36 protein-coding genes, 3 tRNA genes, 2 rRNA genes and 3 pseudogenes are annotated in these 46,986 nt (G+C 36.4%); 25 read left to right on the plus strand and 19 right to left on the minus strand.

All coding sequences use genetic code 11. From position 1 onward, the window contains the following. Window positions 1-289 precede the first annotated feature (289 nt). Entirely contained in the window at window positions 290-565 is a 276-nt protein-coding gene (gene sciP / locus BBBE_RS04985) for a CtrA inhibitor SciP (protein ID WP_010701464.1), read from the plus strand. A 166-nt stretch (window positions 566-731) separates the two neighbouring features. Here sciP and BBBE_RS04990 read toward each other — a convergent pair whose 3' ends face one another. After that, complete coding sequence (locus BBBE_RS04990) at window positions 732-1,082, minus strand: hypothetical protein (protein ID WP_010701465.1); 351 nt, start codon at window positions 1,080-1,082, stop codon at window positions 732-734. Between the two features lie 582 nt (window positions 1,083-1,664). On the opposite strand from BBBE_RS04990, the gene ctrA reads away from it, so the two are divergent. Beyond that, the gene (gene ctrA / locus BBBE_RS04995; RefSeq protein WP_010701466.1) at window positions 1,665-2,366 is read left to right on the plus strand and encodes a response regulator transcription factor CtrA; all 702 of its coding nucleotides are present in this window, start codon (window positions 1,665-1,667) and stop codon (window positions 2,364-2,366) included. Between the two features lie 179 nt (window positions 2,367-2,545). Here the strand turns inward: ctrA and chpT are convergent, their stop codons facing one another. Next, window positions 2,546-3,184, minus strand: a complete 639-nt coding sequence (gene chpT / locus BBBE_RS05000; protein ID WP_010701467.1) for a histidine phosphotransferase ChpT — start codon at window positions 3,182-3,184, stop codon at window positions 2,546-2,548. 207 nt (window positions 3,185-3,391) lie between these two features. Here chpT and BBBE_RS05005 point away from each other — a divergent pair, with 207 nt between their 5' ends. Then, complete coding sequence (locus tag BBBE_RS05005; RefSeq protein WP_010701468.1) at window positions 3,392-3,985, plus strand: DUF1134 domain-containing protein; 594 nt, start codon at window positions 3,392-3,394, stop codon at window positions 3,983-3,985. A gap of 310 nt (window positions 3,986-4,295) precedes the next feature. Then, on the plus strand, window positions 4,296-4,544 hold the full coding sequence (locus BBBE_RS05010; RefSeq protein ID WP_022708694.1) for a hypothetical protein: 249 nt from the start codon (window positions 4,296-4,298) through the stop codon (window positions 4,542-4,544). Between the two features lie 340 nt (window positions 4,545-4,884). On the opposite strand, the gene BBBE_RS05015 is transcribed toward BBBE_RS05010, so the two are convergent. Beyond that, window positions 4,885-6,003 carry a DegT/DnrJ/EryC1/StrS family aminotransferase gene (locus tag BBBE_RS05015; protein ID WP_010701470.1) on the minus strand — a complete coding sequence of 373 codons (1,119 nt, stop codon included), beginning with the start codon at window positions 6,001-6,003 and terminating at the stop codon, window positions 4,885-4,887. A 46-nt stretch (window positions 6,004-6,049) separates the two neighbouring features. Next, window positions 6,050-7,006 (minus strand): Gfo/Idh/MocA family protein, encoded by a 957-nt coding sequence (locus tag BBBE_RS05020; protein WP_010701471.1) that lies wholly within the window; start codon window positions 7,004-7,006, stop codon window positions 6,050-6,052. Window positions 7,007-7,173: 167 nt separating this feature from the next. On the opposite strand from BBBE_RS05020, the gene BBBE_RS05025 reads away from it, so the two are divergent. Next, window positions 7,174-7,250 (plus strand) — tRNA-Met (locus BBBE_RS05025). Window positions 7,251-7,521: 271 nt separating this feature from the next. Here BBBE_RS05025 and BBBE_RS05030 read toward each other — a convergent pair. The 8 genes and pseudogenes from BBBE_RS05030 to xseA all read right to left on the minus strand — a co-directional run bounded on the left by BBBE_RS05030 (window position 7,522) and on the right by xseA (window position 17,790). Further along, window positions 7,522-8,304, minus strand: a complete 783-nt coding sequence (locus BBBE_RS05030; RefSeq protein ID WP_010701472.1) for an ABC transporter ATP-binding protein — start codon at window positions 8,302-8,304, stop codon at window positions 7,522-7,524. Beyond that, complete coding sequence (locus BBBE_RS05035) at window positions 8,291-9,175, minus strand: ABC transporter ATP-binding protein (protein WP_010701473.1); 885 nt, start codon at window positions 9,173-9,175, stop codon at window positions 8,291-8,293. The genes BBBE_RS05030 and BBBE_RS05035 overlap by 14 nt, the downstream gene beginning before the upstream one ends. Next, on the minus strand, window positions 9,168-10,097 hold the full coding sequence (locus BBBE_RS05040) for an ABC transporter permease (protein ID WP_010701474.1): 930 nt from the start codon (window positions 10,095-10,097) through the stop codon (window positions 9,168-9,170). The genes BBBE_RS05035 and BBBE_RS05040 overlap by 8 nt, the downstream gene beginning before the upstream one ends. A 2-nt stretch (window positions 10,098-10,099) precedes the next feature. Then, window positions 10,100-11,173, minus strand: a complete 1,074-nt coding sequence (locus BBBE_RS05045) for an ABC transporter permease (RefSeq protein ID WP_010701475.1) — start codon at window positions 11,171-11,173, stop codon at window positions 10,100-10,102. A 116-nt stretch (window positions 11,174-11,289) separates the two neighbouring features. Continuing rightward, window positions 11,290-12,891: an ABC transporter substrate-binding protein gene (locus tag BBBE_RS05050; RefSeq protein ID WP_010701476.1), complete on the minus strand. Its 1,602-nt coding sequence runs from the start codon at window positions 12,889-12,891 to the stop codon at window positions 11,290-11,292. 369 nt (window positions 12,892-13,260) lie between these two features. After that, window positions 13,261-14,884 (minus strand): annotated as a pseudogene (locus tag BBBE_RS05055) (ABC transporter substrate-binding protein). A gap of 886 nt (window positions 14,885-15,770) precedes the next feature. Then, the gene (locus BBBE_RS05060; RefSeq protein ID WP_010701478.1) at window positions 15,771-16,397 is read right to left on the minus strand and encodes a DNA-3-methyladenine glycosylase I; all 627 of its coding nucleotides are present in this window, start codon (window positions 16,395-16,397) and stop codon (window positions 15,771-15,773) included. Further along, a complete protein-coding gene (gene xseA / locus BBBE_RS05065; RefSeq protein ID WP_010701479.1) occupies window positions 16,375-17,790 on the minus strand; it encodes an exodeoxyribonuclease VII large subunit in 1,416 nt (471 codons plus the stop codon). Before xseA ends, BBBE_RS05060 begins: the two co-directional genes overlap by 23 nt. A 383-nt stretch (window positions 17,791-18,173) precedes the next feature. On the opposite strand from xseA, the gene BBBE_RS05070 reads away from it, so the two are divergent. Further along, on the plus strand, window positions 18,174-18,455 hold the full coding sequence (locus tag BBBE_RS05070; RefSeq protein WP_010701480.1) for a DUF6460 domain-containing protein: 282 nt from the start codon (window positions 18,174-18,176) through the stop codon (window positions 18,453-18,455). Between the two features lie 296 nt (window positions 18,456-18,751). Here the strand turns inward: BBBE_RS05070 and BBBE_RS05075 are convergent, their stop codons facing one another. Further along, window positions 18,752-19,180, minus strand: coding sequence for a hypothetical protein (locus BBBE_RS05075; RefSeq protein WP_051093577.1), 429 nt, complete (start codon window positions 19,178-19,180; stop codon window positions 18,752-18,754). Between the two features lie 314 nt (window positions 19,181-19,494). Between BBBE_RS05075 and BBBE_RS05080 the strand changes: the two genes are divergently transcribed. Genes BBBE_RS05080 through BBBE_RS05090 form a run of 3 tightly spaced genes read left to right on the plus strand, consistent with a single transcriptional unit; the run spans window position 19,495 to window position 22,883 of the window. Then, window positions 19,495-20,241 (plus strand): electron transfer flavoprotein subunit beta/FixA family protein, encoded by a 747-nt coding sequence (locus BBBE_RS05080; RefSeq protein ID WP_010701481.1) that lies wholly within the window; start codon window positions 19,495-19,497, stop codon window positions 20,239-20,241. A 51-nt stretch (window positions 20,242-20,292) separates the two neighbouring features. Further along, on the plus strand, window positions 20,293-21,225 hold the full coding sequence (locus BBBE_RS05085) for an electron transfer flavoprotein subunit alpha/FixB family protein (protein ID WP_010701482.1): 933 nt from the start codon (window positions 20,293-20,295) through the stop codon (window positions 21,223-21,225). Next, window positions 21,222-22,883, plus strand: a complete 1,662-nt coding sequence (locus tag BBBE_RS05090; protein WP_010701483.1) for an electron transfer flavoprotein-ubiquinone oxidoreductase — start codon at window positions 21,222-21,224, stop codon at window positions 22,881-22,883. Before BBBE_RS05085 ends, BBBE_RS05090 begins: the two co-directional genes overlap by 4 nt. 267 nt (window positions 22,884-23,150) lie before the next feature. On the opposite strand, the gene BBBE_RS05095 is transcribed toward BBBE_RS05090, so the two are convergent. Next, on the minus strand, window positions 23,151-24,296 hold the full coding sequence (locus BBBE_RS05095) for a flagellin N-terminal helical domain-containing protein (RefSeq protein WP_010701484.1): 1,146 nt from the start codon (window positions 24,294-24,296) through the stop codon (window positions 23,151-23,153). Window positions 24,297-24,813: 517 nt separating this feature from the next. On the opposite strand from BBBE_RS05095, the gene BBBE_RS05100 reads away from it, so the two are divergent. From BBBE_RS05100 to BBBE_RS05165, 14 genes are all read left to right on the plus strand, one after another. Next, on the plus strand, window positions 24,814-25,908 hold the full coding sequence (locus BBBE_RS05100; protein WP_010701485.1) for an Mrp/NBP35 family ATP-binding protein: 1,095 nt from the start codon (window positions 24,814-24,816) through the stop codon (window positions 25,906-25,908). 65 nt (window positions 25,909-25,973) lie between these two features. Beyond that, window positions 25,974-26,675, plus strand: a complete 702-nt coding sequence (gene pyrF, locus BBBE_RS05105) for an orotidine-5'-phosphate decarboxylase (RefSeq protein WP_010701486.1) — start codon at window positions 25,974-25,976, stop codon at window positions 26,673-26,675. A 48-nt stretch (window positions 26,676-26,723) separates the two neighbouring features. Next, on the plus strand, window positions 26,724-27,611 hold the full coding sequence (gene rsmI, locus BBBE_RS05110) for a 16S rRNA (cytidine(1402)-2'-O)-methyltransferase (RefSeq protein ID WP_010701487.1): 888 nt from the start codon (window positions 26,724-26,726) through the stop codon (window positions 27,609-27,611). A 5-nt stretch (window positions 27,612-27,616) separates the two neighbouring features. Further along, window positions 27,617-27,985: a YraN family protein gene (locus BBBE_RS05115; RefSeq protein WP_010701488.1), complete on the plus strand. Its 369-nt coding sequence runs from the start codon at window positions 27,617-27,619 to the stop codon at window positions 27,983-27,985. A 349-nt stretch (window positions 27,986-28,334) separates the two neighbouring features. Next, window positions 28,335-29,123: a pyrroline-5-carboxylate reductase gene (locus BBBE_RS05120; RefSeq protein WP_010701489.1), complete on the plus strand. Its 789-nt coding sequence runs from the start codon at window positions 28,335-28,337 to the stop codon at window positions 29,121-29,123. Window positions 29,124-29,270: 147 nt separating this feature from the next. After that, window positions 29,271-30,416: a flagellin N-terminal helical domain-containing protein gene (locus BBBE_RS05125; RefSeq protein ID WP_010701490.1), complete on the plus strand. Its 1,146-nt coding sequence runs from the start codon at window positions 29,271-29,273 to the stop codon at window positions 30,414-30,416. A 264-nt stretch (window positions 30,417-30,680) separates the two neighbouring features. Next, entirely contained in the window at window positions 30,681-30,815 is a 135-nt protein-coding gene (gene rpmH / locus BBBE_RS05130; RefSeq protein WP_007476702.1) for a 50S ribosomal protein L34, read from the plus strand. Window positions 30,816-30,930: 115 nt separating this feature from the next. Then, on the plus strand, window positions 30,931-31,302 hold the full coding sequence (rnpA, locus tag BBBE_RS05135) for a ribonuclease P protein component (RefSeq protein WP_010701491.1): 372 nt from the start codon (window positions 30,931-30,933) through the stop codon (window positions 31,300-31,302). A gap of 10 nt (window positions 31,303-31,312) precedes the next feature. Beyond that, window positions 31,313-33,145, plus strand: a complete 1,833-nt coding sequence (yidC, locus tag BBBE_RS05140) for a membrane protein insertase YidC (protein WP_010701492.1) — start codon at window positions 31,313-31,315, stop codon at window positions 33,143-33,145. Continuing rightward, on the plus strand, window positions 33,142-33,789 hold the full coding sequence (yihA, locus tag BBBE_RS05145) for a ribosome biogenesis GTP-binding protein YihA/YsxC (RefSeq protein ID WP_010701493.1): 648 nt from the start codon (window positions 33,142-33,144) through the stop codon (window positions 33,787-33,789). Before yidC ends, yihA begins: the two co-directional genes overlap by 4 nt. 133 nt (window positions 33,790-33,922) lie before the next feature. Then, complete coding sequence (locus BBBE_RS05150; RefSeq protein ID WP_010701494.1) at window positions 33,923-34,615, plus strand: glutathione S-transferase family protein; 693 nt, start codon at window positions 33,923-33,925, stop codon at window positions 34,613-34,615. Between the two features lie 482 nt (window positions 34,616-35,097). Then, window positions 35,098-35,904, plus strand: a complete 807-nt coding sequence (gene dapB, locus BBBE_RS05155) for a 4-hydroxy-tetrahydrodipicolinate reductase (protein ID WP_010701495.1) — start codon at window positions 35,098-35,100, stop codon at window positions 35,902-35,904. A gap of 30 nt (window positions 35,905-35,934) precedes the next feature. Beyond that, window positions 35,935-36,555 carry a 2,3-bisphosphoglycerate-dependent phosphoglycerate mutase gene (locus BBBE_RS05160; protein WP_010701496.1) on the plus strand — a complete coding sequence of 207 codons (621 nt, stop codon included), beginning with the start codon at window positions 35,935-35,937 and terminating at the stop codon, window positions 36,553-36,555. A 107-nt stretch (window positions 36,556-36,662) separates the two neighbouring features. Further along, window positions 36,663-36,747 (plus strand) — tRNA-Leu (locus BBBE_RS05165). An 81-nt stretch (window positions 36,748-36,828) separates the two neighbouring features. On the opposite strand, the pseudogene BBBE_RS05170 reads toward BBBE_RS05165, so the two are convergent. Together BBBE_RS05170 and BBBE_RS07555 are read right to left on the minus strand one after the other, a co-directional pair. Beyond that, a pseudogene (locus tag BBBE_RS05170) lies at window positions 36,829-37,033 on the minus strand (helix-turn-helix transcriptional regulator). A 1,777-nt stretch (window positions 37,034-38,810) separates the two neighbouring features. Then, window positions 38,811-39,014, minus strand: a pseudogene (locus BBBE_RS07555) (helix-turn-helix domain-containing protein); the annotation flags it as partial. Between the two features lie 321 nt (window positions 39,015-39,335). Between BBBE_RS07555 and BBBE_RS05175 the strand changes: the two are divergent. Then, window positions 39,336-40,253: an outer membrane protein gene (locus tag BBBE_RS05175; RefSeq protein ID WP_010701498.1), complete on the plus strand. Its 918-nt coding sequence runs from the start codon at window positions 39,336-39,338 to the stop codon at window positions 40,251-40,253. 1,230 nt (window positions 40,254-41,483) lie between these two features. Continuing rightward, complete coding sequence (locus BBBE_RS05180) at window positions 41,484-42,572, plus strand: YrzE family protein (RefSeq protein WP_010701499.1); 1,089 nt, start codon at window positions 41,484-41,486, stop codon at window positions 42,570-42,572. Window positions 42,573-43,450: 878 nt separating this feature from the next. Here BBBE_RS05180 and BBBE_RS05185 read toward each other — a convergent pair. From BBBE_RS05185 to BBBE_RS05195, 3 genes are all read right to left on the minus strand, one after another. Continuing rightward, window positions 43,451-43,527 (minus strand) — tRNA-Met (locus BBBE_RS05185). 113 nt (window positions 43,528-43,640) lie between these two features. Next, window positions 43,641-43,756 (minus strand): 5S ribosomal RNA (gene rrf / locus BBBE_RS05190). 107 nt (window positions 43,757-43,863) lie between these two features. After that, a 23S ribosomal RNA gene (locus BBBE_RS05195) occupies window positions 43,864-46,675 on the minus strand. Window positions 46,676-46,986 lie beyond the last annotated feature (311 nt).

Genomic DNA, 46,986 nt, shown 5'->3' on the forward strand with positions numbered 1-46,986 from the left:
TATCTCTTTATATTGTTTTTTTATCCTTCCTACAACTAATAGTATTAGATTTTTAAAGAAGTGATTCAAAACGTAAAGGAAATGGATAAAAAACAAAGAAACCAGATTTTTTGCATTTTTTGAAATAAAAAACTTTATAGAAAACATTATAATATACTGTTTTATTATTTTTTATCCATCCTTTTGCATTTGAATCTATTTCATTAATTTTTTTTCAACGTGTTTAGTTCTTTTTTAAAGCTCACGCTTTATAAGCACTTCAGGTCCTTGAACAAAAGTAGAGAATACAATGACCGATTCAATAAAAACACAAATAAAATATGTGATTGGTCCGGATGGCAGTCCACTTACAATCACCGACCTACCATCCCCAACAACAAGGCGCTGGGTTATCCGCCGTAAAGCTGAAGTTGTTGCAGCTGTCAGAGGTGGATTGTTAAGTCTTGATGAGGCGTGTCAACGCTATACTTTGACTGTAGAAGAATTTCTCTCATGGCAAAGTTCGATTGATGAACACGGCTTAGCTGGATTACGAACAACAAAAATCCAACAATACAGGTATTAATTGCTATTGATAATGTAGATTTTCGAGCGCTATATTTAAAAACAGCCAGATCTTCTTTTAATCTGGCTGTTTTCTATTATAGCCCACAAACAAAAATTTATAAAAAATCCACAGTCTGTATTATTCAATTATAGAGCAAGACAGCAGATTGATAAAAACATAACCATCACTCACCCACTGCTTTCTTATTTTCTCGCACTTCAAGAAATTGTATACGTTGCAATTCCGTTTCAACTTCATGTAAAGTGATCTCAGCATTTTCTTTCTGACGCTGTAAATCACGAATTGAATCTGTTAAATTATCTTGCCGTTTGCGCGCTGCACGAGCAATAGTTGAATAAGCAAAATGATAAATATCATCATTTCCAGATTTACGTTCTTCACTGGCAATTTGCGCTTCTAGCTCTAGCACCATTTGTTTAAATTCTTTGATCATTATTTCAAGCTGTGCAATTTCACGACGCTTCTCGCGTACTTGAAACATTTTTAATCTTACCATACTCTGCCGTGGCTTCATTACTTGCTACTCCTTGATTACGCTAACACAAAACGCACATTTCCCCTCTGATACAAACTTCTAGCACCATCCTTTCAACAAGAAAAGTAAACCATCCTTTTTAAGTTGAAAAATAACTCTCTTTTGCCTTTTTTTAAACACTTAATAAACACAATATGTTCACAAAAAAACATCAATGACTTATTCATTTTTCATTTCTATTATAAAATCAAAGAAACTTAAAACATAATAAATAAACATCATAATTTTGAATAAAAATAATTTTAATAATCTATTATAAGAGTTTTTTTAAGTAAAAAATTAATAAAATAGGTAGTTAATTTTTCTGCTTAATTAAGAAAAGTAAAATTCTTATAAAATAATTTTATTAACCTCTTCCAAAAATAAAAATATTTTGTTAACCATTATTTCAGATAGTGGGGAGAAAACAGTGGTGATTGTTACGCGTACCACTGCATTACTCACAAACACTTCAATAATTAAGTGTTTGATTTCATGATTTCTTTATCAATGGTAGTTCTACCAGTTGTATAAATAAAAAGCTCCATTTGATTCGGAGGGAGCAAAACGAGGAATTTTAAAATGCGCGTATTATTAATTGAAGATGACAAAACAACCTCTCAAAGTATCGAATTGATGCTAAAATCAGGAAATTTTAATGTCTATATTACTGATTTAGGTGAAGAAGGTGTCGATTTAGGCAAGCTTTATGATTATGATATTATTTTGCTTGATTTAAATTTACCTGATATGTCAGGTTATGATGTTTTGCGGACTCTACGATTAGCAAAAATAAAAACCCCCATTCTTATTCTTTCAGGTATGAGTAGCATTGAAGATAAAGTGCGTGGTTTTGGTTTTGGGGCTGATGATTATATGACTAAGCCTTTCCATAAAGATGAGTTAATCGCCCGTATTCACGCTGTTGTGCGTCGTTCTAAAGGCCATGCACAATCAGTTATTGTCACAGGTGATCTTACTGTTAATCTTGACAATAAAACAGTTGAGATTGCTGGACGTCCCGTTCATTTGACTGGTAAAGAATATCAAATGCTAGAGCTTCTTTCCCTACGCAAAGGAACCACGCTCACCAAAGAAATGTTTCTCAATCACCTTTACGGTGGGATGGATGAACCAGAGCTTAAAATTATTGATGTTTTCATCTGCAAACTGCGTAAGAAATTAGATGCTGTATCCTCGGGAGTTAATTATATCGACACAGTTTGGGGACGTGGCTATGTATTACGTGATCCAGTTGAAGAAAATATACGTAAAACCGCTTAAATAGTTTAAGACCCATAAACATAATTTTGGAATGTTAGGTGTGAAGTTTTCGTTTTTTTTTAATAAATTTTACATGAGGTTTCTTTTACACAAAAAAATGCTTGTGGGTTAAAATAAATCAAAGTCATTATTAACCCACAGGATTTAGGGTATTTTTTAATAGTATAAAGAAGTTTTACTTAAAGTTTCTTTGTGCTTTCTAAAATAACATGACCATCAGTTTCATATATATTTATTGTCATAGTTGTCATCTCAGCAAGTAACACTGTATAATAGAATTGAATTGTGTGAGCATCAATTGTTTCTTTCGGTTTTTTTTTATTGTATAATTCAGTAAAACGAGTGGGAATACGTAAAACTTGACCGCAAATTTCGAACCGGAAAAAGCGTGTATTTATATCTTGTACAATCGTCACAACTATTTCACCATCACGGGAAATGGTTGCATTTGCAATTAATAATAAATTAAGTAAAAGCTTAACTTCATTTTTTGGTAGAAGCAAAGCAGGAGCTTGCCATTTCAAAATTGCCTTTTCTTCTGCCATATACTGTTGAGCGATCTGCTCAGCAAAACGAGTGTCGATCTGACTATCTACTGACCCCGCAGTACCAAAAGCTAATCGGCAAAACTGTAAGCATGCAGAAGCTTTTGAGACAGACGAACGTACCAATTGCAAAGCATCTTCCTCAACTCCTCCTTCATCATAAAGTTCCATCGCATTTTGAATGGCACCAATAGGTGAAATTAAATCATGGCAAATACGGCTACAAAGCAGCGCAGTAAGATCGGCAAACTTCAAAGAAACAGCTGACGTCATAATTTATTAATAACTCCCGAACTTAAAAATTTAAGACTCATTTTATGCTAGAAATTTTAACATTCAGTACATAAGTGAAAATTTAAATAACCGTTTAAATTTTATGAGACAAATTTAAGAATTTAAACAGTTTTATGCCTTATTTTCTATTTAAATTGAATAAAAACTTTAATATCCTTTTATTATGACAACTAAAAAGAAAATCCCATGACTCTCTCTTTTTTATCACGCTGGACTACAAATATTGCACTTTTGATAGCTCTTTTATTTGTAACGGTAGGTTCTGCAAATGCTGAACTTCAACCAATGAGTAAAAATAAATATTATTCAATGCAAGAAATTATTGCTTCTGGCCATAATTTTTTTGGACAAACTACAAATAATTTAGCAACTGCAATTGAAAATATCTTTTCGCGATACGGTCTTCCAAACGCTTATATTTTAGGAGAAGAAGCTTCCGGTGCTTTTTTTGCTGGATTAACTTATGGTGAAGGGCAAATCTTTACTAAAAATTATGGTCAACATAAAGTCTTTTGGCAAGGTCCTTCTGTAGGGTGGGACTTTGGTGGTCAAGGCTCCCGTTTAATGATTCTAATTTATGATCTCAATGATATAAACACTTTATGGGGACGCTATGGTGGTATTTCAGGTTCAGCTTATTTAATTGCAGGAGTTGGTTTTCACGCTCTTAAACGTAATAATACTTTATTGATTCCAGTACGTACAGGAGTTGGTGCGCGTCTCGGCATTAATATGGGATATTTAAAATTAACACCCATGCCAACATGGAACCCGTTTTAAACAATTGCTATTGAAAAAAGAAATTATGCTAATTTAATCAAGTCTTCTTTTATTCTTGGCATTTCTACCGTTTCCGAGTTAGGGAAACGGAGTGTTTTGTTGGGTTAAATGTTCTATAAAATTGATATACAATAATAAAATACGATTTTTCAAAGATAAAAATTCAATTCAATCAAGTAAAAAACAATTTTATTAATTGGCCTCTACTTATATAGTGAGGTCCATATCCCTTTCCTAAAACAGGAGCTAACACAATAAACAAGTAGCATATTTTTGTGATAAATCTCTTATTATAATGGAAACTAACGCTATGCATAAAAAAATACAAGATTATCAACAACGCTTATTAAAGATTCAAATTGATGATCTTAACAGTGATTCTAGCAATCAACTCCTCAATGAATTGCGTAAAGAAATAAAAGAATTAGCAGCTACATTAGCTGCCCAAATAGCTTTAAAAGAAGGTAAAGATTCCCCCATCAATACATTGATAAAAAATTCTAAAAATAAAAGTGATCTTGCATCTTGTATTCGTAAAAAAATAGCCCATACTAAATAAACATTTCCTACATAAACTGTCTTTAAAAACAATTAGTTAACAATTTGTGTTAAGAAATTTCTGAAGCAGCTTATAATCATAGTAACAACTGAATTATAAATCAATATTCATTTTGAATAATTTTAAAATTCTATTTCTTCTTGGCTTTTTATATTGATTCTATAAAGTATTACTATTCAAACGATAATCATCTCGTCTTTTTTAAAAGCCCTTATTAATAAGACATTTTCATATAATTATAATTTTTATAAAATTATAGCGTAAAAAATTCTCTTTAAAAACGATGCATTCAAAAAAACAAGAGAATGTAATAACTAGTTTTAAGGGAGCAAATATCTTCTTAAGAATGATAAAAATTTTTTATGTGTTGAATAATCATATCCTGATCACTTTGTGATAAATAAGGATGCATAGGCAAACTTAAAACACAATCTGCTAAAGCTTCAGAAAAGCAAAGAGAATCCTTCACATAGGGAAAATGTTTATAAGCTGGTTGTAAATGCAATGGAGTATTATAATAAACCATTGTAGGAATGCCGTTTTTTTGTAAATACATCTTTAATTGATCGCGATTTTCCACTTTAATAGTGTATTGCGCATAAGCAGAACGAATATCCTCTCCTACTTCTGGGACTATCACAATATCCTTTAAACCATCAGAATAACGCTGAGCAATTGCTACACGTTTTTCCATCTCGTCTTCAATGATTGTAAGTTTTTCTAGTAAAATTGCAGCTTGAATTGTATCCAACCGTGAATTTAAACCAATACGAACATTATCATATTGCGTTTTACCTTTACCATGAAACAAAATCGAACGTAAAAGTGCTGCCAAACCATCATCATTGGTCATCATAGCGCCTCCGTCACCATAACACCCTAGTGGTTTTGCTGGATAAAAGCTTGTTGCTGCAACATCACCAAAAGCTCCGCACATAACATTACCTATTTTACCACCTATTGCTTGAGCAGTATCTTCAATAACAAAAAGATTTTCTCTCGTAGCTATTGCAGAAATTTTTGTATAATCAGCAGGTAGTCCAAACAAATCGACAGAAATAATTGCTTTTGGTTTGAATTTTCCCTCTTTTTTTATCATTTCGATTGCTTCACCAAGTTTATCAACGTCAATATTGAATGTGTTTGGCAAAACATCCACAAAAACAGGTTTTGCTCCTACTAAAGCAACAACCTCAGCTGTTGCAGAAAACGTAAAGCTGGGACAAAAAACAGCATCACCTGGACCAATATTTTTAGCCATAAGGGGCATCATCAATGCATCAGTTCCATTGGCACATGCAACCACATGTTTAACGCCAAGATAATCCGCCAATCGTTCTTCAAACTCTGTTACTTGCGGCCCTAAAACATACTGACCACTGGCCACCACACGCGCAATTGCGGCATTAATTTTCTTTTCAATACGCGTGCGTTGCGCTCCAAGGTCGATAAATTGCATATTAACTCCATTGATAACTACAAAAATATGAAAATACTTTTATTTTTCATCTCCGATGATCAATATTAGCAGCGATTAAAGTTCGTAAAACAGCAAGAGCATCATCACCATTCGTACGAGGTGTTTGACGCGTTTCAATACAATGAAGAAAATGTTGCAACTCATAAGTAAGCGGTAAACCTTCACAAATATCAATGTAATTTAATTCATCAGCATGAAAAGCCCACTCTTTATTCTCCTGCCAAACAGAAAAGTGACGAAACGCTAATTTACGGCTCCATGGTTCCATATCATCAAATACAAGCATAGCTTTTGTACCAACAACTGTTAAACGCCTTTCACGATAAGGACTAAGGCGTGAAGTAAAAAGATGACTATGTATACCATTTGGAAACGTCATATGAATATGTGCAAAATCAGAAAGTTGGTCAATCACTGCAGCACCCTCTCCGCGAACTTCAGAAGGTTCACACCCTGTCAAAGCTAAAATCATTGAAATATCATGAGGAGCAAGATCCCATAGGGCATCACTTTGCATATGAAATTTTCCAAAACCTAATCGATGAGAATAAATATAACGCACATCTCCCAATTCTTTATTTACCACTAATTTACATATTTTTTCAAAAACAGGGTGAAAACGTAAAACATGGCCTACCATAAAAATCCGCCCGTATTCACTAGCCACCTGAACTTGGTGCTTAGCATCAGCCATATTTAAAGCAATTGGTTTTTCAACCAAAACATCTTTACCATTTTTTAGAGCACGTAGCGCATTGTCTGTATGAAATTGTGGAGGGAGTGCTAACACAATCGCATCGATATCGGTATGAACAAAAAGTTCATCAGGTGCTATAGCTTCAACGTTATATGCCTTTGCAAAACTCATAGCCCGATCAGAATCAATATCAGAAACTGCTGCTAAAGCCCCAAGACTTTGGAGTGTTCGTATATGATTTCCACCCCAATAACCGCATCCTAAAACCGCTACACGTGGTGTCATTTTTACACCTTATTCTGCTAACTTATGAAAATTATATTTACGTTCATTCCATATCGGGGATGAAATAGAATGACAAGAGAAAAGCTTAAAAACGATGCTTGACATCTTACTATTCTACCTCTTATATCCGCCAGAGATAAAATTGTTTCATAATATCTTTCTATTTTGGCGGAGTAGCTCAGTAGGTTAGAGCAGAGGAATCATAATCCTTGTGTCGGGGGTTCGAATCCCTCCTCCGCTACCAGTTCTTTTTTGTATACTTCTAAAAAGAATTCTGTACTATTGGTTTTTGACTAATTCTATTAGATAATCATAAACAACTTTTAGAGAAGGATAATAGTAAAGCTTGTAAATCAGCACGCGATTATCCTGTTAAAATTTTAAGTATCAAACCCATATTTATAAAATATTTTATACTAAAAGTATAAAAAATCGAAAGGTAAAAAAATTTTTTTATTTTAGTACAAAAGATCTAAAATAAAGACCACCCTCCTTTCCATTTCCTGTAAAGCCAATTATGTTTTTTCTTCATTATAAGAAATGGGCCGAGTACTCGCTTTAAGAAACATTTTTGTATAATCATGCCGCGCACGCAAATGACGCAAATCACTATTACTTAACTCTTCCAAAATAACCCCTTGATGCATAATTCCAATACGTTCACATATATGAGCAACAACAGGAAGGTCATGAGATACCATCAAATAGGTTAATTGCTTTTCTTCTCGTAGTGACTTCAATAAATTCAAAATTTCAGCTTGCACAGATACATCCAATGCAGATGTTGGCTCATCTAGCAACAAAACTTCCGGCTCAATAATCAAAGCACGTGCAAGAGCAATACGTTGACGCTGCCCTCCTGATAACTCATGTGGATAACGATAAAGAAATGAAGAATCTAAACCGACAGAATTCAAAATATCGTGCACCCTTGTCTTGTGATTATCCATGTCATGGATCGTAAGAGATTCCGAAAGAACCGTATGCACCATCTTTCTTGGATGAAGTGAAGCATAAGGATCTTGAAAGACCATTTGAATACGACGTAAAAAAGTTTTACTTTTTTTCTTTAATACTTCCTTTCCATCGAAGATAAAATGCCCCCTATAATCGGGAATAAGCCCAACTAATGCATTCAAAATGGTTGATTTTCCACATCCTGATTCACCAATCAAACCATAAGATTCACCACGTTTAATATGAAAATTAACTTCTTTAACAACCTCTATTGCCTTGTGCCCACGCCCAAAGGTTACAGACAAATCAAAAACATCAATAATATTTTTACAATTGGTCATGGTAAGTTCCTTCAACCCCATTAACAATTGTTGGACCATGTAACCAATCAGGGTTCCGCTCAGGGACCGATAAAACATTAACTGGCTTATCAAGGCGTGGTAAACTTTCTAAAAGAACTTTAGTATAAGGATGACATGCACGAGATAAATCACGTGCAGGCAATTCTTCCAATATACGACCAGCATACATCACCAAAACACGATCACAAAAATCAGCAATCAGATTTAAATCATGACTAATGAAAATCAGTCCTGCTCCAGACTTTGCTACAAGCTCATCCAATATGGCTAAAACCTGACATCTCACAGTTACATCAAGTGCAGATGTTGGCTCATCTGCAATAATCAAATCAGGCTTAGGAATAAGCATCATGGCAATCATAACACGTTGCCCCATTCCACCTGATATTTCATGAGGAAATAACCGCATAATACGCTCAGGATCACGAATATGAACAGATTCCAATACAGAAATCGTTCTCTCCCACGCCTCCATCTTTGAAACACGATAATGAATCCGGTAAGCTTCCATGATTTGATTTCCGATTCGCATTAATGGATTAAGCGAATATTTGGGATCTTGTAAAATCATTGAAATACGTCCTCCCCGAATAGAGCGCATCTGATGTTCACTGGCAGATAATAAATCTACCTCGCTGAAGCACATTTTTTGAGCTTTGATAATTGCTGATCTTGGATTTAGTTTTAAGACTGCACGTCCAGTTGTTGATTTTCCTGATCCAGATTCTCCAACAATTCCAATTTTTTCTTTTCCTACAGAAAAACTAACGCCACGTACAACGTCTAACATACCACGCGTAGTAGGAAATGAAATACGTAAATCTTTTATCTCTAATAATTTTTTATCCATTGCGTGGATCCAATATATCACGAAGCCCATCACCTAAAAGATTGAAGGCAAGACTTGTAAGCAATATTGCACAACCTGGTACCACCGCCAACCACCAACTTGTCATCATAAATTCACGACCAGTCGAAAGCATAACGCCCCATTCAGGAGTTGGTGGTTGAGCACCCAATCCCAAAAAACCAAGACCAGCAGCTGTTAAAATAATCGCAGACATATTTAATGTTAACCGTACAATTACTGAAGGAATACACATCGGTGCTATATGAAAAAAAATAATTCGCCACATTGATGCACCTTGTAGAAAAACTGCTGCTACATAATCAGATGAACGTATAGTCAAAGTTTCTGCGCGTGCTAAACGTGCTATTGGTGGCCATGATGCCATTGAAATTGCGATTGCCGCATTTTCAATACCAGGCCCTAAAGCTGCTGAAAAAGCAAGTGCTAAAATCAAACTTGGGAAAGCAAGAAAAATATCTACAATACGCATCAAAACCGTATCAACACACCCCCCTATATAGCCAGATACAGTGCCTACAATCAGCCCTATCGGACCTACAATAATTGTTGTTAAAAAAACAATATAAAGAGTAATACGTGCCCCAAAAATTAATCGACTAAAAATATCACGTCCCAACTCATCAGTCCCCAAATAATGTAGCATAGACGGTGGTTGTAATCGATGAGCAAGATCATTGCTGGCAATATCATAAGTAGCAACCCAAGGTGCAAAAATCGCACAAAAAAGAATAACAAGGATAATAGCCAATCCCAATACAGCTGAAAAATTACTAAAAAAAATAGTTAATGAGTAATAAATTTTTTGTATATTTGCCTGGATTGTTGACTGTGAAACAGATCTTTTCAACCAATAACTCAAAGAAAATGACGATCGTGGATTATTATGATTAGTCATTGTCATATTCAACGTGTCCTTGGATCAAAAAGCTGATAAAGTAAATCAGAAAGTAAATTAATAATGACAAAAAAACATCCTATAAGTAGCGTACAACCTATAACTGCATTCATGTCTCCTGCAAAAAGCGCATTAGTTAAATAACGCCCGAAACCAGGCCAAGCGAAAACTGTTTCCGTCAACACAGCACCTTCCAACAAAAACGCATAAGAAAGGCCAACTACAGTAATAATCTGAACAGCAGAATTACGAAAAGCATGCCCCCAAACTGTTCGAGCCCATGATAATCCTTTAACACGTGCTGTAAGAATATATTCCTGATTAAGCTGTTCAATCATAAATCCACGAGTCATACGGCTAATATAAGCCATAGCACCAAAAGCTAGAATTAAGGCAGGCATAATAATGTGACTAAAAACGTTACTAAAGACTTCCCATTGACCTTGCACAGCAGAATCCCAAAGAAATAAACCTGTTTTGGGCTCAAAAGAATATTCATAAAGAAAATCAATACGCCCTGGCCCACCAATCCAACCAAGTTTAGCGTAAAATACCAATAATGCCATCAATCCAAGCCAAAAAGCTGGTGTCGAATAACTTATCAATGTAAAAATACGAACGAAATAATCAATAAATGAATTACGATACATTGCTGCAAAAACCCCCAATGGAATACCCAAACTCGTGCCAATAATAATAGCAACCGTTGCAAGCTCCAGCGTTGCAGGAAACACACGTAAAATATCTTCCAAAACAGGGCGCCCCGATGTCAAAGCATCCCCAAAATTAAAAAGAACAATATTTTGAAGATAACTCCAATATTGTATAATCAATGGCTGATCGAGACCTAATTTATAGAACATTGTATCATAAGCTTCCTGACTAACATTATCACCCAGGATAGCAATAACAGGATCTAAAGGTAAAAGACGTCCAATAAAAAAAGTGATTGTTACTAAACCAAATAATGTAATTAACACCGAAATTAATAGCTTAAATAACCTAAAGAAAAAAGGCCATACACGCAAATTTCTCTGTTTTTGTGCTAATGTTACATCAGCTTTTGAATCCGATAAAACCATTATGGTAGTTCCCCACACATTTATAAAAATCTATGCTTTGCGATCTTTCCCAACCATACAGTAAAACACATCGCACTCACACACCCAATGATCATTATTTGCAATAGAATTACAACTTATTTTTCTGCTTCACTATAGCGAATCTCAAAACTATTCCAAAACCATTTTTTCACCTCAGGCCCCATACCAATGATATAATAGGTCTGAAATAAATAAGCCATAGGACCATGATAAAGAACATAACGCTGCAAATTGCGATATTGTTCAACGCGTTTATCTTGATCTTTCTCAGATAAAGCATCCATTATCATTTTATTGACTTTTACATCATAATAGCCAGCCCGCCAAGCTAAATACATGCTGTGCTTTTGAGTAAATGTTGGATCAGGATTAAAAACATGACGTATTGAAGACAAATGTCCATCGGGAACTGTTGTATGCCACCCCATTATAGCAATATCATAATTTCCCCCACGAACCCGGCTTAATAATTGAGTTTGTGTCATTTTTTCAATTGTAAGATCAATCCCAATTTTGTGTGCATTTTCCTGAATAGACTGTGCAACAGATGACATATAGGAAAGGCTACCAATTAAAAGATTAGCTTTAAATCCATTTGGATAACCGGCTTCACTTATTAACTGTTTTGCCTTTCTTAAATCCAGCTCAAATGGCATTCCCTCTTTTTCATCCAAAGCACCTGGCATACCTAATGGCATATAGCTTGCACGAGGAATTGCAATACCTTTCAAAACTGTTTTCCCAAGATTGTCATAATCAACAAGATAACGCAGCGCCAACCTCACCTTTTCATGAGCCAAAGTTTCTCTCTTATTATTCAACGATAGATAAACAGATTGTGGACGCAAAATACGATTAATCTTGACATCCCCCCCTTGCTTTTCAATGTCTAAAACATCTTCCGCAGAAAGATCACGTGCTATATCTACATCACCCTTTTCCAAAAGTAATCTTTGGCTTGTTGATTCAGCCACATGAAGCACCAAGATTTGTTTAATTTTTGGCGCCTCTCCCCAATAATATTGGGTGGCTTGTAAAACAACCCGCTCTCCAGGAAACCAACGTACCAATTTATAAGGACCAACACAAGCTGAACGAGTAGCTAAATACTTATTCCCCATATCACCATTAACACTATTTATTTCAAGTGTTTTCCGGTCAAGCAAAGCAGAAGTATAAGTTTGCCCAATTGTAGTCAATATAAGGTGAACAGGATAAGGCTTATCAAAGTCTAACTGTAAAGTTGTATCATCAAGAGCTTGAATACTCGTTTCAATATTTTCTTTGGTAAATCCAAAATCTCCCAAAGATTGAGAAAAACCCAGATTTAATTTAATGATTCGCTGCATTGACCAAGCAAGATCTTTCGCAGTTGCCGCCCTTCCATCATTAAACTTTAAATCATCACGAAGATGGAAAACAATTCTCTTCCCATCATCTAAAACATCCCAAGATCGAGCCATAGCAGGACGAATTTTCGTAGAATCATGCTTATCAAACTGCACCAAAGAACTACAAATATTGCTCAATAATTCACTTGTTACAATTTCAACAGATTGAGCAGGATCAAAATTACTGATTGAATCAATATTCCATGCCATCACTAATGTATTTTTAGGTGGTGCACTTAATGCTATTGGCATTAAACTGCTAAAAAAAACGATTAATCCTAATAAAGCACCAAAACTCTTAAACATTATCTTTTAATTCCCCTTACTCCCTTTTTCGATGTTTTACTGTTTTTAAATAAAGTGATTACGATTTCTTTATTTACTTTTTTTCATGGTATATCGCACTTACTTTATTATCTAACTTAAACTTAAAAACACCCTCACATCTCTTCCCATAACTAAAATTATAAATTACACCTAATATAGGAACAAGTGTACCGGGTAATATTACTTACCACGTGTTATCAATGTTGATCAAATACACATAAATTGAACTTTTATGAATGAGCTACCCTTACGGCTTAGTATCGTAAATTAAGCCATTTTATGCAAGGGGCTATTGCTCATTACTAATATAACTATTCACCCTTTGTATTTTTATTACCTAAAATACGCTTATTTCTCAATTGAACTATAAAAAACACGCGGCATACTATTCCAAACCCATTTTTTTATAACAGGTGAAACAGCTACAGTATTATATTTTTGAAATAAAAAAGCATAAGGCCCTTTTTGCATAAGTTGACGCTGCAACTCAGCATATCGTTGCGCTCTTTTTTCTAAATCCTTTTCAAATAGAGCATCTTCAACTTGCTGATTCATATTCGCATCAAAATATCCTTGCTGCCAACTAGGGTAAGCTGTATTTTTAGCTTCAAAACGATTATCGGGGTTATAAACAATGCGCAAAGCCATCGTATGAGGGTCAGCGGACTCATTAATCCATCCTAAAAAAGCTGTATCAAAAGCACGTGCAGAAACTTTTGAAAACAATTGTGCTCCCGCTACACGTTCAATTTTAAGGCGCACACCCACCTTTGCTGCATTATCTTGGATAGACTGAACAATCGGTAAAGTATAAGGAGTCCCTCCCACAATGACATGTGCTTCAAACCCATCTGGATATCCCGGCATCGATTAAAAGCTGCTTAGCTTTTTGGATATCAAGTTTGAAAGGTAACCCCTCTTTTTCATCCAAAGCACCAAAAACACCGATAGGTATAAAACTAGCACGTGGAATACCAATACCTTTCAAAACTGTTTTACCAAGATTGTCATAATCAATAAGATAACGCATAGCCAAACGCACTTTTTCATTAGCAAAAATAGGGTTTGTCATATTAAAACCCCAATACATCATTGCCGGCTGTAATATTCTTTCAATCCTGACATCTGTTGTTTTTTCAAGATCTTCCAAAGCTTCAGGCGTTAAGTCACGCGCTACATCAATATCGTTTTTTTGTAACAATAAGCGTTGTGTACCCGATTCAGAAACATGACGAATGAGAACTTGTTTAAGTTTAGGTGCCTTCCCCCAATAATTGGAATGAGAACGTAGTAAAATAGCTTCTCCAGGGCGCCAACTGACTAACTGATAAGGCCCAACACAAGCAGCATGAGTCGCTAAATAGCGGTTTCCCATATCATTATCTTTTTCGTGTTTCATAATCGTTTCACGATCGAGCAATACAGTAACACGATTAGCAGCAATATTATTAAGAATAAGTTCAGCTGGATAAGGCTTATCAAATTTCATTACCACAGTTTTCTCATCCGGCGCGTAAATAGCGGAATCAACTGTTTGCGCTGTAATACCATATTCATTAAGTGTTGCTGCATTAGCCATATTCAACTGAATAACACGTTTCATACTCCAAACAAGATCACTAGCACTGGCAAGCCGACCATCAGCAAACTTTAAATTATCACGCAAACGAAAAGTAATCACTGTATTATGATCACTTGTAATATCCCAACTCTTTGCTAAATGCGGAATCATTTTGGTTGCATCATTTGGATCAGTATCAACCAAACTATCACAAACGTTGTGAATAATTTCACTACTGTAAGAATCATTGATTTGAGCTGGATCAAATGTACTGATCGCATCAAGATTCCAAGCCATCACAAGTGTATCTGCAGGTGTTTTTGCTGACACTTGTTGCGATAACATGCCTACAGTCATAAGAACAGAAACAAAAGAACAGCTCCCCTTTAATATCTTCTTTTTCATATTCATAGATCTTCCCTTTAAACTCTTACTTTTATAAATCAGCTATTCTAGCTAAAATGGTAAGTTTATATCAGTAAAAACTGAATAAACATAACGCAAACATTCTTTTAGACGGTTATCCCCCTCTTTATTCACTGAGTTTATTACCCAACTGCATCTGAAAGACAGATAGTTATATTAACTTTAAACTCATTTTTTATAATAGACATAACAGTTGCAACATTATTATTTAAAAATGAAACTATAAAAATCTGAGCTATAAATAAACTCACGTTTAAAAATAAATATTCTGTTTTTTCTATTCCTGTAAATTTTTCTCAAACATTTAACATGGTGGATTTATATTTGTACCAAAACACTCTTTTCTAACAGCTAATATAAGCCATAATTTCAACTTAAACTGGTTATCATAGGTTATCGACAATGTATGAAATTATTATATAAAATTTGCAAAGCAACTTCTCCCACATCACAAACCTTTATAAAAACAGGAGCACAAACTTCTGAAAATAACCACATCCCTTATACATTTAATTTTAAGGTGCACATCTACTTTGCTGTATTATCTTGAGTAAATTGAGCAATTGGTAAAATATAAAAATATTCCCGTACATTATTTGAAGCCTACCTAAATAATTTGCTTCACATTTTTGCTAGCAATAAACGCTGATACTCAATCTAAAATAGAGAAGATGAAACCTGTCTAAACTTAAGCATTTTCCCAATTAACAAATATACAATAAAGCCGCAATTTAAAGTGCCAATATATCAATAATTAATCCCAATATAACTTATGTTAGTTTTTTAATTGGCTTCTAGATAGCTTATTTGGTCTTTCATGACCTTTGACAATAAAGAATAAATAGGTTAGCTAAAATAAATCTTGGCAGATTTACCGACAAAAACACCCTTCAAGATGATCATTAACTATCCCTACTGCTTGCATAAAAGCATAACAAGTAGTGGGACCAACAAATGTCCAACCACGTTTTTTTAAATCCGTAGAAAGACGAATAGAAGCGGCTGTTACGGGATTGTTCTGCCATATTTGAAAATCTATTTTTTCGGGACGCTCAGATTGTGGTGGTTGAAAAGACCAAAAATAGTGAGATAAACTACCCTGCTCTGCTATAATTTCTTGTGCCCTAAAAGCATTATTAACCACCGATCGGATTTTTCCATGATGACGAACAATGCCTTGATTTTGCATCAATATTTTGATTTTTACTTCATCATAATAAACGATCTTTTCAAAATCAAAGTTATCAAAAGCACTGCGAAAGTGAGAAATTTTTTTTAAAATTGTTAACCAAGAAAGCCCTGCTTGAAAACCTTCAAGACAGATTTTCTCAAATAAACGAGCATCATCAAAAATAGGCTTTCCCCATTCATGATCATGATAAGCGCAATAAAGTGGGTCAGTTCCTGCCCAAAAACAACGAACTTTTCCATCTACCCCCATCAAAAGTCCTTCATTAAGTACAGAAGCTATCGAGTCATAAGAGTGTTCCTTGATCATCTTTTTGCTGTTTTATCTGTCTGTTTTTTGAAACACGATTGAGTGTTGAAACGCTAATTTCACCATCAAAAAAACGTAAATTCATCTGACCTATTTTAGGCAACTGCGTTAATCTCTTAACCGGCTTATTATTTTGCCCCAATGCCAAAACAAAACCCCGCTCTAAAATATTCTGATAAGAAGTGCTTTTTAAAAGCCTAAATGCCATCTCTGCTTGAGCACGTTGTTTTTCAACATTGCGTAAAAAAGCACGACGAAGATGTATCGTATACCCTTTTACATTGTATCGCGCTTTTTCGCTATTTAGTAAACGCGGAGAAAACCGAACACTAAGAGCACTAAAATAAAAAAGTTTTTTTTCGTAGCTTATACAAAGAGCTCGTTGCAATCGGCTTGAAATTTCATCAAAACCACGACGCGGCAAAGCAAGTAATTGGTCGGCAGTAAGCAACCCCCGTGAAATAGCACGTAATTTTTGTAGATGAAAATTAAAATAACGTGTCAACCCCGTACAAAGACGTGCACTAAGTGATGCCAATTGCACTTCAAGGTCAAGTTTAACAGGAACAGCTTTTTCTGCTGCTCCTGTAGGGGTTGGTGCCCGCCAATCAGCAACATAGTCAATCAAAGTCCAGTCTGTCTCGTGCCCAACTGCAGAAATAACAGGAATAATTGATGCATAAACAGCACGAACCACCGCTTCATCATTAAACTCCCATAAATCTTCTAAACTCCCTCCCCCGCGTGCTACAATAATAAGATCAGGCTTAACTAAAACACCACCTAAAGGTAGAGCATTAAACCCCTCAATAGCAGAAGCTACCTCCCGACCACTCGTTTCTCCTTGAACTCTTACAGGCCAAACCAAAATATGCAAAGGAAAACGATCTGATATACGATGAATGATATCATGAATAACAGCTCCTGTCGGTGATGTCACAACCCCTATAACTTGGGGCATATAAGGCAACGGCTTCTTTTTTGATTCATCAAACAAGCCCTCATCTGCAAGCTTTTTCTTACGATTTTCTAAAAGTGTCATTAAAGCACCAACCCCTGTTAGCTCAAGAGCATCAATGACTATTTGATATTTTGATGAACCTGGATAAGTAGTAAGTTTGCCTACAGCGATCACTTCCATCCCTTCTTCAGGAGGAAATTTAAGCTTTTCCATTGAGCCTCGCCAAATAACAGCCTCCAACCGAGCTTTATCATCCTTTAAGGCAAAATAAGCATGACCTGAAGCATGAACACCACGATAGCCAGATATTTCCCCTCGCACCCGTACATAACCAAACTTATCTTCAACAGTGCGTTTTAAAGCATTTGCTATTTCGGAAACACTAAATTCTGCTATATTCGTTGCCACCGGCTGTGGACTAAATAAATCCATCGTATTTTTCAACTCGCTTAACCTTAAAAACACTCATCCCAAACTGTAACACAAATACATCTTTATGAAGATGAATAATATCTTTATAAATAGAATCTCTTGAAATTATATTGTATGTACAACATATTAACGTTTCCGCAATATATTATATTGATAAATGCTTCTTTATCCAAGAGGTGAAAATATTGGTAAGTATTGTCAATAAAATATGAGTGTATTTCAAAAAAATAGAACAAATATTACACGAATATTTAAAGGTGTAAAATTTGAAAGCAAAACCTAAAAAACGACGAGTAAACAAATAACGATAAAATCCGTTTTTCTTCCCCATTATGTGTATATCAACTACGCGCATAGTTTAGTATATTTGAAGTCATATAAAAATGAAAAATAAAAAAAATACACACAATTCTTGTCATTCATTTCTTGGTGACACACCAGGGCGTGTTACTATAAAATTACTTACCCTTTCATTTTTTACTGGAATTGCAATAAATATCCTAGGATGGACACCGATTGATCTTATTTGGGAAATAATAGATTTCCTTCAATCTCTATGGGAAACAGGATTTATGACTTTTGTAAACCTCTTCCATGTGACCTTTGCTGGTGCTTTAATTGTTATGCCTGTTTTTCTTTTTTTACGTATTTTCCGTAGAAAATAAAGCTTTTAAAAACGCTCTCTTTTAAAACCAAATTTCCATAAAAGTTCTGTAACGGTAGAAAAAGAAAATCTCAGAGATTTTTTTGAAAAAAGCACATGACTAAGACGTTTTAATTACACAATTGATAATTTGAGCTTCATAAAGACTTCCTTTTTCCAAAAAAACTTACACAATCTTATAAAGCTTATAAAGAAATGTTCCACAGCTTTTATCGGCAAAGAACTAAAATTACTTTGTTGAAGTGAATTAAATTGACCTTTTTCTCAAAAAAATAATTCCTCTTAATGCCTAAACATTTAATTATCTTCATATGTCATATGAGCAAGACGATGCACAACAGAATCAATTGATTGTGCACGAGGAACATACCGCTTCATGACAATTTCTTGTGAACTGTTCTTTTCATGAAGAAGTTTTTGAACAAGCTTTTCTATCTGTTCCAAGCGTTCAAACAATTTTTTTTGCGCTTGATCACGTGCAGAATGCTCAGCTAAAATTGCTCGGCTAATTGTATCTAAATAAGACTTAATACTATTATCTACAAAGCTTTGCATAATTAAATGATTGGGCATTTTTTTTATTTGCATTTGTGTGTAAACATAGCGCAACTTAGTAGCAATATCAGATATAGTTATCTCAGCATGTTTTTTCGTTTTCTGTTTTTGTTCAACAACAAAAGTAGAAAATTGATTATGTGCAACCGGATTTATAACATGACGTTTCATATTCACAGATGCATCCCTTTTTATCTTTTTCAAGCAATCATATTCATAACAGAGAGTGTGGCTCATTTTAGTAAATAGAGCTTTAAAACGATAAAATAAATTGAAAATAATGATATAAAAACAAAATTAACGGAAATGCTATTAATTCTCACCTTATTTAATATCTAACACAACACTTAATTGACCTGTTGTTATCATTGACCAAAGACTCATATCTTTATAGCAATGTTTTTTTAAACTCAAAATCCTAAATGATTTGGCTTCTTGTGGTTATTATTATAAAATAGTGACTGTATAAATTAAAGAGGATCATTATGAAAATAATTGTCGCTGTCAAACGTGTTGTTGATCATAACATCAAAATACGTGTTAAACCCGATGGCACAGGCGTTGATCTATCCCATGTAAAAATGTCTATGAACCCTTTTGATGAAATCGCTGTAGAAGAAGCTATTCGGCAAAGAGAAGCCGGTAAAATTTCAGAAGTTGTTCTTGTTTCAATTGGGCCAGAAGAAGCACAAGAAACTTTACGAGCAGGACTTGCAATAGGTGCTGATCGTGCTATCCTTGTTAAAACTGAAGAAGTACTTGAGCCTTTAGCAATCGCCAAAATTCTTAAAACAATTATTCTTGAAGAAAAACCAAATATGGTTTTTTTAGGCAAACAAGCAATTGATGATGAAAGTAATCAAACTGGTCAAATGCTAGCAGCTCTACTTGGTTGGGGGCAAGCAACATTTGCTTCACACCTCAACATAGAAGATCACCAAGCTATTATTACTCGTGAAGTAGATGGTGGCACGCAAACCATTTGCTTACCTCTTCCTGTTGTTATGACTACTGATCTGCGATTAAATGAACCGCGTTATACTTCTCTTCCTAATATTATAAAAGCTAAAAAGAAACCTATTGAACAAAAGGCGCTTGCTGATTTATGCGTAGATACGCGAGCACGTTTAACAGTACTTAACATTGAAGAGCCTCAATCCCGTCAAGCAGGAATTAAAGTAGCAAATGTAGCAGAGCTTGTTAGTACGCTCAAAAAAACAAGTTGTATTTAAAATACAATAATAGATATAAAAAAGTAATAATGCATAAAAAGGCAGTAACTTATGTCAATTCTTTTATTGGCCGAACATAATAACCATTCCTTGTCAGAAGAAACTGCAAAAGCACTCACTGCCGCTCACTTAATTGGTGGTGATGTTGATATTTTGGTCTGTGGAATAAAGGCTCAAGCGATTGCAGAAAATAGTGCCCAATTGGTCGGTGTTCGACAAGTACTTGTTGCTGAAGCTGACTATCTAGAGCATCAACTAGCCGAACCTGTAACAGCAACCATTATCGAACTCGCCAATAACTATGATGTAATCATGGCAGCCTCTACAAGTATTGGCAAAAGTGTAATGCCACGCGTGGCTGCTTCTCTTGACCTTATGCAAATTTCAGACATCATTGCCGTCGTCGCACCTGATATTTTCAAACGACCAATCTACGCAGGTAATGCTATTGAAACTGTGCGTGCTAATGACCACCAAAAGATTATAACAGTGCGCACGGCCTCTTTTGCTCCAACTCCTCAAGGAAATTCCGCTCCCATTAAAACAATAACACCAGCCCCTAACCCAAACCTTTCTTTTTTCATAAAAGAAGAAACCAACAAAAGTGACTGTCCTAACCTTACATCAGCACGAGTTATCGTAGCAGGTGGACGTGGATTTGGCTCGCAAGAGAAATTTATGGAACTACTTCTACCACTCGCAAACAAACTAGGGGCTGCGGTGGGTGCCAGTCGTGCAGCAGTTGATGCGGGATATGCTCCAAATGATTGGCAAATTGGACAAACAGGAAAAATCGTTGCACCTAAACTCTATATTGCCATAGGTATCTCTGGTGCCATTCAGCATCTAGCAGGGATAATGGATGCACAAATCATCGTAGCTATTAATAAAGACGAAGAAGCCCCCATCATGCATATTGCTGATTACGCTCTTGTCGGTGATCTTCACCACATCATTCCTGAATTAAAGAAAGCCTTACTATGAATATACCTACATATCACCAACGTGAAAGTATGGAATTTGATGTAGTAATTGTAGGAGCAGGACCTGCAGGCCTTTCTGCCGCAATTCGTCTAAAACAGAACAATCCTAAACTTTCCATTATAATCCTTGAAAAAAGCAATGAAATCGGTGCTCATATTCTATCAGGTGCAGTGGTTGACCCTGTCGGCATAAATACACTCTTACCAGAATGGCAAAATGAACCAAATCATCCCTTCAAAACGCCTGTCACTAGCGATCAATTTTTACTGCTAAAACAAAAGAACGCTAAAATATTGTCTAATGCCTTTCTGCCAAAAATCTTATCAAATGATGGTTGTTATATCGTTTCATTGGGTAGTGTTTGCCGCTGGTTAAGTAAAAAAGCCGAAGCACTTGGCGTGGAAATTTATCCCGGATTTTCCATATCCCGTGTTCTTTATGATGATAATGGAGCTGTTATTGGTGTACTCACAGGTGATATGGGTATTGAAAAAGAGGGAACACCTGGAAAAAATTATATTCCTGGCATGGCTTTACTAGCAAAATATACCCTCATTGCAGAAGGAGCGCGTGGTTCAATTGCTAAACAACTCATACAAAAATTTGATCTTAGCAAGAACCGTGAACCACAAAAATTTGGCCTTGGTCTTAAAGAGCTCTGGAAAGTTGACTCTTCAAAGCATAAACCTGGTTTAGTTCAGCATTTCATCGGTTGGCCATTGGATAATAACACTGGTGGTGGAGGTTTTCTCTATCATCAAGAAGACAATTTAATTTCCGTTGGTCTTGTTGTGCACCTAGATTATAAAAATCCTTATCTTTCTCCTTTTGAAGAATTTCAACGCTTCAAAACACACCCCAAACTATACGAGCTCTTTAAAGGTGCAAAACGTCTTGCCTATGGTGCACGTGTTATCAGCGAAGGCGGCTGGCAATCTGTACCAAAACTCACCTTTCCCGGTGGTGCACTCATTGGATGTTCTGCTGGCTTTGTCAATGTACCCCGTATTAAGGGCTCACATAATGCCGTATTATCCGGTATATTAGCAGCTGACAAAATAGCTGACGCTCTTGTTCAAGGTCGTGCCCATGATGAAGTCAAAGAGATCGAAGATCATTGGCGCAAAGGTCCTATTGGAAAAGATCTTTATATATCACGTAATGCTAAGCCTCTCTGGGCAAAATATGGTACAAAATACGGAATTAAGCTTGCTGTATTTGATATATGGTGGCAAAAGATTTTTGGCTTTTCCTTATTTAGAACACTCCCTCATGGAAAGCCAGACTATGCGTATCTGGAACCAGCAGAAAAATTTGAACCTATCATTTATCCAAAGCCAGATGGCATTGTGACATTCGATTGTCCTTCCAGTGTAGCACTTTCCAACACACATCATACGGAAAATCAACCTTGCCATTTAAAAATAGCCTCTCTGGAAAAACATAAGAACTCTGAATATGCAATCTATGCAGGACCTTCTACACGCTATTGTCCTGCTTGTGTTTATGAATGGCTAGATCACAATGATCATAAAATTTATATAATTAACGCCTCAAACTGCATCCATTGCAAAACATGTGATATTAAAGACCCTAACCAAAATATCAATTGGACTTGTCCGCAAGGTAATGAAGGGCCTTTTTACGCAAATATGTAATTAACATTGCATTATTTCTCTGAAAAAATGGAAAATTTTAATAAATAATACAATTTTCATTCAGATAAAATTCCGATATTCCGGTTACATCGCCAAGGCACATTGTTCTTTCAAAAGATAAAATATATCTGAGATTATGCCCTAATACACGCTCAACCACATTACACTTCCCTTATCGAGTAAACTAATTAATATTTTATTATTTGAGGAGTTAATAAAAAAGGCCACGCGATGCGTAGCCTTTTTTCACGTAAAAACTCTACGGAATTAATTACGGAACAAAACTAAGATATTCTGACTACCTTGATTTGCAATAGAAAGAGCCTGAATAGCAAGCTGTTGCTGAACTTGCAAAGCAGACAACTTTGTAGATTCTGCATTCATGTCAGCATCAATCATTGAACCAATCCCTGCATCAACATTGTCTAGCAATCTTTTAACAAAGTCGAGCTGGATGTTCACTAAGTTAACTGCAGCACCAATCTTAGCACCCGCAGTAAGAGTATTCTCAACTGCATCACGCACTGTATTATGGAGACTACCCAGAAGGATACGTTGTGCCTCTGAAGATAATTCACTAACCCCAAACATTTCAGTAAAATCAGCTACGGAAATCTCATCGGTTACTTTTTTAAAAGCAGCTTTTGCTTCACTCCATGGCTTTTCACCAGCTGTTAGAGCTTGCTGAGCTTTTGTTAGTGCTTGCTGTTCCTCTTTACCTCCAGGATTAGCAGCCAGTGCAGCTTTTGCTTCTGCAACATCAGCTTCTAATTTCCTGTAAGTTTCTTCTGCTTTATCGAAATTTTTAACAGCTTCATCAAACTTCGTAGTCGTACCTGTTTTGAAAATGTTCTGCAAAACACTTTTTGACATATCAATGGTGCCATCTTCACCAAGGACCCCAAAATTCAACTCTGGACCACCGACTTCAATCATATCAACATAGACAGCTGTACCTTCACGACGATAACCCGCAGCTACACTAACAGTTTGACCACCATTGGAAAGCATGTTTTTGCCACCAAACGAAGCAGACTGAACCGCATTCGAAATATTTGTCATATTTGCTTTCATTGAATCTTGCAGTTTAGCAATGTCACTACTATCCTTTTCATGAGTAGTAACCATTGATTTTTGCATATCATCAAGTGCTTCTTTGGTTAAGTCAACAGCCGTAGCAGCAATGCTCACCTGTTCTTTACCCAAGTTAATGGCATCAACAATAGCACTCATTGAATTACTGTCGTGTTTCATCATCGATGAAATGGACCAGTAAGCTGTATTATCAGCGGCACTGCTAATACGCAAACCTGTTGAAATACGGTCTTTTGATTTATCTAAATTAGCATCGACGCTACGAAGTGTCTGCAATGCAGTCATTGCAGATCTATTGGTAAGTATACTTGAACCCATAATCTAGTCCCTATAACGAAAATAATTAAAAAGGGACATGCTGCTTTACAGCCAATGATAGAACGACATTACGTCTGCCAAATATGTGATATAGCTTATCACCCTTTGTAGGTTATCAAACAAAAAAAATATTGATCAAGTATCTTTTTTAAGATGTGGATGAAACTTCAATTTTTTGTTCTCAAACAGATTTATGGTTATTGATTTAGATCTTAATTTTGCATCTATATAGCATTATTCAAATAAGATATATATCTTACTGTTTAGCATAATTGCATTACTCAATTCACAAAAGAAAAAATAAACTCTCATAAATTAAAATAGACTACAAATTCAAAATTTTGTATTTTAGATTTTTTATGTAAGATTGATTTTGTACTTTGGATTAGTGTTTTAAAAGAGATGCAATATGCTGCACTGGTACTTAAAGCTTTTAGAAAGTATTAAGGTGATTGACGTGAATGTTTTTTCTCTTTATTGCTGCATTATCTATGCATCTATATAGAGAGGAAAGAGTGTGGTCCCTGTCACACGTGAAGCTATCCGTGAAGAACTGCGTAAAGTTAAAGGACCAGATTTTGAGAGCGATATTGTATCGCTAGGGTTGCTTTCAGAAATATTTATTAAAGGTAGTAAGGTTTTCTTTTCCATTACAGTTCCTCGTGAACGTGCGCAAGAATTAGAACCATTACGCCGCGCTGCTGAAAAAGTAGTGCATGCTATGGATGGGGTTGAAGAAGTTGTCGTCACACTAACGGAAGAAAAACAATCACCAACATTTTTTCAAACGCACAAAAGTGCAGTTTTCTCCACGCAAAAACGTAAAGCGAATACATTGCCTACGAAAATACCGATAGAAAATGTACAGCATATCGTTGCTGTTGCTTCTGGAAAGGGAGGAGTTGGTAAATCCACAATGGCGATAAATATTGCTTTAGCTTTACAGGAAGCTGGTTTTAAAACGGGTTTGATGGATGCGGATATTTATGGTCCGTCTCTGCCACGTTTGACAGGGCTCGTAAATCAAAAACCACAATTGGTTGAGGGCAAAAAAATTCAACCTCTTGAACAGTTTGGCCTTAAATTAATGTCAATAGGCTTTTTAGTCGAAGAAGAAAAACCAATTGTGTGGCGTGGTCCTATGGTGATGGCAGCTATAACGCAACTACTAAGAGATGTTTTATGGAGTCCTCTCGATGTTTTGGTGGTTGATATGCCACCGGGAACAGGGGATGCACAATTAACATTAGCTCAACAAGTACCGTTAACGGGTGCTCTGATTGTTTCTACTCCACAAGATCTTGCTTTAGTTGATGCACGCAAAGCTGTGGAAATGTTTACGAAAGTTAAAGTCCACATTCTGGGGCTTATTGAAAATATGAGCTATTTTATTGCGCCTGACACGGGAAAACGTTATGATATTTTTGGTCATGGTACTGTGCGTAGGGAAGCAGAAAGCCGGGGTATTCCCTTCTTGACAGAAGTGCCGCTTGACGCAACTTTTCGATCTTCTTCAGATAATGGAATGCCAATTTTTGTTGCTGAACCGGAGGGTAGTCATGCCAAACTTTACCGTGCAATTGTTCATCAGATAAAAGACAGATTCTCTTAATTTCATACTTTTTGAGTAAAATCTCTCCTAAAATAAAGTAATTAAAAATATCGTGGAGTGTTTTAATGGTAACTATGATGCGTGAACGCTTAATTGTGGGATTAGACGTTCCGGATATTAAACAAGCAGAAAAATTGATCATGCAATTGGGTGATTATGTCAGCTGGTATAAAATCGGTTATCAGTTATTTTTTTCTGGCGGAATGGAATTAGCCAAAGATCTTATTCAAGCACACAAAAAAGTGTTTTTTGATATGAAATTGTTAGATATTGATCATACCGTTGCTAGAGCTGTGGAAAATATTGCAAAATTAGGTGTTTCAATGCTGACAATTCATGCATATCCAACAGCAATGAAAGCAGCTGTTACAGTCGCTAAAGGAAGTGATTTATGCTTGCTGGGAGTGACAGTTTTAACGTCAATGGATGAGGTCGATTTAAAAAATGCTGGCTATAAAGACAATCCTCAAAAATTAGTTCTTAAAAGAGCTGAGCAAGCACGAGAAGCAGGGATGGGTGGCATTGTTGCCTCTGCGCTTGAAGCAGAAGCTTTGCGCAGAGTGATTGGAACTGATATGGCATTAGTAACACCAGGGATTCGTCCTACAGGAAGTGATAGGAATGATCAAAAACGGGTTATGACACCAAGAAAAGCATTAGACACTGGCGCAAGTCATCTTGTTGTGGCGCGGCCTATTATTCAAGCTGTTGACCCTTTGATTGTGACAAAGAAAATTTTGGCAGAAATGTCTGGTGATTGTTCATGAGGTTATTGCTAAAGTTTTATAGAGAAAGCATTGGATATGTAAAAGAGTATGAGTAAAAATGTATATTTTATAGGCTCTCATGCTTTTTGTGCACCAGTTATAGAACCAGCGCTTTATTTGGTAGCAACACCTATCGGAAATCTTGCAGATATAACTATTCGTGCCTTGCAAGTGCTTGCAGAGGTCGATATTTTAGCTTGTGAAGATACCCGGGTAACACGTGTTCTGTTAGAACACTATGGTATTCAGAAAAAAACCTTTCTTTATCATGAGCATAATGCACAAAAAGCAGGCGTGAAATTATTAGCGGCTTTGGCAGAAAATAAAACAGTGGCTCTTGTATCAGACGCTGGAACACCACTTATTTCAGATCCAGGATTTAAATTAGTCAAAGAGGCGCGTAAAGCTGGCTACAAAATCATTCCAATTCCCGGTGCATCAGCTCTTTTAGCTTCTATTGTAACAACAGGGTTTCCTACAGATAGTTTTTTCTTTGCAGGTTTTTTGAGCGCGAAGAAAACGCAGCGCCAAAAGCGATTGGAACAATTAAAATCGATACCTACGACCTTAGTGTTTTATGAATCGCCTCATCGTCTTGTAGAAACTTTGCAAGACATGATTACCATTTTCACAGCTAACCGGTCAGCTGCAATATGTCGTGAATTAACAAAAAAATTTGAAACAATAGATGTCTCCAATTTAGGAGATTTGGTTGAAAAATATGGAAAACAAACTCGTGTCCGTGGGGAAATTGTTATACTCGTTGGAGAAGCAACAATATCTTTAGAAAAAATGAGTACTCAAGAAATCGATGCGATGTTACTAGAATTGCTCAGTATATATCCTACAGCAAAAGCAGCTGCTTTAGTTGCAAAGAAAACAGGCTTAAAAAAACAAGAACTTTTTCAACGATCAACCCTTTTAAAGGAGAGATAAGATTTATGCAAAAAAAGCATAAGCAAAAATCTTTCTATAAAGGTATTCGAGCAGAAAAGTTAGCGGCTTGGTGGTTGCGTTTGAAAGGATTTCATATTGCTGAAATGCGCTTTAAAACAAAATGCGGGGAAATTGATTTAATTGCACGGCGTGGGAATCTTATTTTAATTGTTGAGGTGAAAGCACGTTCAACATTGGCTGAAGCAATGACTGCAGTTTGTCAGACAAATGAAAAACGCATCGTATCAGCAGCTAATATTTGGTTAGCGCAACAAAAAGATTACTCTTTTTTATGTGTGCGTTTTGACCTGATTGCAATTTTACCGTGGCGTTGTCCACATCATATTCCAGCGTTTATAGAGTCTCATAGATGAATTCTCTATATCGTTTTAATTATATCAGCCAGAAATATTTCATTTTGCATGCATATGTATTACAAAAATGTCTCTTTAGTTTTATTGTTATAAAGAGCGAATAGATTAAACTTAAAATTATTTTGGCTTAATTATTCTCACACATTTTATGTGTTACTTCTTTTATTAACAGGCTATTCTTTCTATTAACCGAGTGATGCAATTGAGCTAAAGTAATCTCACTTACACTAAGAGTAGTCTACTAAAGTCTTTAAAGATACTTATTATCAACTATTCGTGAATTAATAACAGTAAAGTATGTTAAAAGCTGATTTGAGATCCACTTTAAATTGTGAAAATGAGGAGAAAAATGAAAATTGGCTTTCTGGGAACAGGTACAATTAGCGCTGCAATGATTGATGGTTTAATGGCTAGCGCTTTTGAGGTGCATTCAATTATCGTTTCATCACGCAATACACAAATAGCTAAGCGCCTTTCTTACGATTATGACAAGGTCATAATTGCTGAAAGTAATCAAGCATTACTAGATAATAGCGATTGTGTTTTTCTTTGTTTGCGCAATCAAGCTGCTGAAGAAATATTACGGACTCTTCGTTTTCACCCAGAACAGCTTGTCATTTCTGTACTTGCAATGGCTAGAACAGCCGATGTTGAAAAATGGATAAACCATAAAGTTTATCGCGCTATCCCTCTTCCTTTTGTGGCAGAATGCAAAAATTTAACGCCAATTTATCCTGATCATCCATTTTTACGCACCATGTTTGATAAGTTAGGTGGCACATTGGTGCTTGAGAGCGAAGATCAGTTTAATCTTTTCATGACAGCTGGATCATTGATGGGAGTTTATTTTAATTTTATAGAGACGGTATATCAATGGTTGGTGAGGCAAGGGATAGAAAAACATCAGTCAGCAAATTTCCTTACTATGATGTTTGGAAATCTTGCTGATGAAATGCGCAAAATAACAAAAGCTCATCCAATACCTATTGATTTTGCTCTCCTTGAGAAAGAGTTTTCAACCAAGGGAGGAACAAATGAACTTTTATCAAATTGTTTTTCTAACCAAGGAGGGCAAGCTGCTTTAATAACAGCTCTTAAAATAACTCTACAAAGAATTGAAACTTTATCCACATCTTAAAAAAGATACTTGATCAATATTTTTTTGTTTGATAATGTGTAGCTAATGATAGGCCGTATTACATACTTGGCAGACATGATGTCGTTCTATCATTGGCTGTAAAGCAGCATGTCCCTTTTTAATTATTTTCGTTATAGGGACTAGATTATGGGTTCAAGTATACTTACCAATAGATCTGCAATGACTGCATTGCAGACACTTCGTAGCGTCGATGCTAATTTAGATAAATCAAAAGACCGTATTTCAACAGGTTTGCGTATTAGCAGTGCCGCTGATAATACAGCTTACTGGTCCATTTCATCGATGATGAAACACGACAGTAATTCAATGAGTGCTATTGTTGATGCCATTAACTTGGGTAAAGAACAGGTGAGCATTGCTGCTACGGCTGTTGACCTAACCAAAGAAGCACTTGATGATATGCAAAAATCAATGGTTACTACTCATGAAAAGGATAGTAGTGACATTGCTAAACTGCAAGATTCAATGAAAGCAAATATGACAAATATTTCGAATGCGGTTCAGTCTGCTTCGTTTGGTGGCAAAAACATGCTTTCTAATGGCGGTCAAACTGTTAGTGTAGCTGCGGGTTATCGTCGTGAAGGTACAGCTGTCTATGTTGATATGATTGAGGTCGGTGGTCCAGAGTTGAATTTTGGAATCCTTGGTGAAGATGGCACCATTGATATGTCAGAAGGTGTTTTGCAGAACATTTTCAAAACAGGTACGACTGCAAAGTTTGATGAAGCTGTTAAAAATTTCGATAAAGCAGAAGAAACTTACAGAAAATTAGAAGCTGATGTTGCAAAAGCAAAAGCTGCACTGGCTGCTAATCCTGGAGGTAAAGCGGAGCAGGAAGCGCTAACAAAAGCTCAGCAAGCTCTAACAGCTGGTGAAAAGCCATGGAGTGAAGCAAAAGCTGCTTTTAAAAAAGTAACCGATGAGATTTCCGTAGCTGATTTTACTGAAATGTTTGGGGTTAGTGAATTATCTTCAGAGGCACAACGTATCCTTCTGGGTAGTCTCCATAATACAGTGCGTGATGCAGTTGAGAATACTCTTACTGCGGGTGCTAAGATTGGTGCTGCAGTTAACTTAGTGAACATCCAGCTCGACTTTGTTAAAAGATTGCTAGACAATGTTGATGCAGGGATTGGTTCAATGATTGATGCTGACATGAATGCAGAATCTGCAAAGTTGTCTGCTTTGCAAGTTCAGCAACAGCTTGCTATTCAGGCTCTTTCTATTGCAAATCAAGGTAGTCAGAATATCTTAGTTTTGTTCCGTAATTAATTCCGTAGAGTTTTTACGTGAAAAAAGGCTACGCATCGCGTGGCCTTTTTTATTAACTCCTCAAATAATAAAATATTAATTAGTTTATTAAACTTCTTGCATTTTTTTAAAGAACGAAAAACAATCTAAGATTGACTTTTTTATGCTTTTTCTTATAGGGTAGCATTTACCTTAGAATTACCTGATAGAGTAAGATTGTTCATCGAGCATATTATTGTGCTATTATAGAGCTAAGAAGGGCCGCATACAACGGTATTTGAATAAATGAAACGTACTTATCAACCCTCTAAACTTGTTCGTAAACGTCGCCATGGATTCCGTGCCCGTATGGCAACAGCTAGTGGGCGTAAAATTATTTCAGCTCGGCGTAATCGCGGACGAAAACGGTTATCTGCTTGATTCGTTAATTTTTTATAACAGATTGAATATCGTTAGTTACTTTTTCGTTATGAACCTTTAATGCCTGTCTTTTCTGTAAAAGGCAGGCATTTAGTAAAGTTACGAAGCATCTTTCATGAAGCAAAAACATCCTTGTCGTATTCGTAAAAGAGCAGATTTTTTGTCTGTACGCACAGGAGAAAAACGACGTGGTCCTCTATTTTTACTTGAAATTAAACCTCGCGAACAAACAGCAGAAATAAAACATCCTCTTGTTGCACGGGTAGGTTTTACTGTAACACGTAAAAATGGCAATGCTGTTAAACGTAATCGTATTAAAAGACGTCTACGAGAAGCAGTTCGAGTTGGACTAAAAGATAATATAGAAGCAGGAACTGATTATGTCATTGTAGCTCATCCCGATGCACTCCACGCATCATTCTCATCTCTGATCAGTGAATTAAACCGACGAATAAAGCCAAAAATTAAAAACCAGCAACGGCAATAGGATAATACAAATGGAATATAATCGTAATTTTTTTATCGCCATTGGATTGTCTCTTATTATTTTTGTTGCGTGGCATTTTTTTTATGTTGCTCCCCAACAAGCAAAATTGCAAGAAATGCAAACAATAGCACAACAATTGTCAAAACAAAGTTCACAACTTCCCTCAACTGATGTGCATTTCTCTGATACTACTACTGGATCAGGATCTGTATCCAATCGTCCTATGACACCTGAAAGTCGTAGTGCAGAATTGAGCAAAACAAATCGTATCACAATTAAAACTGATGAATTGGAAGGCTCTATTAATCTTGTTGGCGCACAATTTGATGACCTTTTTCTCAAGAAATATCGCTTAACTGTAGATAAGGAATCACCGGAAATTTCTTTGCTCAATCCTAATGGATTTAAGACAACCTATCTTGCTGAATTTGGTTTTACGAGTTCATCTCTACCAGCAACAGCATTGCCACAATCTCACACACAATGGCAGATAGAAGGTGAAAATACGATTCTAACCCCTTCAACACCTGTCACTTTAATCTACAACAATGGACAAGGACAAATTTTTCGTCGTACTCTTTCGATCGACAATCATTACATGTTCACCATTGAAGATTCTATTAAAAATGAAAGTGACCATCCTGTACATCTTTCGCCTTATGCCCGAATTGCACGTGCTGCTCCACCAGAACACACAAATGCAACTTATTTACTTCATGAAGGTATGATTGGTATCGCGGGTGATTCGCTCAAAACAGAAACATATAAAAATCTAGAAGAGCTCAGCCCAAATCCTGAAAATGGTCAAAAAAGTATGATTTTCCCCAAAGTTACAGGAGGCTGGATTGGTATTACTGATAAATATTGGGCTGTAGTGGCTATTCCCCCACAAGATCAAGAATATACAAGTCGTTTTATTTATTTTAATCAACTAAATACCCACTATCAATCCGACTTACAAAGTGCTCTTTTAACAGTTTTTCCCCATGAAACAAAAACTATTACAAATCATCTCTTCGCGGGTGCAAAGCAAGTTGAGATCATTAACCGTTATCAAAATCAATTAAAGATTAAGAAATTTGCTCTTTTAATTGATTGGGGTTGGTTTGACTTTATCACCAAACCAATGTTTGCTCTTATTGATATTTTTTATAAACAAACAGGAAATTTTGGTATTGCCATTCTTCTTGTTACAGTGCTCTTGAAAGTACTTCTGTTCCCACTTGCTAATAAATCTTACAAATCTATGGCACGCATGAAGTTAGTGCAACCAATGATGCAAGAAATAAAAGAAAAATACGCAGATGACCGCGTCAAGCAGCAACAAGCAGTGATAGAATTATACAAAAACCAAAAAATAAATCCCCTTGCGGGCTGCTGGCCAATGCTAGTCCAATTTCCAATATTTTTTGCTCTTTATAAGGTTCTTTATATTACCATTGAAATGCGGCATGCACCTTTCTTTGGCTGGATCCAAGATTTAGCAGCACCTGATCCAACATCTATTTTTAACCTATTTGGCTTATTACCTTATGAAGTACCAGCATTTCTTATCCTTGGTGCATGGCCTTTAATCATGGGGATAACGATGTTTTTACAGATGCATATGAACCCAACTCCCCCAGATCCAACGCAAGCTATGATCTTCACATGGATGCCAGTTATTTTCACCTTTATGCTAGCCTCCTTCCCTGCTGGTCTTGTTATTTATTGGGCATGGAATAATACATTGTCAATTATCCAGCAGGGCATCATGATGAAACGTCAAGGTGCTAAAATTGAGCTTTTTGATAATCTTAAAGCTATGTTTCATAAGAAATCTACAAAAGAAGGACATAAATGACAAAACGTCCTATCACTTCTGGGATTTTTTTCTGCAATTGGATTTTCATTCGTAGTGTGCCTGCAATACAATATCTTCCACCTGAGGGCCCCCCAGAAATTGCATTTGTAGGACGCTCTAATGTCGGGAAATCTTCCCTAATCAATGCACTGGTGCAACAAAAAGGTTTAGCACGCACTTCAAATACACCAGGACGTACTCAGGAACTTAATTACTTTATACCTGACGGCTTCAGTGACCAGAAAGAAAACTTTCCCCCTATAGTACTCGTCGATATGCCGGGTTATGGTTTTGCCAAAGCTCCCCCAAATTGCGTTGAAATGTGGACACGTCTGATCTTTGATTATTTGCGGGGACGTACAACACTCAAACGTGCTTATGTTTTAATTGATTCACGTCACGGAATTAAAAAAAACGATACAGATGTCTTAGATCTTTTAGATAAAGCAGCAGTCTCTTATCAAATTGTTTTAACCAAAAGTGATAAAATCAAACCGAATGCACTTGAAACCTTAATAACTACTACAAAAAAAAATCTTCTTAAACATCCGGCAGCTTATCCAGAGCTGTTAATTACCTCTTCACAAAAAGCTTTGGGTTTAGAGGAATTGCGTACTGCCATTTTGCAAGCAATCACACAATAAGATGATATCTTTATTAATAAACTATTAAGTATAACTGTTAGCAATTACTAATGATCTTGTTCTTTCAATAAAGCACCATTATAAAAATCCTATTATCTTAAAGATTTATCGACTCTATTTAAGCACGTAAATTATGCTCACACTTTTTCATCATCCTTTATCTTCTGCTTCTCGCTTTATACGCCTTATTCTCGAAGAATATAGTATAGAAACCCACCTTATTGAAGAGCATGAATGGGCAAGAAAACCTGAATTTCTTGCACTTAATCCAGCTGGACATTTGCCTGTTTTTCTTGCAGAACATGAAATACCATTATCTGGTGCCATTGTGATTTATGAATATTTAGATGAAACACGTGGTAGTTTACGGCCAGATAAACAATTTTTCCCAGCAAATCCTCTAGAACGTGCTGAAGTACGCCGTCTTAATGATTGGTTTTTAAACAAGCTTGAAAATGAAGTTACACGTCACATTGTGCGAGAACGAATCTATAAACGTGAAATGCCATTAGCTATTGGTGGTGGAGCTCCCAATTCGCAAATTTTACGCAGTGCACGTGCCAATATTCTACCACACATGAATTACTTAAATTGGCTTTGCACATCTCGTGACTGGTTAGCTGGATCTACACTGTCTTATGCAGATTTAGCAGCTGCAGCTTCTATTTCTATACTTGATTTTTTAGGAGAAATTGATTGGGAACAATTTTCTGCTGTTCGAGAATGGTATATGCGGATCAAATCCCGCCCTTCTTTTCGCCCTCTTTTAAATGATCGGGTCCGTGGAATTACACCTAGTTCCCATTATGCTGATCTGGACTTCTAACATATCAATAAATACTGCATTTTTAGAACTATTTTACATTGATCTATAATTGATAATCTTAGTTGGAATTTTTATCAAATTTGTAAAAAAACTGTATGTTATTAAATCAAAGCAAGTCTTCAGCTTTGTTCATATAACAGCCAGCGACAATATCACTGAAATAACTTATATATAGGTAAACAAAGGGTGCGTTTAATTTTACAATTCATATACTCTGCATAGAAAATTTATTATTTATTGTAGTGAAATACATGAAAATTGCACTATCCTTAAAATATATCTTGAAAAAACTATTTTATCTATATCTACAATAGTTATTGTTATAATGATAACAAATATATTGCTTACGCAAGTTTCACATAAACCAGCTATCAATTGAACTGCTAAATGTACTAAATTTAGCTTTATATGGGAAAAGAACAGTTGGCAAAAAGAAAAGAATTTGCCTATAATTAAGGAGTAAATGTCATAAGGAGAAAAATATGCGCCTTGCAGTTGTTGGTGCCAATGGGAGAATGGGGCGTACATTAATTACAGTTCTCCAACATAGAAAAGACGTAGAGCTTTGTGGTGTGCTTGTGCGCAAAGGATCACCTTTTGTAGGAAAAGATACCAGTGTATTAATTGACTCAAATCTTCTTGGAATTCCGATCACTGATAACCCTGAAAAAGCCTTTTCTAACGCTGAAGGCATTTTAGACTTTTCCCAGCCACAAGCCACTATTATCTATGCTGATTATGCAGCCCAAAAAGGTATTGTTCACATTATAGGAACAACAGGATTTAGCAAAGAGGAAGAAGTGCAAATTGCAACTTCTGCAATGCATACAACTATTGTCAAATCTGGGAATATGAGTCTTGGAATTAATCTTTTGGCTAACCTTGTAAAAAAAGCAGCTAAAACATTAACATCTGAAGATTTCGATATTGAAATTTCTGAAATGCATCATTCTAGTAAAGTTGATGCTCCTTCTGGAACAGCCCTTTTTCTTGGCAATGCAGCAGCAGAAGGCCGTAATGTTCAGTTCAAAGATATCTATGTCAGTGGGCGTAATGGCTATACAGGCGAACGCAAAAAAGGCACTATTGGTTTTGCATGTTTACGTGGTGGAACAGTTGTTGGTGACCATAGCGTTATTTTTGCAGGCCCAAATGAGCGTATTGTTCTTTCACACTCAGCACAAGAACGTTCTATTTTTGCCAACGGTGCATTAAAAGCAGCTTTGTGGGCAAAAAATCATAAAAATGGTCTTTATTCAATGCTGGATGTTTTAAATCTGAACGATTAATATTAATCTGTCAATTATAGGAAATTTATAATGGGACGTACACTTGTATTAATCCGTCATGGACAAAGTGAATGGAACCTCAAAAACCTTTTTACTGGTTGGAAAGATCCAGATTTGACAGAAAAAGGTCACGTAGAAGCAATAAAAGCGGGAAAAAAACTAAAAGAATCTGGCATAAAATTTGATATTGTTTATACATCAGCTTTACAGCGCGCGCAAAAAACCGCTCAGCATATTTTAAAACAAATAGAACAAACAGATTTACAATTGATAAAAAATTCAGCATTAAATGAGCGCGATTATGGCGATTTATCCGGTTTAAATAAAGATGATGCTTGTCAAAAATGGGGGCAAGAGCAAGTACATATATGGCGCCGTTCTTATACCATTGCGCCCCCTAATGGAGAAAGTTTGCGCGATACTGGCGCACGTGTTTGGCCTTATTATTTCTACCATATCCAACCTCATATTTTGCGCTCCCAAACTGTTTTAATTGTAGCACACGGTAATTCCCTTCGTGCTCTTATTATGGCACTTGAAGGTCTAAACAGTGAAGAAATTGTATCTCAAGAATTAGCAACAGGTATTCCTATTATTTATGACTTCAATTCTGACTCAACAATTTTATCAAAAAAAATCATTACAACTTAAATAATTACAATCGCAATTTAGGGAAATAAGCATCTTAATCTAATATTTTTAGTAGACTAATGATCATTGACAGAGTTATTTCTCAAGCTTAGATAAACTCTATTATTGCCCAGATGGCGGAATTGGTAGACGCGCAGGTTTCAGGTACCTGTACTGCAAGGTGTGGAGGTTCGAGTCCTCTTCTGGGCACCATTTTTAAAACATGTTGAAATATATAGATTTTTTGTAATTGGATAATTTTCAATCCATCTTTTAGAATTTATATAATTTTACCTAAATTGCTGTTATTTGTACTTTAATTTTCTTTAACAGAAATACCAAGACATTTTTTTCTCCATCTCACTGATTTACCTAGCTTATATGGTTGGGGAAATACTCCTCGTATCGCCCAATTGCGAATCGTTGTTGTTGACATGCTAAAAAGTTGTGCACATTCACGTGTTATGACGTATCTATTATCGCCCATCATAAATATCATCTCATTGCTTTTCTCTTCTTATATTATATAAATATGGGGCACTTGTTTATAATGATGAGAAGATAGTACCTCGTAGAGTTAAGCAGCTTGTATAAAGATTTGTATTTCTTATTCTATTTCTTCTAAAAATACTTCGACGGCTTTATTGATGTGTTCAATCTGTTCATCATCACGCACAATGCGTTGAATCTTTATACAAAAATGAGTGTATTGGCCTTCAAACTAAAGATTATAGCTAACAAAATCACACTATTTTCACCCTGTGCAAACCATTTGGAATTGCATTTGTAAGATATATTCAGGTTTGATTTACCATCTAATAAAAAACGTACATGAGTTTTTGGTTGAGAATATTTGACCTTTATAAGACCCCTTCATCCCTAATGAGACCATCAGAATAGCACCTGCCATTTCAATTGTCGGATAGAAATAAATCCACATCGGGTGACAGTGACCTCATGTTTGAAGCTATATTCTTTAATTACTCTCTCTTTGCGTTTATTTCCCCATCTCATAGCTAGTCATAAGATAATATTATCTCACTTATATGTAACATGTGAATAGGATATTTTTTCCAAGGTTCTATCTCGTTTGCATTCCTTTTAAAAATTCAGTAATTTTTGTGGGGTATTTAACGTTCTTCAAACGTATAATGTATTTAACAGAAAATAGATTGCCTTTGTTATCGAATTGATCTTGAAAGGTCATACCATTAAAATTAGGGCTTGATTTGATTATCTTAGTCCATCCAATAATAATAACAACTGGGGTGATGCCGCCTTTTTTAGGAACAGCTTATATTTCTTTTTCTAGAGAATTTAATCTATATTTATCGGCAAAATCAATAAGGGGAACAAGCTCTGCATTAGAAATCTTACTGTTAATACAAATTTTGAAGAGCGCTTCATAAAATTCTTGTTCTGATAAATTATATTTCTACGCTCTCCTGCTATGAGAGAGGTTATCATTATTATTTTACTTAATTTGGATGCACCCTATCTGTGTCGTGAAAAACGCATATGTTAAAAAAGGTTGTACTTTGATTGATATCTTTTTAACATGCGTACTGTCTTTGAATTTACTTTCTTAAGTATACTAACCTTTGACTGTAATTTTACACTAAAAACAGCCTTTACCATTCCGTGGTTATTTGAATGGTGCGGATATGGATATATAGTTCATAAGTTCTTTACTGACTTTATTCTAATATAATAATAACAGTCCACTCGAGACACAATAATTACCCCAATAATAACTGTACAACAACGGGTAAAATCTTTGTGTTCTAATTTTAAAATCTTCGTTACTGTATTAATCAAATAAATCAATCAGACTTTTTTAAACTTTCAAGCGCTTCCTACCTTTGAGTTAATTCAACAATGATATGATTCTTTGCACTTATTTTCATTTTTTAAGTAAGTAAAAACACTTAACATGACATGGACGTAAAGCAGTCAATTTGCGAGGGGGAATTTATTTTACACGCCGTTTGCACTATTGAGCATAATGATAATCATCATAGTTTGCATACAATCAATAAAATCTCATGAATATTCACTTAAATTTGTTTATTCATTTTCCATCCCTTCTAATTACACGTTAGCAATGTCTATTTCTAATAGGATGAATAATACGTTCAGCGTTATTTAAACTAATTAATGTAGGAATATAAAATGAAGAATTATAAAAATTTAGAAGTAATTTTCTTAATGTTGTTGTAAGGTTGGGGCTTTATCTACGACTCAAAAACAAGAAATATTAAAGATGGTAGAAAACATTACTTATACTGTTTCATCAACAAAACATTTAAAGCTTCGAGCTTCTTCTTATCTCCAGATGAATATCAAGTTATAAGCTTTATATCTTTTTGGGAAATGCTGAATCCAGTTATTACATATATAGTGTTTGCATTTTCGAGAGTATTAAGAATAGCCATCAATTTATCTACAAAAAGCCTTTTACCTCCATTGGATAGCTCTTTAGCTATATACGAAGAAAACAGGACGATCTTTTCATATCACAGCTATTTATAAGTATTAGGCATACAGAATCAGCTGCCTAAATTAACAAATTGTGTTGCTGTGCTCATTCTTAAAGAAATAAAAAAGTGGTCTATTGTTAAAATCATTTTGTGTATAAAGATATATAAACCTTGAAAAAACATATAAGATTACTTTGCGTAAAAGCCTTTATCTATATTGTAAAGCATTGTCTTTTAAGACAAAGAAAAAATCAATATTTTGTAAATTTTTTGATGTAAAAATAACATTACGTATTTAAATTATTACCTTTGGAGAAAATTATGAATACAAAATGTTTAATAACAACATCTATTTTCATTTTAGCTGCAACTTCTTTAGTACAAGCAGCAGATAGTGTAGTTTTTCAAGAAAATTTAAAAACAGATGCTTTACCAATTGTTAGACCACCCACTTTTTCTTGGAGTGGTTTTTATATAGGGGGGCAGGTTGGTGGTTTTTCAAGTAAAATTTCTGCAATAAGTCATGACGATGATATTCCCTTACTTCCTAGCAGGAGTGGTAGACCTAAAAAATGGATTCCAGTTGATGAAAAATTTCTGCCTAAACTTTCTGGTTTCATCGGTGGTTTTTATGCAGGTTCTAATGTTGATCTTAGTAATGGTCTTATCCTAGGCATTGACACGGATATACTTTTATCTGCACGAAAAAATACAAAAACTATCGTAATTACGGACCCTAATGTAGATGAAAGTCCAGAAATAGATGAAAATCCAGAAGAAAATGGTTCAGAACCACAGAATGAGAGTAGACAGAAACAACGGTCCAGAAGAGCTGTCCAATTAAAAGAAAATACAAGTGATACAGAAAAGGGAGAAGAAGATATCATAACATTTAAATATACTTTAAACCAAAAATGGACTGGTGCTACACGGATACGTATCGGTTTTGCTGCTGATCGCATTATGCCTTACATTGCTGGTGGTGTTGCTTATGGACAGTTCCAAAATATTATATCGCTATCAAGCACAGACAAAGAGCTTAATAATACATCGGATGAAACAAAAACGATGATTGGTTACACTGTTGGCGCTGGTATTGATTTTGCAATGACCGATAATATTATTTTGCGGGCAGAATATCGTTATTCGGATTTCGGAAAACAGAAATTTGCTAAAGATAGCTTTGAGCTTCATTACAAAACTAATGATTTCCGTGCTGGGATATCTTATAAATTCTAATTTTTTGTATTCTTTATAATCTATAATCACTAAAAAGCCTTGTTTCTAACAAGGCTTTTTATTTATTGCCACATTTGTCCACTGAAAAACATTGTACAATATAACTATATTTAAAAATATATTTTTGCATGTTGCAATAAGTCAATTTTAGGAAGTAGTAGACAATTTCCGTTGTTTAATCCGTTACATTGATATGTTCAAGATATTTTCGAAACGCTTATACAAACTAATAGCTGAAAAATCTATTAAACTGTACCTGGTATGAACGTCGTGCATTAATCTAAAATGATAGAGTGTTTTAAAAAAAAATCCCTTTACATGTAGGTTTTTGTCACTGAATTGCCTATTGAATAATAAAAATCATTTAAACAATCTCAAATAGTGTTTATATCATTTCCACTATCTAGTTTCGTAAGTTTGAGTCAAAATCATTAATGGTAATAAGCTAAGTCATCCATATATTTCATCAATGCATTATACTTAATACTTATTTCCAATCACCAATTCTTCTCTCTATCAAGTAACATTATTCTTGCGTCTTACGACCTTCCAGTTTTTATTTTTATCACCTGCAACACTAGTGTTTACTGGCGTTTTGACTCAAAAAATTGAATGCTATTAATAGAGTTTTATCTCCAACGTTTATTCTTGTTACATTTGAGTCCTTGTGTATACTCTTTCTAAGACACTGTAGTTCTTATCTGACCTACTGGCAAAAACATGAACATGCTCAAAGAATAACAAATATTATTGTTCATTGTTCTATAACTTTGATCAGCATCAGCAATTTATTTATACCCTACAGAGCAATCATCACAAAAATTGCCCGCAAAACCACCAATAAAAAACAATAATATATTCCTAGAGCACTATAAGCGCTATAATCCCCATCATCCATTGCAGTAAAACAGCATAACTAATTTACACGAGGCTCTTCTTACAAAAACCTCGTACCTAAAAAGCATCATAATAGGAGAACCTATCACACCGCTATAATACCACGCTACTCTCTAAGGAACATCACATCATTGACCCTTTTAGTAAGTAGATTATTATAAACAATCATGACAATAAAATGCATTATTTTTAAGATTTATTTAAATAGGTACAGCTCTTTAAAGACCTAGCATCACCACGCATCCCCTTTCCTTCTGTAAATACCTCCCTAGATTGAAACATAAACGTAAATCATACGTTGTATATTAAATATTCATCGAAGGAGATAAACAAATGGAAACGCGTATTCCAACAGACACGCTATTAAATCCACATTTTCAAGAAGAAAAAATTGTGGAACATCAGCGTCCACTATTTTATAGACCTCTTTCTTGGTCCTCAATTTTTGGGGGACTGATAGCAGCTATTTCTATTTCGCTTAGTTTTTCTTTTTTACTAGCTGGTTTAGGTTTAGGTCAAATTGACCTTTACTCCTCTTCTCCGTTTGGAGGAGTTTTGATGTCCGTTGGCATCGGTTCCATTATAGTTATGTTTCTCAGTCTTGCTATCGGAGGCTTTGTTTCTGGTTATTTTTCAAAAAACGCAGGAGCAGCACATGGCTTTTTAACCTGGGCTCTCCTCATGATCCTTATAACACTTCAAACAACCCTATTTGTTTCCGGAGCAGCCCATATGGGAGCTCAAACCCTCTCAAGCGTTGCATCGAGCTCTAAAAACGCCATTTCTAGCCTAGGAAAAGAGATTGGTACCCTCTTTTCATCTTCAGACTATGACATTTTGAACAAACTGTTGAGCAATAAAGACAACCATAAAATCGATTTTGACAAACTAGGCAACGATTTACAAACAGCACTCAATAAAAGCAATATCGCCTCTTTAGATGCTAATCATTTGAGGAGAGTTTATGAAGAGAGCTTATCTGATATAGATTCTGTTGTTAAAGCTTTGCTGCATAATCCTTCAGGTTATTCTGTCTATCTTAAGAAACTAGGTGATCGTTTGTCTAGCCGGCTTGAAACGATTACAGCTGATATTGATCGTGATGATGTTGTGCGTGGACTTATGAACAACGGTATGACCCAAGCTGAAGCTGAACACACTGCAGATCATGCCATTACTGTTTATCACACAGCAAGAACACAAACTGAGCAGGCGATCAAAAGCTTCAACCAACAAATTAACAGCCTGTCTCATCACCTTGAACAAACAGCAAAGAGCGCGCAGAACTTTGCCGATCAAGCAATTGGAACAGCTTCTACAATTGGATGGTGGAGCTTTTTAGGCAGCCTTATTGGCGCTGTTATAGCAACTGTATGCGGCTATTACGGTGCCAAAAGCCGTAAACATTGCTGCCTTTTTTAAAAGCTTTGCTAAAAAAAGCACAATGGATCATACTTGATCATCACAACAAGAAAGCTGCTATAAATTAGCAGCTTTTTTAGTTCACAAAGAAAAGCAACTTTTCTAGCATTTTAAAATATTCTGCTTGAGATACCCACCACATCCACCTTTTTTGGAACAATATAAACGAGAACTCTTTAATTATAGTGTAGCGGTACACATCACTTAAATGACGCTGTTAAACCATATTCCCAAGATAGAGTTAAGTGAGTAAAGCTAACAAAACACTTTCCTCTCTTTTCATTAAGATTTTTTGTCTTAGTGGAAAGGATATGATAGCTAGAGTGATAAGCGAGAACGCAAAATGATCTTCACAACATATGACACAATGTTTTTGTAAAATAAAGAAATACTAAGAATTTAAATTAGAACTGAAGTACTAGCCTATACCAACATTCATAGTGGCACCATAGTCATTCATTTTATAAATTAAACCTTATAGCTTTATATTGTAGTTTTCAACTTGAACGGATTACCAAACAACCACGCAGCAACACCCTTTTAGGACGTTTTTAATCTGTGCAGAAATAAGGAGAGACGTTTTGTGCTCTATCATTTTGAGCCATCCCCTCCCATTTGTAGTTATGTTGAGAGAACACCACAGATAGCCTCTCACTTTTAAAGGCGGGCCAGACTATACAAAGATTGTGTATTGAAAAGCTTATGTATTGATTTGTCAAATGAGAAGAGAGTTTGTAGAGAAACGGTCAGATAAGGATATTTCACAGCCGATATGAAGTTTAACAGTAAAGTATGTTAAAGCCTCTCATAAGAAGCAATTATTGATTTCCTATAGTGATATTTTTGGGTAGAGAGTGGAAATGTTGTTAGGCATTTTTTGGTTGCGGGGGCAGGATTTGAACCTGCGGCCTTCAGGTTATGAGCCTGACGAGCTACCGGGCTGCTCCACCCCGCGCCATTGAAGAGATACCACAGTTATTGTGACGATGACATTTTTGTAACAAAATCACTTGGACTGAAGACCTCTATTGGAAACTGTTTGAGAAGACCATTGTATGTTTTTAACAGACCTGGCAGTGACTTACTCTCCCGTGCCTTAAGACACAGTACCATCAGCGCTGGAACGTTTCACGGCCGAGTTCGGGATGGGGATCGGGTGCAGGCGCTCCGCCATAACCACCAAGTCAGCTAAGAACATATCAAGGAATGAGAACTGGTTTTTTGCTTAGATTTTTTGTTTTGTTTTATTTTTTGAGATTTTTTTATTTTAGCATGAATATAGGGAATGGGAACGATCAAGCCTATCGAACGATTAGTATCAGTAAGCTTCATATGTTACCACACTTCCACACCTGACCTATCAACGTGGTGATCTTCCACGGTTCTCAGGGAATACTCGTTTTCAGGTGGGTTTCCCGCTTAGATGCTTTCAGCGGTTATCCCGTCCGTATATAGCTACCCTGCTATGCGGCTGGCGCCACAACAGGTCCACCAGAGATACGTCCATCCCGGTCCTCTCGTACTAGGGACAGATCCTGTCAATATTCCTACACCCACGGCAGATAGGGACCGAACTGTCTCACGACGTTCTGAACCCAACTCACGTACCGCTTTAAATGGCGAACAGCCATACCCTTGGGACCTGCTCCAGCCCCAGGATGCGATGAGTCGACATCGAGGTGCCAAACAACCCCGTCGATATGAACTCTTGGGGGTCATCAGCCTGTTATCCCCGGCGTACCTTTTATCCGTTGAGCGATGGCCCTTCCACACGGGACCACCGGATCACTATGACCGTCTTTCGACTCTGTTCGACTTGTCAGTCTCACAGTCAGGCAGGCTTATGCCATTGCACTCAACGAACGATTTCCGACCGTTCTGAGCCTACCTTCGCGCGCCTCCGTTACTCTTTAGGAGGCGACCGCCCCAGTCAAACTACCCACCATACACTGTCTTGAATCCGGATAACGGACTGCAGTTAGACATCCATATCGATAAGGGTGGTATTTCAAGGGTGACTCCACAAGAGCTGACGCCCTTGCTTCAAAGTCTACCACCTATCCTACACAGATAGACACAAATGCCAGTGTAAAGCTATAGTAAAGGTGCACGGGGTCTTTCCGTCTAACCGCAGGAACCCCGCATCTTCACGGGGAATTCAATTTCACTGAGTCTACGTTGGAGACAGCGGGGAAGTCGTTACGCCATTCGTGCAGGTCGGAACTTACCCGACAAGGAATTTCGCTACCTTAGGACCGTTATAGTTACGGCCGCCGTTTACTGGGGCTTCAATTTGATGCTTGCACATCTCCTCTTAACCTTCCAGCACCGGGCAGGCGTCAGACCCTATACATCGTCTTGCGACTTCGCAGAGCCCTGTGTTTTTGGTAAACAGTCGCTACCCCCTGGTCTGTGCCACCCTTTAACGGTTGCCCGCAAAAGGGTCACGCTTCTTCCGAAGTTACGCGTGCAATTTGCCGAGTTCCTTCAACGTAGTTCTCTCAAGCGCCTTGGTATTCTCTACCTGTCCACCTGTGTCGGTTTCGGGTACGGTCTATACGTGGGAGCTATTTCCTGGGACTGCTTCACTGCAAGATCAATCCAATAAGACCTTACAATATATGCAATCCGTCACTTCCCACAGGTCCACGAATATTAACGTGGTTCCCATCGACTACGCCTTTCGGCCTCGCCTTAGGGGCCGACTCACCCTGCTCAGATTAACTTTAAGCAGGAACCCTTGGACTTTCGGCGAGGGAGTCTCTCACTCCCTTTATCGTTACTCATGTCAGCATTCTCACTTCCGATACCTCCAGGAGCTCTCACGAGTCTCCCTTCACAGGCTTACGGAACGCTCCGCTACCACTTACTCATAAGAGTAAATCCACAGCTTCGGTGTATGGCTTTAGCCCCGTTACATTTTCGGCGCAAAGACCCTTATTTAGACCAGTGAGCTGTTACGCTTTCTTTAAATGATGGCTGCTTCTAAGCCAACATCCTGGTTGTTTTGGGATCCTCACATCCTTTCCCACTTAGCCATAACTTAGGGACCTTAGATGGTGGTTAGGGTTGTTGCCCTTTCCACGACGGACGTTAGCACCCGCCGTGTGTCTGCCAGTGAGTTCTTCCAGGTATTCGGAGTTTGGTTAGGTTTGGTAATCCGGTGAGGACCCCTAGCCCATCCAGTGCTCTACCCCCTGGAGAATTACACTAACGCTCTACCTAAATAGATTTCGCGGAGAACCAGCTATTTCCGAGTTTGATTGGCCTTTCACCCCTAGCCACAAGTCATCCCAATCTATTGCAACAGATACGGGTTCGGCCCTCCAGTAAGTGTTACCTTACCTTCAGCCTGCTCATGGCTAGATCACTCGGTTTCGGGTCTAATCCAACGAACTGAACGCCCTATTCAGACTCGCTTTCGCTACGCCTACACCTATCGGCTTAAGCTTGCTCGTTAGACTAAGTCGCTGACCCATTATACAAAAGGTACGCCGTCACCCAGAACGTATCTTGGGCTCCGACTGTTTGTAGGCATCCGGTTTCAGGTACTTTTTCACTCCCCTTGTCGGGGTACTTTTCACCTTTCCCTCACGGTACTGGTTCGCTATCGGTCATGCACGAGTACTTAGGCTTGGATCGTGGTCGACCCATGTTCAGACAGGATTTCACGTGTCCCGCCCTACTCAAGGACTTAAGTCAGATTTACGTATACGGGACTATCACCCTCTTTGGTTCGACTTTCCAGTCGATTCTACTTTTCTAAAACTTAAGCCACTGGCCTGGTCCGCTTTCGCTCGCCACTACTAACGGAGTCTCGTTTGATGTCCTTTCCTACAGGTACTTAGATGTTTCAGTTCCCTGCGTTCGCTTCTTACACCCTATATATTCAGGTGAAGATACCTTTTTACTGATAACGAGAAACCTAAACTGTTTTTTTCAAAACAGCTTAATGTTTTTCGCTATCAAAGGTGGGTTGCCCCATTCGGAAATCTACGGATCAAAGGGTATTCGCACCTCCCCGTAGCTTATCGCAGCGTATCACGTCCTTCATCGCCTGTGCATGCCAAGGCATCCACCAAATGCCCTTAAGACACTTGATCGTTCTCATTGCCAATATTCATTTACTGTTTATTGTGTAGTTTATTTTATGCCACTTATTCACTTTCACTTTGCACTACGGTATACCCCGTGTCCATTTTGTACTCATGCCCATTTATATATACTCATATATATATGCTCACTTCGTACCACTGTGTTTATTTGTGACACTGTTTTTGTAACACTCTTTATCGTGTTTTCAATAAACAAAAATATCAGCAGAAAGACCAGTTTCTCGAGATATATTCAATGGCGCGGTTAAACACCAATCATAAAGCTAAGACTTTGAGCATACCTTAGCGACACATTACAT

The sequence above is a fragment of the Bartonella bovis 91-4 genome, assembly GCF_000384965.1.
GTDB lineage: Bacteria > Pseudomonadota > Alphaproteobacteria > Rhizobiales > Rhizobiaceae > Bartonella > Bartonella bovis.

Excerpts from the sequence above, each read along its gene's own strand:
- sciP (WP_010701464.1), top strand. The coding sequence starts at position 290 with ATGACCGATTCAATAAAAACACAAATAAAATATGTGATTGGTCCGGAT.
- BBBE_RS04990 (WP_010701465.1), bottom strand. The coding sequence starts at position 1,082 with ATGAAGCCACGGCAGAGTATGGTAAGATTAAAAATGTTTCAAGTACGC.
- ctrA (WP_010701466.1), top strand. The coding sequence starts at position 1,665 with ATGCGCGTATTATTAATTGAAGATGACAAAACAACCTCTCAAAGTATC.
- chpT (WP_010701467.1), bottom strand. The coding sequence starts at position 3,184 with ATGACGTCAGCTGTTTCTTTGAAGTTTGCCGATCTTACTGCGCTGCTT.
- BBBE_RS05005 (WP_010701468.1), top strand. The coding sequence starts at position 3,392 with ATGACTCTCTCTTTTTTATCACGCTGGACTACAAATATTGCACTTTTG.
- BBBE_RS05010 (WP_022708694.1), top strand. The coding sequence starts at position 4,296 with ATGCATAAAAAAATACAAGATTATCAACAACGCTTATTAAAGATTCAA.
- BBBE_RS05015 (WP_010701470.1), bottom strand. The coding sequence starts at position 6,003 with ATGCAATTTATCGACCTTGGAGCGCAACGCACGCGTATTGAAAAGAAA.
- BBBE_RS05020 (WP_010701471.1), bottom strand. The coding sequence starts at position 7,006 with ATGACACCACGTGTAGCGGTTTTAGGATGCGGTTATTGGGGTGGAAAT.
- BBBE_RS05030 (WP_010701472.1), bottom strand. The coding sequence starts at position 8,304 with ATGACCAATTGTAAAAATATTATTGATGTTTTTGATTTGTCTGTAACC.
- BBBE_RS05035 (WP_010701473.1), bottom strand. The coding sequence starts at position 9,175 with ATGGATAAAAAATTATTAGAGATAAAAGATTTACGTATTTCATTTCCT.
- BBBE_RS05040 (WP_010701474.1), bottom strand. The coding sequence starts at position 10,097 with ATGACAATGACTAATCATAATAATCCACGATCGTCATTTTCTTTGAGT.
- BBBE_RS05045 (WP_010701475.1), bottom strand. The coding sequence starts at position 11,173 with ATGGTTTTATCGGATTCAAAAGCTGATGTAACATTAGCACAAAAACAG.
- BBBE_RS05050 (WP_010701476.1), bottom strand. The coding sequence starts at position 12,891 with ATGTTTAAGAGTTTTGGTGCTTTATTAGGATTAATCGTTTTTTTTAGC.
- BBBE_RS05060 (WP_010701478.1), bottom strand. The coding sequence starts at position 16,397 with ATGATCAAGGAACACTCTTATGACTCGATAGCTTCTGTACTTAATGAA.
- xseA (WP_010701479.1), bottom strand. The coding sequence starts at position 17,790 with ATGGATTTATTTAGTCCACAGCCGGTGGCAACGAATATAGCAGAATTT.
- BBBE_RS05070 (WP_010701480.1), top strand. The coding sequence starts at position 18,174 with ATGAAAAATAAAAAAAATACACACAATTCTTGTCATTCATTTCTTGGT.
- BBBE_RS05075 (WP_051093577.1), bottom strand. The coding sequence starts at position 19,180 with ATGAAACGTCATGTTATAAATCCGGTTGCACATAATCAATTTTCTACT.
- BBBE_RS05080 (WP_010701481.1), top strand. The coding sequence starts at position 19,495 with ATGAAAATAATTGTCGCTGTCAAACGTGTTGTTGATCATAACATCAAA.
- BBBE_RS05085 (WP_010701482.1), top strand. The coding sequence starts at position 20,293 with ATGTCAATTCTTTTATTGGCCGAACATAATAACCATTCCTTGTCAGAA.
- BBBE_RS05090 (WP_010701483.1), top strand. The coding sequence starts at position 21,222 with ATGAATATACCTACATATCACCAACGTGAAAGTATGGAATTTGATGTA.
- BBBE_RS05095 (WP_010701484.1), bottom strand. The coding sequence starts at position 24,296 with ATGGGTTCAAGTATACTTACCAATAGATCTGCAATGACTGCATTGCAG.
- pyrF (WP_010701486.1), top strand. The coding sequence starts at position 25,974 with ATGGTAACTATGATGCGTGAACGCTTAATTGTGGGATTAGACGTTCCG.
- rsmI (WP_010701487.1), top strand. The coding sequence starts at position 26,724 with ATGAGTAAAAATGTATATTTTATAGGCTCTCATGCTTTTTGTGCACCA.
- BBBE_RS05115 (WP_010701488.1), top strand. The coding sequence starts at position 27,617 with ATGCAAAAAAAGCATAAGCAAAAATCTTTCTATAAAGGTATTCGAGCA.
- BBBE_RS05120 (WP_010701489.1), top strand. The coding sequence starts at position 28,335 with ATGAAAATTGGCTTTCTGGGAACAGGTACAATTAGCGCTGCAATGATT.
- BBBE_RS05125 (WP_010701490.1), top strand. The coding sequence starts at position 29,271 with ATGGGTTCAAGTATACTTACCAATAGATCTGCAATGACTGCATTGCAG.
- rpmH (WP_007476702.1), top strand. The coding sequence starts at position 30,681 with ATGAAACGTACTTATCAACCCTCTAAACTTGTTCGTAAACGTCGCCAT.
- rnpA (WP_010701491.1), top strand. The coding sequence starts at position 30,931 with ATGAAGCAAAAACATCCTTGTCGTATTCGTAAAAGAGCAGATTTTTTG.
- yidC (WP_010701492.1), top strand. The coding sequence starts at position 31,313 with ATGGAATATAATCGTAATTTTTTTATCGCCATTGGATTGTCTCTTATT.
- yihA (WP_010701493.1), top strand. The coding sequence starts at position 33,142 with ATGACAAAACGTCCTATCACTTCTGGGATTTTTTTCTGCAATTGGATT.
- BBBE_RS05150 (WP_010701494.1), top strand. The coding sequence starts at position 33,923 with ATGCTCACACTTTTTCATCATCCTTTATCTTCTGCTTCTCGCTTTATA.
- dapB (WP_010701495.1), top strand. The coding sequence starts at position 35,098 with ATGCGCCTTGCAGTTGTTGGTGCCAATGGGAGAATGGGGCGTACATTA.
- BBBE_RS05160 (WP_010701496.1), top strand. The coding sequence starts at position 35,935 with ATGGGACGTACACTTGTATTAATCCGTCATGGACAAAGTGAATGGAAC.
- BBBE_RS05175 (WP_010701498.1), top strand. The coding sequence starts at position 39,336 with ATGAATACAAAATGTTTAATAACAACATCTATTTTCATTTTAGCTGCA.
- BBBE_RS05180 (WP_010701499.1), top strand. The coding sequence starts at position 41,484 with ATGGAAACGCGTATTCCAACAGACACGCTATTAAATCCACATTTTCAA.